General features: G+C 70.2%; 44 protein-coding genes (2 of these 44 only partly in view). 16 read left to right on the top strand and 28 right to left on the bottom strand.

Annotated elements, in window-relative coordinates; translation table 11 throughout:
• On the bottom strand, positions 1–786 hold the start of the coding sequence (locus OX958_RS16160) for a carbamoyltransferase family protein (RefSeq protein WP_270138518.1). The gene continues 849 nt to the left of window position 1, outside the view; 786 of the gene's 1,635 nt are visible here — the first part of the coding sequence; it begins with the start codon at positions 784–786; the stop codon falls past the left edge of the window.
• Between the two features lie 205 nt (positions 787–991).
• Between OX958_RS16160 and OX958_RS16155 the strand changes: the two genes are divergently transcribed.
• From OX958_RS16155 to OX958_RS16145, 3 genes are all read left to right on the top strand, one after another.
• Positions 992–1,801 carry a sigma-70 family RNA polymerase sigma factor gene (locus tag OX958_RS16155; protein WP_270138517.1) on the top strand — a complete coding sequence of 270 codons (810 nt, stop codon included), beginning with the start codon at positions 992–994 and terminating at the stop codon, positions 1,799–1,801.
• An 81-nt stretch (positions 1,802–1,882) separates the two neighbouring features.
• Positions 1,883–2,623: an ANTAR domain-containing protein gene (locus tag OX958_RS16150; RefSeq protein ID WP_270138516.1), complete on the top strand. Its 741-nt coding sequence runs from the start codon at positions 1,883–1,885 to the stop codon at positions 2,621–2,623.
• A gap of 47 nt (positions 2,624–2,670) precedes the next feature.
• Entirely contained in the window at positions 2,671–3,966 is a 1,296-nt protein-coding gene (locus OX958_RS16145; protein WP_270138515.1) for an APC family permease, read from the top strand.
• Positions 3,967–3,994: 28 nt separating this feature from the next.
• Here the strand turns inward: OX958_RS16145 and OX958_RS16140 are convergent, their stop codons facing one another.
• Positions 3,995–4,615 carry a hypothetical protein gene (locus OX958_RS16140; RefSeq protein ID WP_270138514.1) on the bottom strand — a complete coding sequence of 207 codons (621 nt, stop codon included), beginning with the start codon at positions 4,613–4,615 and terminating at the stop codon, positions 3,995–3,997.
• 178 nt (positions 4,616–4,793) lie between these two features.
• On the opposite strand from OX958_RS16140, the gene OX958_RS16135 reads away from it, so the two are divergent.
• On the top strand, positions 4,794–6,347 hold the full coding sequence (locus tag OX958_RS16135; RefSeq protein ID WP_270138513.1) for a phytoene desaturase family protein: 1,554 nt from the start codon (positions 4,794–4,796) through the stop codon (positions 6,345–6,347).
• Here OX958_RS16135 and OX958_RS16130 read toward each other — a convergent pair.
• The gene (locus tag OX958_RS16130) at positions 6,335–7,288 is read right to left on the bottom strand and encodes an SDR family NAD(P)-dependent oxidoreductase (protein WP_270138512.1); all 954 of its coding nucleotides are present in this window, start codon (positions 7,286–7,288) and stop codon (positions 6,335–6,337) included. The genes OX958_RS16135 and OX958_RS16130 overlap by 13 nt on opposite strands.
• Complete coding sequence (locus OX958_RS16125; protein ID WP_270138511.1) at positions 7,285–8,457, bottom strand: alcohol dehydrogenase catalytic domain-containing protein; 1,173 nt, start codon at positions 8,455–8,457, stop codon at positions 7,285–7,287. Before OX958_RS16125 ends, OX958_RS16130 begins: the two co-directional genes overlap by 4 nt.
• Positions 8,458–8,523: 66 nt before the next feature.
• On the opposite strand from OX958_RS16125, the gene OX958_RS16120 reads away from it, so the two are divergent.
• The 3 genes from OX958_RS16120 to OX958_RS16110 all read left to right on the top strand — a co-directional run bounded on the left by OX958_RS16120 (position 8,524) and on the right by OX958_RS16110 (position 9,988).
• Positions 8,524–8,967: an SRPBCC family protein gene (locus OX958_RS16120; protein ID WP_270138510.1), complete on the top strand. Its 444-nt coding sequence runs from the start codon at positions 8,524–8,526 to the stop codon at positions 8,965–8,967.
• A gap of 109 nt (positions 8,968–9,076) precedes the next feature.
• Positions 9,077–9,520 carry an Hsp20/alpha crystallin family protein gene (locus OX958_RS16115; protein ID WP_270138509.1) on the top strand — a complete coding sequence of 148 codons (444 nt, stop codon included), beginning with the start codon at positions 9,077–9,079 and terminating at the stop codon, positions 9,518–9,520.
• A gap of 81 nt (positions 9,521–9,601) precedes the next feature.
• Positions 9,602–9,988 carry a hypothetical protein gene (locus tag OX958_RS16110; protein ID WP_270138508.1) on the top strand — a complete coding sequence of 129 codons (387 nt, stop codon included), beginning with the start codon at positions 9,602–9,604 and terminating at the stop codon, positions 9,986–9,988.
• Between the two features lie 14 nt (positions 9,989–10,002).
• Here the strand turns inward: OX958_RS16110 and OX958_RS16105 are convergent, their stop codons facing one another.
• Genes OX958_RS16105 through OX958_RS16090 form a run of 4 tightly spaced genes read right to left on the bottom strand, consistent with a single transcriptional unit; the run spans position 10,003 to position 12,773 of the window.
• Complete coding sequence (locus OX958_RS16105; RefSeq protein ID WP_270138507.1) at positions 10,003–10,950, bottom strand: YihY/virulence factor BrkB family protein; 948 nt, start codon at positions 10,948–10,950, stop codon at positions 10,003–10,005.
• Complete coding sequence (locus OX958_RS16100) at positions 10,950–11,594, bottom strand: DUF3618 domain-containing protein (protein ID WP_270138506.1); 645 nt, start codon at positions 11,592–11,594, stop codon at positions 10,950–10,952. Before OX958_RS16100 ends, OX958_RS16105 begins: the two co-directional genes overlap by 1 nt.
• Positions 11,570–11,947, bottom strand: coding sequence for a phage holin family protein (locus OX958_RS16095; RefSeq protein WP_270138505.1), 378 nt, complete (start codon positions 11,945–11,947; stop codon positions 11,570–11,572). Before OX958_RS16095 ends, OX958_RS16100 begins: the two co-directional genes overlap by 25 nt.
• Positions 11,948–11,996: 49 nt before the next feature.
• Positions 11,997–12,773, bottom strand: coding sequence for a hypothetical protein (locus tag OX958_RS16090; RefSeq protein ID WP_270138504.1), 777 nt, complete (start codon positions 12,771–12,773; stop codon positions 11,997–11,999).
• Positions 12,774–12,994: 221 nt separating this feature from the next.
• On the opposite strand from OX958_RS16090, the gene OX958_RS16085 reads away from it, so the two are divergent.
• Positions 12,995–13,423, top strand: a complete 429-nt coding sequence (locus OX958_RS16085; protein WP_270138503.1) for a hypothetical protein — start codon at positions 12,995–12,997, stop codon at positions 13,421–13,423.
• Positions 13,424–13,486: 63 nt separating this feature from the next.
• Complete coding sequence (locus OX958_RS16080) at positions 13,487–14,557, top strand: spore photoproduct lyase family protein (RefSeq protein ID WP_270138502.1); 1,071 nt, start codon at positions 13,487–13,489, stop codon at positions 14,555–14,557.
• Between the two features lie 15 nt (positions 14,558–14,572).
• On the opposite strand, the gene OX958_RS16075 is transcribed toward OX958_RS16080, so the two are convergent.
• Together OX958_RS16075 and OX958_RS16070 are read right to left on the bottom strand one after the other, a co-directional pair.
• A complete protein-coding gene (locus OX958_RS16075; protein ID WP_270138501.1) occupies positions 14,573–15,064 on the bottom strand; it encodes a CinA family protein in 492 nt (163 codons plus the stop codon).
• Positions 15,065–15,158: 94 nt separating this feature from the next.
• Positions 15,159–16,046: an SDR family oxidoreductase gene (locus OX958_RS16070; RefSeq protein ID WP_270138500.1), complete on the bottom strand. Its 888-nt coding sequence runs from the start codon at positions 16,044–16,046 to the stop codon at positions 15,159–15,161.
• Between the two features lie 113 nt (positions 16,047–16,159).
• Between OX958_RS16070 and OX958_RS16065 the strand changes: the two genes are divergently transcribed.
• A complete protein-coding gene (locus OX958_RS16065; RefSeq protein WP_270138499.1) occupies positions 16,160–16,642 on the top strand; it encodes an MSMEG_6728 family protein in 483 nt (160 codons plus the stop codon).
• 30 nt (positions 16,643–16,672) lie between these two features.
• On the opposite strand, the gene OX958_RS16060 is transcribed toward OX958_RS16065, so the two are convergent.
• From OX958_RS16060 to OX958_RS16045, 4 genes are all read right to left on the bottom strand, one after another.
• A complete protein-coding gene (locus OX958_RS16060) occupies positions 16,673–17,515 on the bottom strand; it encodes a phytanoyl-CoA dioxygenase family protein (protein ID WP_270138498.1) in 843 nt (280 codons plus the stop codon).
• A gap of 19 nt (positions 17,516–17,534) precedes the next feature.
• On the bottom strand, positions 17,535–17,876 hold the full coding sequence (locus OX958_RS16055) for a DUF3140 domain-containing protein (protein WP_270138497.1): 342 nt from the start codon (positions 17,874–17,876) through the stop codon (positions 17,535–17,537).
• Positions 17,876–18,097: a DUF2945 domain-containing protein gene (locus OX958_RS16050; protein WP_270138496.1), complete on the bottom strand. Its 222-nt coding sequence runs from the start codon at positions 18,095–18,097 to the stop codon at positions 17,876–17,878. Before OX958_RS16050 ends, OX958_RS16055 begins: the two co-directional genes overlap by 1 nt.
• Before the next feature lie 82 nt (positions 18,098–18,179).
• Positions 18,180–18,704, bottom strand: coding sequence for a 2'-5' RNA ligase family protein (locus OX958_RS16045; RefSeq protein WP_270138495.1), 525 nt, complete (start codon positions 18,702–18,704; stop codon positions 18,180–18,182).
• A 110-nt stretch (positions 18,705–18,814) separates the two neighbouring features.
• Between OX958_RS16045 and OX958_RS16040 the strand changes: the two genes are divergently transcribed.
• Positions 18,815–19,414, top strand: coding sequence for a hypothetical protein (locus tag OX958_RS16040; RefSeq protein WP_270138494.1), 600 nt, complete (start codon positions 18,815–18,817; stop codon positions 19,412–19,414).
• Between the two features lie 82 nt (positions 19,415–19,496).
• Here the strand turns inward: OX958_RS16040 and OX958_RS16035 are convergent, their stop codons facing one another.
• Positions 19,497–20,105: a DUF308 domain-containing protein gene (locus OX958_RS16035; RefSeq protein WP_270138493.1), complete on the bottom strand. Its 609-nt coding sequence runs from the start codon at positions 20,103–20,105 to the stop codon at positions 19,497–19,499.
• Between the two features lie 144 nt (positions 20,106–20,249).
• On the opposite strand from OX958_RS16035, the gene OX958_RS16030 reads away from it, so the two are divergent.
• Together OX958_RS16030 and OX958_RS16025 are read left to right on the top strand one after the other, a co-directional pair.
• Positions 20,250–21,434 (top strand): sensor histidine kinase, encoded by a 1,185-nt coding sequence (locus OX958_RS16030; RefSeq protein ID WP_270138492.1) that lies wholly within the window; start codon positions 20,250–20,252, stop codon positions 21,432–21,434.
• A complete protein-coding gene (locus OX958_RS16025; protein ID WP_270138491.1) occupies positions 21,431–22,090 on the top strand; it encodes a response regulator transcription factor in 660 nt (219 codons plus the stop codon). Before OX958_RS16030 ends, OX958_RS16025 begins: the two co-directional genes overlap by 4 nt.
• A 58-nt stretch (positions 22,091–22,148) precedes the next feature.
• On the opposite strand, the gene OX958_RS16020 is transcribed toward OX958_RS16025, so the two are convergent.
• Complete coding sequence (locus tag OX958_RS16020; RefSeq protein ID WP_270138490.1) at positions 22,149–23,669, bottom strand: glycosyltransferase family 39 protein; 1,521 nt, start codon at positions 23,667–23,669, stop codon at positions 22,149–22,151.
• A gap of 182 nt (positions 23,670–23,851) precedes the next feature.
• Here OX958_RS16020 and OX958_RS16015 point away from each other — a divergent pair, with 182 nt between their 5' ends.
• From OX958_RS16015 to OX958_RS16005, 3 genes are read left to right on the top strand one after another with little or no spacing between them, the layout of a single operon-like run.
• Entirely contained in the window at positions 23,852–23,998 is a 147-nt protein-coding gene (locus tag OX958_RS16015; protein WP_270138489.1) for a hypothetical protein, read from the top strand.
• 22 nt (positions 23,999–24,020) lie between these two features.
• Positions 24,021–25,838 (top strand): AfsR/SARP family transcriptional regulator, encoded by a 1,818-nt coding sequence (locus OX958_RS16010; protein WP_270138488.1) that lies wholly within the window; start codon positions 24,021–24,023, stop codon positions 25,836–25,838.
• A gap of 22 nt (positions 25,839–25,860) precedes the next feature.
• Positions 25,861–26,976, top strand: a complete 1,116-nt coding sequence (locus tag OX958_RS16005; protein ID WP_270138487.1) for an amidase — start codon at positions 25,861–25,863, stop codon at positions 26,974–26,976.
• A 45-nt stretch (positions 26,977–27,021) separates the two neighbouring features.
• On the opposite strand, the gene OX958_RS16000 is transcribed toward OX958_RS16005, so the two are convergent.
• The 12 genes from OX958_RS16000 to sbnB all read right to left on the bottom strand — a co-directional run.
• Positions 27,022–27,984 (bottom strand): TauD/TfdA family dioxygenase, encoded by a 963-nt coding sequence (locus OX958_RS16000; protein ID WP_270138486.1) that lies wholly within the window; start codon positions 27,982–27,984, stop codon positions 27,022–27,024.
• A 48-nt stretch (positions 27,985–28,032) separates the two neighbouring features.
• Entirely contained in the window at positions 28,033–37,839 is a 9,807-nt protein-coding gene (locus tag OX958_RS15995) for a non-ribosomal peptide synthetase (protein WP_270138485.1), read from the bottom strand.
• Positions 37,840–37,927: 88 nt separating this feature from the next.
• Positions 37,928–38,128, bottom strand: a complete 201-nt coding sequence (locus OX958_RS15990) for an MbtH family protein (protein WP_270138484.1) — start codon at positions 38,126–38,128, stop codon at positions 37,928–37,930.
• Positions 38,125–38,862 carry a thioesterase II family protein gene (locus OX958_RS15985; RefSeq protein ID WP_270138483.1) on the bottom strand — a complete coding sequence of 246 codons (738 nt, stop codon included), beginning with the start codon at positions 38,860–38,862 and terminating at the stop codon, positions 38,125–38,127. Before OX958_RS15985 ends, OX958_RS15990 begins: the two co-directional genes overlap by 4 nt.
• A 3-nt stretch (positions 38,863–38,865) precedes the next feature.
• Entirely contained in the window at positions 38,866–39,819 is a 954-nt protein-coding gene (locus OX958_RS15980) for a TauD/TfdA family dioxygenase (RefSeq protein WP_270138482.1), read from the bottom strand.
• A gap of 29 nt (positions 39,820–39,848) precedes the next feature.
• Complete coding sequence (locus OX958_RS15975) at positions 39,849–40,790, bottom strand: TauD/TfdA family dioxygenase (protein WP_270138481.1); 942 nt, start codon at positions 40,788–40,790, stop codon at positions 39,849–39,851.
• A 71-nt stretch (positions 40,791–40,861) separates the two neighbouring features.
• Positions 40,862–42,163, bottom strand: coding sequence for an MFS transporter (locus tag OX958_RS15970; protein WP_270138480.1), 1,302 nt, complete (start codon positions 42,161–42,163; stop codon positions 40,862–40,864).
• Entirely contained in the window at positions 42,147–43,079 is a 933-nt protein-coding gene (locus OX958_RS15965) for an ornithine carbamoyltransferase (protein WP_270138479.1), read from the bottom strand. Before OX958_RS15965 ends, OX958_RS15970 begins: the two co-directional genes overlap by 17 nt.
• A 13-nt stretch (positions 43,080–43,092) precedes the next feature.
• On the bottom strand, positions 43,093–52,140 hold the full coding sequence (locus OX958_RS15960) for a non-ribosomal peptide synthetase (protein WP_270138478.1): 9,048 nt from the start codon (positions 52,138–52,140) through the stop codon (positions 43,093–43,095).
• A complete protein-coding gene (locus OX958_RS15955; RefSeq protein ID WP_270138477.1) occupies positions 52,140–57,032 on the bottom strand; it encodes a non-ribosomal peptide synthetase in 4,893 nt (1,630 codons plus the stop codon). The genes OX958_RS15960 and OX958_RS15955 overlap by 1 nt, the downstream gene beginning before the upstream one ends.
• Positions 57,033–57,102: 70 nt before the next feature.
• The gene (locus OX958_RS15950; protein ID WP_270138476.1) at positions 57,103–57,303 is read right to left on the bottom strand and encodes an MbtH family protein; all 201 of its coding nucleotides are present in this window, start codon (positions 57,301–57,303) and stop codon (positions 57,103–57,105) included.
• A gap of 21 nt (positions 57,304–57,324) precedes the next feature.
• Positions 57,325–57,671 carry the end of a 2,3-diaminopropionate biosynthesis protein SbnB gene (gene sbnB / locus OX958_RS15945; protein ID WP_270138475.1) on the bottom strand. The gene runs 640 nt beyond the window's last position, so only the last 347 of its 987 coding nucleotides appear in the window; the start codon falls outside the window, past its right edge; the stop codon is at positions 57,325–57,327.

Raw genomic sequence — 57,671 nt, 5'->3', positions numbered from 1 at the left:
CTCGAGGCGCCGCTGCACACTGCAGGCAAGATCCGCGGCGGCGTCGGAGACCTCCGCCCCACCCGTGAGTTTCGGCGTGTAGGCGGCCCAGTCCACCGGCTCGGTCCGGAAGCCGCCGTCGTCGGTGGTCCGGATCAGCTCGCGGAAGTCCGCCAGATGCCGGGGTTTCCCGTACGACGCGAGCGCCATCACCTTGTACTCGTCGCTCGACCGCAGGAAGCCGAGATGCTCGGTCAGATCCTCGTAGAGCAGGCCGAGCGAGTGCGGCAGGTCCTGAGCCGCCAGCACGGTCAGTTCCGGGCCGTCGTACCGGCCGGCCAGGTGGGAGCCGCGCTCGCCTCGCCCGTCGAGGACCAGACAAGCACTCTGCTCGAACGGCGCCGCCAGTCCCGCCGAGGCCGCGTGAGCCACGTGGTGCGGAACGAATTTCACCTTGTCCGGATCGAGCCCGGGCAGCGCGGCCGCCAGGAAGCGGGGCGCGCGGCGGGCGTAGTCGGCCCGGGTCCGGTCGCCCGGATCGCTCAGACCGAAGCCGGCCAGGTCGACGCACAGGGCGGGGTCGAACGAGTAGCCGACCGCGTCCAGGTCCTCGGGCCGCAGACCGGCCTCGGCCAGACACCACCGGATGGCCTGCTCCGGCAGTTCCCAGGCCGACCACGGCACCGGGCGTTTGCCGTGCTTGCGCCGGCTGAAGCGTTCTTCTTCCGCCGCCGCGACGATCCGGCCGTCGACGACCAGCGCCGCCGACGGATCGTGGAAGATCGCGTTGACACCGAGCACCCGCATGCGTTCGACCTCCTGGTCAGTGGGGAGGCCCGGAAGTACCCCGGCGTTCGGCTCGTACACGTCGAGTAGCGCTGCTTCTTTTTCGGCTACCTGGAGTAGCGCTGCCGGCGGCGATTCGTTTCGGCGGACCGTGGGTACGTGGGGCGAGTCCGGCCCGTGGCCCAACAATCGCCACCCCTGCCGGTCGCGCGGCAAGCAGGTGCTCATGACCACTACTGGTTCCACCTCCCTGCAGGACAAGGAATCCCCGGCCGTCGAGCAGCGGCGGCGTGAACAACAGGCTGCCGAGGTGGAGAGAATTCTCCGCGAGGCGGCCACGGCGACCGGCGATCGCCGGGCCCGGCTGCTGGACCAGGCGATCCTGCTGGACGTGCCGATGGCACGCACCCTCGCCTCGCGGTACTACCGCCGGGGCGTCGACACCGATGATGTGAACCAGGTCGCGTACATGGGGCTGGTCAAGGCCGCCAACGGCTACCGGCCGGGTCCGGAGACGGATTTCCGCTCCTACGCGATCCCGACCATCCGCGGTGAGATCCGCCGCTACTTCCGCGACCGGGCCTGGATGGTGCGGCCACCGCGCCGGATCCAGGAGATCCAGTCCGAGCTCACCGCCGCCGAAGGCGAGCTCGCCTCGACCCTGCACCGCTGGCCGACCGACCACGAACTCGCCGACGCGATCGGCGTACCGGTGGACCATGTCATCGATGCCAAGCGGGCGCAGGGCTGCTTCCGGCCGTCCTCCCTGGACGCTCCCCTGCCGTCCACCCCGACGCTGTCGCTGGCCAGCACCCTCGCCGACGACTGCGACACCTACCAGCTCGTCGACAGCATCGAGGCGCTGCGGCCGGTGGTCGCGGACCTTCCGGACCGCGACCGGCTGATCCTGCACCGGCGCTTCGTGGACCACCGGACCCAGGCCGAGATCGGAGCCGAGATCGGAGTCAGCCAGATGCAGGTCTCGCGGCTGCTGCGCGAGATCATCCTGCTGCTGCGGTCCGCGCTCGTCGCCTAGACGTGGTCGGCCGGTTTGCCTATCGTAGAACCAGGTTGAGTGAGCAGCCTGGAATCCCACCTCGTCCGTGAGGATTGCATTTTGCCGCAGCCCACCACCGACTCCGGCCCGCGGTTCCGCTGGCTGGCCCGGTCCGGCCCGGAGCTCGAGGCCCAGCTGGACTTCGCTCCGCGACTCCTGATCGTCCGGCTGACCGGCCGGCTCACCGGCAGGTCGGGCAAACCGCTGCGCTCGATCCTGTACGACGCCTGGAGCCAGCGACCCGAGCGGGTCGCGATCGACACGACCGCCCTGACCCACTACGACGAGAGCGGGCTGAAGGCGCTGGCCGGAGCCGTCGAGAACGCGGCCGTGGCGGCGGCTCCGCCGGTCGGCATCGTCGGCCTGGGCCCGCGGCACCGCGAGGTCGTCCAACAGCTCTGCGCCGACGGCAAGAGCAGCGTGCGCACCTTCGCCGCGATGGCGGAGGCGGTCGAGGCCCTGCTGGCGGTACCGGGCGCGCCCTTACCGGACAAGGAAATCCTGCTGGCCGAGATCCAGCACCTGCATCGTGCACTGTTGTCCCGCGCGGCGATCGACCAGGCGAAGGGCATCCTGATGGCCGTCTACGGTCTGGAGGCCGAGGCCGCCTTCGCAATGCTGGCCTGGCACTCACGGGAGAGCAGGATCCCGCTGCGTGAACTGGTGACCCGCTTCCTGGCCGCGGTGCGCGACCTGCCGGCCGGCAGCCTGACCGTGGAGTTGGCTGACTCGGTCTTCGCCGACATCACCCACCCGCGCGACGAGTCCGTCCGGAGCCAGGCGCAGGAAGGCAGTTCCTGACGGCGTCCGGCCGAGTTGCACGATTGTCGGACGGGTACCTGGGCGGCATGAGCCTGAAACGCGAGGTCACCACACCACTGCTGTACCTGTTCATCCTCGGCGACATCCTCGGTGCCGGCGTGTACGTGCTGGTCGGCGAGGTCGCCGCGGAGTCGGGTGGCGCGGTGTGGGTGCCGCTCGTGCTGGCCCTGGTCCTCGCGCTGCTGACCGCGACGTCGTACGCCGAACTCGCGACCAAGTACCCGCGCGCCGGCGGTGCCTCGCACTACTCCCACAAGGCGTTCGGCCCGTTCGCGGGGTTCGTGGTGGGGTTCTGCATGCTGGCCGCCGGCATTGTGTCGGTCGGTGCGCTGGCCAGGGCTTTCGGTGGGGAGTACCTGACCGAGTTCGTCGAATTGCCGGCGATCCTCGTCGCGGTCGTCTTCCTCGCGGTGCTGGCGGCGCTGAACGCCTACGGGATCAAGGACTCGCTGCGGGCCAACGTGGTGGCGACCGTGATCGAGGTGTCGGGCCTGCTGCTCATCATCGGCCTCGGCTTCTGGCTGATCGCGCGCGGCGACAGTGATCCCGGCCGGCTGGACCAGCTCGGCCGTCCGGGCAGCGGCGCCCTCGCGGCGACGCTGGGCGGGGCGGTGCTGGCGTACTACTCGTTCGTCGGGTTCGAGACCTCGGTCAACCTGGCGGAGGAGACCAAGAATCCGCGCCGGTCCTATCCGCGAGCTCTGTTCGGTGCTCTCGCGACGGCCGGCGTCGTCTATCTGCTGGTCGGCGTGGTGACCAGCGCGGCCGTCCCCACCGATCAGCTGGCCGAGTCCAGCGGGCCGCTGCTCGAGGTGGTCAGGGCCGCGGGCGGCGTACCCACCTGGGTGTTCAGCGCCATCGCGCTGGTGGCGGTCGCGAACGGCGCACTGCTGACCGGCATCATGTCGTCCCGGCTGGCCTTCGGAATGGCGCGGGACGGTCTGCTGCCCACCGTGCTGGCCAGGCTGCTGCCAGGTCGCGGTACGCCGTGGGTCGCGATCCTGGTGACCTCCGCGCTTTCATTGCTATTGGCAACGACTGGTCAGGTGGCCGAGCTGGCCGCGACCCTGGTGCTGCTGTTGCTGATCGTCTTCACGGCGGTCAACCTGGCCGTGCTGGTGCTCCGGCGGGACTCGGGCGAAGCCGATCACTACAGAGCGCCGACCATCGTGCCGGCGCTGGGAATCGGTTCCTGCCTGCTGCTCTTCACCCAGATCGAGGCAGCCGTGTGGCTGCGGGGCGGGATCATCCTGGCCGTCGGCGCGATCCTCGGCCTCGTCGCGGCCCGCCGGATCCGGCAGCCCGAGCACCAGTCCCAGTGACACAGCTGGACAAGGTCCGGCCGACCCGTCAGGAGTTGCCGTCGTCGGCGTTGGTGCTGAGGAAAGGGCGAGGGTTGCCGCCGGCACTGGCCATGGACGAGGAGAGCCACGCGTTCAGGCCGGCCGGGTCACGGCGTTCCAGTTCGTCGAGGCATCGTTGCCTGGTCATCACGATCCGGAGCCGGGCCGTGCTGTTGACCGTGTTCAGCGCCGTGTAGGTCTCCTGCCACTCGCGGCAGATGTCCGCCGTACTGGCGGTCGGCGAGACCCTGGTGTCGGTGAACTTCGGTTCGGTCGCCGTCCAGCCCAGCCTGCGCCCGCACCACAGTACGACGGCCGGCGACCCCAGACCGAGGAGCAGCGCGATGGAGATGACCCCACCAGCACCGATCAGCAGCCCGAGACCCATCGTCGCCACCAGCGCGGCGCAGCACGCCACCGCGATCAGGGTCAGCCGTCCGGCCGACCTGCGCCGGCCGGGTTCGTCCGTCCGCGACTGCAGCCCGACGATGGTGGCCAGTGAGATCGCCGTACCGACCACCGCCAGCGAGACCAGCGCTCTGCCGGGCAGCAGGAAGACCCCACTGACGATGCCGATCAGCCCGAAGGTGGCGCAGAAACCCCGCCAGACAAGTCGATAGATGGTCACGGCGGCCTCCCTCGGACAGCCGCTGCTGAGTGGTCGAGCGGCGTGCTCCCCCGGTTCCCCGGCGGACCCGCTCCAATCACCCCATCGGCCGGAGCCGAGAACCCGGTTCCCGGGTTCCCCGTTTCGGGCCGGGGTACCGGCCGGTGCGAAAATCACTCCTCGGCTGAAAGCAGATCCCGTGAACGACGCAGTGGTCGTCGGTGCCGGACCCAACGGCCTGGTCGCCGCCAACCTGCTGGCCGACGCCGGGTGGGACGTGGTGCTACTGGAGGCCAACGACGCGATCGGTGGCGCGGTCCGAAGCTCCACCGACGTCGACGCCGCCTTCGTGCACGACACCTTCAGCTCGTTCTATCCTTTGGCCGCCGTATCGCCGACGATCCAGGGCCTGAACCTCCAGGAGCACGGCCTGGAGTGGTCCGACGCGCCGGCCCCGGTCGGCAACCCACTGCGCGGCGGCGGCTGGTCCCTGGTCCATCCCGATGCCGCTGACACCGCAGCCGCGCTGGACGCGCACAGTCCCGGCGACGGTCAGGCCTGGCTGGACCTGTACTCCGACTGGCAACGCGTCGGGCCGGCGATCACCGAGGCCTTGCTCAGCCCGTTCCCCCCGGTCAGGGCCGGCGTCGACCTGCTCCGGCACCTGCTGGGTGCGCGTGGGCTGAAGCGCCTGCAGTTGCTGATCGGGCCGGTCCGGTCGGTCGCCGACCAGCGGTTCTCGGGTGCGGCCGCGAAGATGCTGCTGGTCACCAACTCGCAGCACGCCGACATCGCGCCGACCTCCATCGGGTCGGGACTGATGGGCTGGTTGCTGGTGATGATCGCGCAGCAGCACGGATACCCCGTTCCGCGCGGCGGTGCGGGACGTCTGTCCCAGGCCCTCGCCGACCGTTTCACGGCTCGCGGCGGCACGATCGTCTGCCAGGCGCGGGTCGACGAGATCGTGATCCGCGGCGGCCGGGCCGTCGGCGTACGGACCACGGACGGTACGGAGTACTCCGCTCGGCGAGCCGTCCTGGCCGACGTCTCGGCACCCGCTCTCTACTGCCACCTGATCCCCCGCCAGGATCTTCCCTTCCACGTGCTGCAGCGGTTGCGGTTCTTCAAGTGGGATCCCGCCACCGTCAAGGTCGACTGGGCGCTCAGCACGCCGATCCCCTGGCGAGACTCGCCGGAGCTGGCACCCGGCACGGCACACATCGCGGATTCGGTGGACGACCTCCGGCGCTGGGCCCGCCAACTCGCCGGCGACTGGATCCCGGACCGGCCTTTCCTGCTGATGGGACAGATGACGACGGCGGACGCGACCCGTTCACCGGCCGGCACCGAGTCTGCCTGGGCCTACACCCACGTTCCCCAGCACACCCGCGGCGACGCCGGCGGCCGGCTCTCCGGATCGTGGGACGCCGCTGACGCCGAGACGATGACCGAGCGCATCGAGGCGCGGGTGGAGGAGTACGCCCCGGGTTTCACCGACCGGATCACCGCCCGCAGAATCCTCACGCCGTTCGAGCTCGAACGGCGCAACGCGAACCTGGTCGGCGGCGCCGTCAACGGCGGGACCTCGGGCCTCACCCAGGAGCTGGTACTGCGGCCGATGCCGGGCCTCGGCCGGGCCGAGACCGCGATCAAGTCGCTGTACCTGGCCTCGGCCTCAGCGCATCCGGGCGGCGGAGTACACGGTGCCTGTGGCTCCAACGCAGCTCGCGCCGCGCTCTTTCACGCCCGCTGACGGCGGCGGATCGCCTTCCAGCCGGTCACGGCCACGGCAGTCAGCGCAGTACCGGCGAGCGGGCGCAGCCAGTGCCGGCCCCAGCGCCCGTACTCCGCGTCGCCGGCCGGGCTCGCCGTCATCACGTTGCCGGGATGCGGATCGGTCTGGACGCGGGAGAGTCCGCCGGCCCTCATCAGTGGCGTCACCAGCACGTCGAACACCCCGGGCAGCGCTCGGAAACCGAACAGGGTAAGGCCGTTGGCCACACCGACCGAAGCCGACCGGACCGGCCGATCGGCCAGCCGGACGATCCGCCGGGCCACTCGCTCCGGCGGATCGACGGGCGGCGGCGGACGGCCGACCCAGCCGGCGTAGTTCCCGGCCTGCGAGTAGGCCGGCGTGTTGACCGACCCCGGCCAGACCAGCGCGACCTCGACGCCGGGATCGGCCTTGACCTCGAGCTGCCACGACCGGGTCAGACCGTGCACGGCCCACTTCGTGGTCACATAGGAGCTCAGGTACGGCGTCGCGATCTTGCCCAGCAACGAGCCGACCACGATCAGGGTTCCGCTGTGCCGGCGGCGGAAGATCCGCAGCGCCGAGCGCCCGACGTTCGCCGTACCCTGCACGTTGACAGTGATCACCTGGTCGAAGATCTCGCCCGGAACGTCCTCGAACCGTCCGTAGACCAGAACCGCGGCGGCATGTACCACGACGTCGATCCGGCCGAACCGGTTCTCCGCCGCCGCCATCAGGTCGTCGACCTGCGCGGCGTCCGCCACGTCGGTCGGCACGGCCAGCACCTCACCGCCGTCGGCCGTGCAGAGTCCTTCGGCGACGGCGAGGCTGTCCGGGGAACGGGCGGCGAGAACAAGCTGTGCGCCCTGTTTCGCAAAGGCCCGGGCGGCGGCGAGACCGATCCCGCTCGAGGCCCCGGTGACCACGACAACGCGGGTCACGGGGTCAACAGCACCTTCACGGCCCCGTCCTGCTTCTTCTGGAACATCTCGTAGGCGGCCGGCCCCTCGGACAACGGCATCCGGTGGGTCGCGAACCCGTCGACACCGAGCGGGTCGTCGTCGCCCAGCAGCGGCAGGATGTCGTCCACCCAGCGGCGCACGTTGCCCTGTCCCATCCGCAACTGGATCTGCTTGTCGAACATCGTCAGCAGCGGCAACGGGGACGCGGCCCCGCCGTACACGCCGCTCAGCGAGATCGTGCCGCCCCGGCGGACCAGCTCGATCGCCAGGTAGAACGCGGCCAGCCGGTCGACACCGACGGTCTGCATCATCTTCTCCGCGACGGCGTCCGGCATCAGCCCGACCAGCCGATGGGCGACCTGCGCCTTCGGCGAGCCGTGCGCCTCCATGCCGACGGCGTCGACCACCGAGTCGGGACCACGTCCACCGGTCAGCTGCCGGACCTGCTCGGCCACCTCGTCGGAGTACTCGAGCGTCTCCACCCCGCGGGCCTGGGCGCGAGCGAGACGCTCGGGCACCAGATCGATCCCGAGCACCCGGTAACCACGGTGCAGCCCGATCCTGGCGGCCATGTCCCCGATCGGGCCCAGCCCGATCACCGCGAGCGTTCCGCCCTCGGGCACGGCGGCGTACTCGACCGCCTGCCAGGCGGTCGGCAGCACGTCCGAGAGGAAGACGAAACGATCGTCGGCCGGACCAGCGGGAACCACGATCGGCCCGTACTGCGCCTGCGGCACCCTCAGGTACTCCGCCTGGCCACCCGGCACCTGCCCGTAGAGCCGCGTGTAGCCGAACAGTGCCGCACCCATGCCCTCGTCACGTACCTGAGTGGTCTCGCACTGGGACTGCAGCCCGCGATCGCACATGAAGCATTTCCCGCAGGCGATCCCGAACGGGATCACCACCCGGTCGCCGACCTTCAGGTTCGGCACCTCCGTACCGGTTTCGACCACCACCCCCATCGGCTCGTGACCGAGCACGTCGCCGGGCTCCAGGAACGGTCCCATCACCTCGTACAGGTGCAGGTCGGACCCGCAGATCCCGGTCGAGGTGACCTGGATGATCGCGTCGGTCGGCTGCTCGATCACCGGATCCGGGACCTCGGAGTACTCGATCTTGCGTTTGCCCTGCCAGGTGAGTGCTTTCATGACGTTCCGGTACCCCGGACCCCGCCGACGATGCGGACCGGTTGAGGGCTGGGTACAAACTTGTGCATGAGCGAGAACGAACGCCTGATCCATGCCTCCGTCGAGGACGTCTTCGCCGTACTGACCGACGGCTGGAGCTATGCGTCGTGGGTGGTCGGCGCCTCCCGGATCCGCGACGTGGAGCCCGGCTGGCCGCAGCCCGGGCACAGCATCCACCACTCCGTCGGGGCCTGGCCGTTGCTGATCAACGACGCCACCACGGTCCAGCAGTACGAGCCGCTGCGGCACCTGGAACTGAAGGTGCGCGCCTGGCCGACCGGTGAGGGGATGGTCGAGTTCGTCGCGACGGACCGGGACGGCGAATGCCTGCTGGTGATGCGCGAACGCACTCTCAAGGGACCCGCCGCCCTGATCCCCGAGGCGGTGCTCGACCCCGTCCTGCGAGTGCGGAACGCGGAGACCCTCGAGCGGCTGGCGCTGCTGGCCGAGGGCCGCAGAACCACTGGTTGAGGCCCTCTCCGAAGGCCGGAATCGGGGGCTTGCGGGCACCGTCGCGTCGTGCTATATAAATTCCTGCGTGTTGACGATGAACGACAGTCGACGAGACGGAGGTGGAACGATGTTGATGCGCACAGACCCGTTCCGTGAGCTGGACCGACTGACCCAGCAACTCACCGGCGGAGCTACCCCCGGGACCTGGTCCCGGCCCAATCCGATGCCGATGGACGCCTACCGCAACGGCGACGAGTACGTGGTGGTCCTCGACCTGCCCGGCGTCGCTCCGGAAGCGATCGACCTCGACGTCGAGCGCAACGTGCTGACCATCAAGGCCGAACGCCGGCCGGCGGCGGTCACCGACGGCACCGAGATGCAGGTGGCCGAACGACCGCTCGGCGCGTTCTCCCGGCAACTGTTCCTCGGCGACGCCCTCGACGCCGACCGGATCGAGGCGGCGTACGAGAACGGCGTGCTGACGGTGCGGATCCCCGTCGCCGCCAAGGCGAAACCCCGCAAGATCAGCATCGCCGGTGCCGGTTCGACGGCCCACGAACTCAACGCCTGACCAAGGTCTCCACGCGACGGGTGATCGCTCCGGCCAGGAGCGGTCACCCGTCCTGGGGCGCAAGCGACGGGAGGAACGCCGATGAAGCTGTTGTTCGAACTCCGGCCGGTCGAGCATCTCGACGCCAGTGTCGACTACTACCGCGGGCTGGGTCTGGAGCCGCTGGGCTGGCCCGACGACGAGACCGCCCTGCTCGGCCCACCAGGCGACGGCGCCACCATCGTCCTGGTCCGGGACCCCGCCGAGGCTGCTCTCGGAGCCGGCGGCATCTACTCCGTCGGCGACGTGGACCTGTTCTTCGAGGTCCAGTCCGACCTCGACTGGCTGGTCGCCCCGACCACCACCGCTCTCGGCCGGTACGCCGTCTTCGCGGATCGCACCGGCACCTGCATCCGGATCCTCGACCCGGCTCCGCACCTGGGGACGTCCAGCGGGTACCGGCCGGAGCTGCACGCCCTGGCCGGCTGATCAGTCCGAAATCGTCACTCCGGCACGGAGTCGGCCTTCACGGCGTTCCGTTCGCCGAGCGGCCGCGGCTCACCCTTCGTGGTGTCCTTGGCGGTCTGCTGTTCGGCCTCCGCGTTGATCTCGGCGCCCAGCAGGACGGCGTACGCGGTCAGCCAGAGCCACAGCATCAGGATCACCACGGCCGCGAGGCTGCCGTACGTCTTCGCGTAGTTGCCGAACGTCTCGACATAGATCGAGAACCCGATCGACGCGACCAGCCAGATCACTGTCGCCACCATGGCCCCGGTGGAGACCCAGCGCATCCGCGGCGCGTCCCGATCGGGACCCAGCCGGTACACCACGGCCAGTGCCACTGTGATCAGGAGGATCGCCACCAGCAGGCGCGCGGCCCCCAGCAGAATCCGCAACGGCGTCGGCAGTTCGTCGCCGATCGCAGCGCCGGCCGCGAACACCGCGATCGCCAGCAGTACGAAAACGATCGCTCCCAGCGTCATCCCGAGGGCCAGCAGCTTCCGCCGGACGAAGCCGCGGTTCTCCTCTTCGTCGTAGGCGAGGTCGACCGCCGTCAACAGATAGCCCACGCCACCGGACGCGCTCCACAGCGCGGCCACGACAGCGATGGCGACGCCGATTCCCAGCCCTTGCCGCGGTGCCGACGTCAGGGCGTCGAGTTGCTGAAGCAGCAGCTCGCGCCCTGACGCCGGCATCGCCGCGGTCAGCTCCTCGGCCTGGCTGCGGAGCTTTGCGGGATCCGCGACCAGGCCGAAAGTCAGTACCGCGGCAGCGACGGCAGGAAACACCGAGAGGAACCCGAAGAAGGCGACTCCCGCCGCCAGCAGCGGGACCTGGTCGGACTTGGCCTCGGCCCATGCCCGCCGGGTCACCTGCCACCAGCCTTTGGCCGGAATCTCGGTCGGCTTGCCGGCCTCGGCTCCCGGTACGTCTTGCCGTCGTCTGCTCATCAGCTCGAGGAGCTCGCCTGCCGCACGTTGCCGGCCGAGTCCTTCGCTCCGTCAGCAACCTGCTGAGCCGCCGAACGGCCGTCGTCGGCCACGTCGGTGGCTGCCTGGGTCGCGGATTCCTTCACACTGGCGACGGCCTCCTGGGCCGGCTGCTGCAGGTCGTCCTTGATCTCCTGCGCCAGCTGAGCTGCCTGGTCCTTCACCGGGCCGGCGACCTTGTCCTTGGTCTCCTGCGCCAGTTCACGTTCCTGCGTCGAGGCAGGCAGCGCGGAAGCGATCACCCAGCCCGCCGCGAAGGCGACCAGGCCGGCCGCGAGCGGCGTACCGCGGGTGTGCGAGCGTGCCATCCCCGGCGCCGAGCCGACGGCGTCCGTGACCTTGCTCCCCGCGTCCGTGACCTTGCTGCCGACGTCCTGGACCGACGACGCGGCCGAGCCGGCCGCGTGGCTCATCGATCCACCCATCGAATCCGCCGTCCCCATCACACTCTCCTTCAGCCGGTGAACTCCACCGCGAGCCCGCTCCACCCGCCGGCCGACCACGCGACCGGGGCTGACCTTCTCGGTCAGGGCGTCGACGTCGCGGCCGACCCGGCGCCGGCTCTGCTCGATGTCCCGTTTCAGCTGTTCCGGGTCTTCAGCCATTTCGCGTCCTCCTTGAGTGATTCGACCGTCTGGTCGGGTTTCGGGCTGACCTCCTGCAGTTCCTTGCGCCCGGTCATCGCCAGAACCGCGGCGATGATCGCCCAGAGCACCGTCACGATCAGTGCCGCCCAGACGAGGTCCATCGCCTCGCCCAGCGCCCACATCACCGTGAGGGAAAGGAAAAGGGCGACCATCCAGCCGGCCAGGGCCGCGCCGCCGAGCATGCCCGCGCCCTTGCCGGCCTTCTTCGCCTCTGCCTGAAGCTCGGCCTTGGCCAGTGCCAGTTCCTGCCGGGTGAGGTCGCCGAGATCGCTGGTCAGCTGGGAGACCAGCTCACCCACCGACTCGTCCACCGAGACACGTTGTCTCTCGGTACCTGGTGCTGATCCGTCGAAGGTCATGTCACTGGGCCTGTCCGGGTCCGAACCGAGGCGTCACCGGTGCTCCCGGATCCGGGTCGGGCGCCACCGGGGTGGGCGTCGGCGGCGGCAGGGTCGTGTCACCGACCGGCGGCGCGCTGCTCGGAGCCGGCGGCGGCGTACCGACCGGCGGCACCGACGTCGTGCCCGTCTGCGGCGTGCTCACCGGCGGAGGGACGAGATAGTCGTCCGGCTGGCCGGCCGTGGCGAAGCCGTTCGACGAAGACGAGCCGTCCGTCGTCCGGGAACCGGTTGCTGTTTCCGTCTGCCCTGCTGCCAGGGCGCGCGTCATCCGGCCTGCAACGACACCGGCGGCCGCGGCGACCAGCAGGAACGTGCCGGGCTTGCGCCGCGCGTACCTGCGTACCTCGTCCAGCAGTTCGCCGGGTTCGTGCTTCTGCAGGTAGTCGGCGGCCTGGCTGCTGAAGTCCGCGCCGTGCCGGGCCAGCTGGCTCCCCAGGCCGGACTGCCCGTGCTCTGCCATCCCGCGCAGCTCGTCGCCGACCGCACGAAGGCTCTCGGCCGCGCGGTCCTTCTGCTGGCCGGCCTGGCCGACCAGTTCGTCCCGCGTCTGCCCGGCCAGCCGCCGGGTCTGCTCGCGGGCGTCCGAGGTCACGCCGGACGCCTTCTCCTTCACGGATTCCGCGACCTGACGAGCGGCGTCGGCCGAGGTCTCCTTCAGCTGTCCGGCTTCGTCCCGGGCTGCGCCGGCGACGCCCGTGGTGGGCCGGCCGTCGACGTCAGCTTGGTGGTTCGTCATGCGACAACTCCCTTCAGGAGTGACTGTTGACGTCACGAGGCACCCGCCTTGGGGCGGCGGATCGATGCTTCTCGGCCTCGCGACAAGGACGGGAGCGAAGTGGCACTCTTCCGTACCACCAGTGATTCCGGCCGCCCTGTACCCGCCGTGAAACAAGCAGCGCCGCGGGGTTTTCGCAGTGTTCGGGTGCCCGGCGCATGACCTCGGGGTACCGCGTGCGCATGGACCGAAACGACGAGAAGGCACCCCGGAAGCGGCCCGACGGCGTGACCGACCAGACCGTCCAGGCGGTCGGCCGGTTGACACACGCGATGGAGACCGTCATCCGGGCCCGCGGCTACCTGTACGGCTTCCACGAGCTCACCGGCCGGGCCGACAACGAGCTGGACGAGGTGCTGGAACTGTTCCGCGAGGCGGGTCATCACGAGTTCGCCGAAACCATCGAGAAGGAACTCCTCGGCCGCAACGTGATCGACCGCCGCTGGACCTTCCAGATCGTCGACGACTACGACGCGAACTACTACTCGCTGTTCGAGCGCCTCGAGCGGGAGGCCCGCGACACCTTCACCGGCGGCGAGCACCACCTGCGCGAATCCGAGATGAAGGAAGCCAGGACCACCCCCGGCGAGCCGCGCCACGAACTGTCCTGAGCCCTGGCCGGCGTGATCCGGCCCGGCACCGGAACTGTCGGTGCCTGCTGGCAGGATCGAAGCGTGGAAAGGTCAGGCAGTACCGCGTTGCTCGAGGTGACGCGGATCTACGCAGAACCCGCGGCGATGGCGTCGGATCGGGGCCGGCAGGTGCTGGCCCGGTGGCCCGCGGCCGAGGTGGTCGAAGTGCCGAGCCATTGGCAGATCCCCGAGCTGCACGGCGACGAGACCAACGTGCGGCGGTGGGTGCGGATCAAGCGGGAAGCGCTGGTGCTGGGCGAGAAGAAGTCGCTCGGCGTCCGGCCGAACGGGCGGTCCGCCGACTTCATCGCGCCGTCGTCGGCCAACGGCTGCGCGATGGCCTGCGCGTACTGCTACGTGCCGCGCCGCAAGGGCTACAGCAACCCGATCACGATCTTCACCAACATCGACAAGATCATCGGCACCATCACCCGGCACGCCGGCCGGCAGGGTCCCAAGACCCCCAACCAGTGTGACCCCACCGACTGGGTCTACGACCTCGGTGAGAACAACGACTGCAGCGTGGACGCACTGGTCAGCGACAACGTGGCCGACCTGGTGGCGGCGTTCCGGCAACTGCCGAACGCCAAGGCGTCGTTCGCGACGAAGTACGTGAACCGGGATCTGCTCGAGCTGCGGCCCGAGGGACGCACCCGGGTCCGGTTCTCGCTGATGCCGGCCCGGGCGTCGAAGCTGCTCGACATCCGGACGTCGCCGATCGAGGACCGGCTGGCGGCGCTGAACGACTTCGTCGAGGCCGGCTACGAGGTGCACGTGAACTTCTCCCCCGTGGTCGTGCACGACGGCTGGCTGGCGGACTGGGCCGAGCTGTTCGCCCAGCTCCACCAGGCGACCAGCGCGGCCACCCGGCGCCAGCTCGCCTGCGAAATCATCTTCCTGACCCACAACGAGCCGTTGCACCAGGTCAATCTCGGCTGGCATCCCAAGGCCGAGGAGCTGATCTGGCGGCCCGAACTGCAGGAGCAGAAGAGATCACAGAACGGCGCGACCAACGTGCGCTACCGCTGGCGCGACAAGCAGGGGTACCTCGCGCAGTTTCAGCAACTGCTGCACCATCACCTGCCGTACTGCCAGGTCCGCTACGCCTTCTGAGGTTCGCGGCTCGGGTCACTCGCCCTGTTCGAGCGTCTGGAGCAACAGCTTCAGCGCGGTGATCGTCGCCTGCTCGACCACCTCCGCGGGATCACCGTCGAACCGCTCCTCGATGATGTGGCAGTCGCCGTCGCGGCACGCGGCCAGGAAGGTCGTCCCGGCCGGGTGGCCCTCGTCGGGGCCGGGTCCGCCGACGCCGGTGAGCGCGACAGCGAGGTCGGCGCCGGTCAACCGGCCGACTCCCGCGGCCATCTGAGCCGCGCACCGCGCGGTGACCACCGGTCCGGGATCGACGTCCAGCACCTTGAACTTCACGTGTGCCGCGTAGGCGACCACCCCGCCGACGAACCACGAGCTGGCGTCCGGTGCGGCGCCGAGCCGGCTGGCGACCTGGCCGCTGGTCAGCGACTCGGCCACGGCAACGGTCACCTCCCGGGCCGTCGCCAGCTCCGCGATCCGCTCGGCCAGGCCGGCCGCCTCGTCCGGTGCTTCGTCACGGTCCACCATGCCCGCCATTCTCCTCCTGCCGATCGATGGAACTTGTTTCCAGGCTCGGCCCGGCGTGCTGCCGAGTCAGGGCAACCAGGTCAGGGCAACCAGGTCAGGGCAGCGGGTTGCCGCCCGTGATCCCGATCCGCTCGCCGGTGATGAAGCTGGAGTCGGTCGAGGCCAGGAAGACGTACGCCGCCGCGAGCTCGGCCGGTTGCCCGGCCCGGCCCAGCGGCGTGTCCGAGCCGAACTGTTCCACCTTGTCCTTCGGCATCGTTGCCGGGATCAACGGAGTCCAGATCGGCCCCGGGGCGACCGCGTTCACCCGGATCCCCTTCGGTGCCAGCTCCTGCGCGAGACCCTTGGTGAAGTTGAGGATCGCGGCCTTGGTGGTCGCGTAGTCGAGCAGCTGCGGCGACGGCTGGTAGGCCTGGATCGACGTGGTGTTGACGATCGTCGAGCCCGGCGGCAGATGCGGCACGGCCGCCTTGCACAACCAGAACATCGCGTAGATGTTGGTCTTCATCACCCGGTCGAACTGTTCGGTGGAGATCTCTTCGATCCCGCCCTGCGACATCTGGTACGCCGCGTTGTTGACCAGGATGTCCAGCCCACCCAGCTCCGCGAGCGCCCGGTTGACCAGGTCGGCGCAGTGCTGCTCGTCGCGGATGTCGCCGGGTGCTGGGACCGCCTTGCGGCCGGCCTCCTCGACCAGCCGGCAGGTCTCGCGGGCGTCCTCCTCCTCGGTGGGCAGGTAGCTGATCATCACGTCGGCGCCCTCCCGCGCGAACGCCAGCGCGACCGCCCGCCCGATCCCGGAGTCGCCGCCGGTGATCAGGGCCCGCCGCCCGGTCAGCTTGCCGCTGCCGCGGTAGGTCTGCTCACCGTGATCCGGCTCGAGGCCCATCTCCTCGCTCAGGCCGGGATGTTCGAGCGACTCGCGGCCCTGCCGGTCCGGACCGGGGTACTGGGTGGTGGGATCGATCAGCGTCTCGTTCACGGGTACTCCCAACAATGGTCGTCGGCCTTACCCGGCTGCGGTACCCCGGTCGGCACCGGTCAATCAGGCCGAGATCGCCGGTAGACCAAGCGGTACCGGGGTACCGGAGCGCCATGCAGTCCTTCCTGCCGCATCCCGACTTCGCGACGACCGCCCGGATGCTCGACCAGCGACGGCTCGGCAAGCAACGGGTCGAGACGATCCAGATTTTGCGCGGTCTGACCGTCCCGAACTACGGCTGGCGGCACCACCCGGCGGTGAAGATGTGGGCGGGCTACGAGGAAGCGCTCGTGCGGTACGGGCTGGAGATCTGCACGGCCTGGACCGAGGTGGGACGGTCCGACACATGTGAGCTCACGCTGCTGACCGATCTGAAGGCCGGCTGCGACCTCAGCGGTGTCCGAACTCAGTCGGCACTCGCGGAAGCCGGCGACCTGCCGCCGTGGCTCGGCGACGACGAGTTCCATCGCAGCCACCGCTCAGCCCTGCTCACCAAGGACCCTGAGCACTACGGACGACTGTTCGACGACCCACCCGGCCTTCCCTACGTCTGGCCATCCTCGGACCGGAAGCCGTGCAGCCGGGCCTCCAGCTGACGAGCTTGCTCGTCCGCGAGACCGCGCAGCTCACTCCGCGCCCATCACCAGGCCCTCGATGTCGTGCTTCTGGGTGATCGGGACCAGTTCGTCCACGATCCGGCAGGCGAGATGGCGCCGGACCAGGTCCGGCAGGGAGTCGTGGTAGTCCTGGGTCACCATCGGATCGTGCAGCTCCGCATGTCCCGCTCCGGGCGCGTCCACGCCGAGGACCAGCACCGGACGGGCGATCGGCGAGCCGTGCTCGGTGCCACGGTGGACGGTGAGGGCCGAGCGCGCTGAGATGTCACCCAGTTGCGGATACTTGCGCACCGCTCGCTCGGCGTACCGGGGCCAGCTGTCCCTCGGCGGGAACATCTCGTGGTCCCACTCCCGGCCGTCGTCCCACTGACTCCCTTCGGCGATCTCGAACGGGCCCATGTCCGGGGTGACGTCGACGCCGGTCAGGTTGAAGGCCAGCGAGGTGAGCTGCCGATCGCGGTAGGTCCGCGGCGGTGACGGGAAGTCGCGATGCCACGGCTGGTTGCGCGCGCCCTGGAACGGCACGTCGAAACCGAGCTCGACGATCTGGTACTCCGGGCCGAGCACCGCCTCGCAGATCCCGCTCACCCAGGGGTGCGTGACCAGGTCGGCGAAGCCCCGGACATCCTGCGGATGCAGCTCGACGTACCAGCGCCGCGGTCCGCGTCCGACCGCGCCACCAGGGCGCTGGATGGCCTCCCAGAAGGCGTCCATCAGGTCCTCGCGCACCTGCTCGGCCCACTCGCGGGAGAACGCGCCGCGCAGGGCGGTGATGCCGTCGCGGTGCAGGGCCTCGACCTGGGCCGGCAGGTCGTACGCGCTGCTGTCGAGTTCCTGATCGATCCCACTCATGCGGCCTCCTGTACCCGGGTCACTTCTTGGGGTCGTGGCCCCAGTTCATCAGGGAGTAGCGCCAGTTGGTCTCGGTCACGTCCCCTGACGGGCGTTGCTCGCGGTGGCGGTGGACATAGCCGACCACCTTGCGCATATGAGCGTAGTCGTCGTCGCCCAGGTCGGCCTTCTTGCTGCCCAGCAGTTCGATGATCCGCCGGCCGCTGCGGTGGCCCACCGATTCGGATCCTTCGCCGGACTTCTGGCCGACCGCCTTCGATTCGTCGGTCTCCAGCCACTTCTCCAGCTGCTTCGGCGTCATGTTCACGGCGTCGCGGAATTCCTTGTACGTCGTGTCGTGGTCCTCGCCGGTGCCGCTCATCAGGACTTCTTCGCGGGCCGCAGCGCCGACGGCTTGTGCACCGCCGTACCGCCGGACTTGTCGCTCTTCACCAGGTACTGCGGCTCCTCCGGCGAGGCGTCCACCGTCCTGCCGCCGGCCTCGGTGCGTTCGGTGATCTTGCGCTCGACCTTGCCGTGCGCCGTACCGCCGTGGCTGTCCCACTCCACGACATCGCCCTTGCTGAACTCGTCCTTGCTCATTCCGCGCCCTCCGTGATCGCAGACGGCCACGCCCGCCGCGGGCGCGGTGAGCCCCCGGTTCCCACCGCCAAACGGCCCGCCGCTACTCAGGCCTGGTGAACGGAACGTCCGCCTCCGGCAGCCAGGGACCGCCCAGGTAGCGCCACACCGACCAGCCGGTCGCCAGCACGGTCGGCCAGTACTGCGTCCGGGCCAGCGCGGCGTGCAGCCGCCTGGCCTCGGCCGGGTCGACCTTGTTCTGCACGGTGATGTGCGGCCGCAACCGCTGCCGATCCTGCGGAGTCAACCACTCCGACCAGCGCTCCGCGAGCTGCCGGTGCAGCTCCTGCAGCCTCGCCGACCGAACCTCGATCGCGACCCCGCGGCCGAGCAGCATCGGCCGGGCGACCTCCAGGTCGAAAGGCGGCGGCGCGACCTCCCGCAGGTCGGCCAGCACTGTCCGCACCGACCCGGCGGGCAACTGGTGGAACAAGGTGAGATGGGCGCCGATCCGGTTGAGCCGCGGCGGGAAGTGCCGCCGGCGCAGCTCGTCGAAGATCGCCGTGCTGTGCTCGTCCAGCCGCAACGTGACGATCAGCGGCGCCTCGGCGTACGGCGGGGATTCCACGGTCTGCCCTCCTGCCGACCAGTCTGCTGGCCGGATCGGCCGCGGGCAAAACGGCGCCCGGCGAGACGGCGGTTTTCGTCGATGCCGGTGACCCGGTTAGGGTTTCCAGAGTGTCCACCTTCGATGTCACCGCCCCAGACCACGAACAGCCGGATGTAGCGGAGCGCGCCTGGCGCGATGTTGCCGACGTCGGCGTCGCCGCCGCCCGGATCGAGTGGGCGGGTGCCGCGCGGGAGATGCTGCTGGAGGCGGCTCGCAAGTACCAGGCGGTGGTGCAGCACAAGGACATCGCCGCCGGCGTACAGGAGCTGACCGGTCTGCGCACCAAGCAGCCGACGCGGCAGTGGATCGGCGGCGTGCTCGCCGAGGTGTCCGCGGAGAGCCTGCGTCGCGGTGAGCCGATGTTGTCGTCGCTGTGCGTCAACCCCGACGAGAGCGTCTTCGACGGGTACGCCGCGATCGTCGGCGCCGCCACCGGCACCACTCCCCCGGACCCGGACGTCCACGCCTCGCACGAGCGCCTCGCCGCCTACCGCCACTTCGAGGCGACCGGACTGCCGGCCGGTGGCGGCAGCCCGATGATCCCGCCGAAGCTCGGTGCCGCCCGCGCCCGGGCCCGCAAGGCGGCGATCGCCGAACGCCCGATCAACAAGTGCCCCAAGTGCAACCTGCAGACCCCGTCCAACGGAATCTGCGACACCTGCGACTGACCCACCGCGCGGCCGGCACCCGCCGGCCGCACCAGGCGAGCTGCCGGCCGTGGCAAGTGCCTCCGGCGCGGCGGCTGACAGGTCAGCGCGTCGCGCGGCGGCTTCGAACGGTCAGCGCGATGGCGGCCACGAGGAACCAGAAGGCGCCGAAGGCCGAGTAGCCCGCGAGGCTCGAGAGGCCGCTGGCCGGTGCCGTGGACATCGCCGCGAAGCTCGCGCCGGCCAGCACGGAGAGGCCACCGCTGATGATCATCGGCCACTGGGCGCCGACGCTACGCCGGCGCCGGAGCGCCACCACGAGCTGGATCGCTCCGGACAGCAGCGCCCAGCCGCCGAAGACCAGCAGGGTCTTGCCGACGGTGGAGAAGACCGCGGCGAACATCCCGAGGGTCGCGGCAAGGCCGAGCACGAAATTGACCGTACCGACGCGACCGGCGGCAGCGCCCCCGGCCAGCCTGCGCTCGACCAGCGTGGCGATGGCATCCCAGAGCGGGTAGATCGTGAGCAGCACGGTCGCGATCGCCGTGGGTTCGTCCGCCGCCACCAGCGAGGTGGAGGTGGCGAAGACCAGTGCCACCCAGATCAGCGAGAAGACCGCCCTGATCAGGTAGACGGAGCGAAGCCCGGCCGACGGTACCGAGGACGCGGACGCGGGGGTGGAAGCGGTCGAAGGTGCGGTGGTCTGATTCATCGGATGTCCCTGCGGGCTCGTCGTGGTGTGAGGCGGTTTCCCCTCGGTGACGAGTCTCGGCGCTCCCGGCCAGGGCCATGTACTCCGAACGAAGTACATCGTTCGAAGTACCTGACCGCAACACGCGTCAACGAGAATCAGGGCATGGCCACGGCACTGCACGTAGACGAGGGATCCACGGTTCCGCTGTGGATCCGCCGACCCGACCTGGTCAACCTCACCGCCTACGCAGTCGCCGCACTCGCGTTCACCGGCCAGCTGGTGGCATTGCTCCTCCGCGGATCCGGCTGGCCCACCACACTTTCCGTCCTGCTCGCGGGCGGCGGCGTCGCCCTCTCCTGGTGGCGGCCGTGGACCGGACTGGTGGTGACCAGCGCGACCGCCTTCGCCGTCACGGCGGTGGGACACGATCCCCTGTCGCTGTGGATGATGGCAGTGCTCGTACTGTTCTCGGTCACCTTCCGCGGCAAGCAGCCACTGATCGGTACCGCCGTCGTGGCCGCTTCCTTTCTGGGCGCGTTCATGACGGTAGGAGGGTTTCGCGGCGGGGCGGTGGTGGGAGTCGCCGCGCTCTTCACGGCCATCGCGGGCGGTGCGACCGGCGCCGCGCTGCGGATCTACCGGGAGCACTGGTGGACCCTGGAGGAACGGGCCCGGAGCGCCATCGCCACCCGCGAGAGTGAAGCCACCCGCCGAGTGACCGAGGAACGGCTGCGGATCGCCCGCGACCTGCACGACGTCATGGGCCACCAGGTCGCGATGCTCAGCGTGCACCTCGGGGTGGCGGAGATCGGGCTGCCGGAGGACGCCGAGCCGTCCCGGCAGGCGCTCGTCGCTGCCCGGGCCAACGCCCGCACGGTGGTCGTCGAGACACAACGGATCCTCTCGTTGCTGCGACGTGGCGACGACAGTCCCGACGACGAGGCGCTGCGGCCCGCCCCGGCCCTGAGCGGCCTGGAAACGCTGATCGCCTCGTTCGGCAGCATCGGCCTCGACGTACGGCGGTCGCTGGATCTGCCGGCGGAGCCAGTGGAGTCCAGTGTCGGTGTGACGGTCTACCGCGTCGTCCAGGAAGCGCTGACCAACGCTCACCGGCACGGAGCAGGGACGGCGACCGTGGAGGTTCGCGGGCACGACGGCAGGATCTCCGTCGTCGTGGAGAACCCCAACGCCCGGCCATCGAGCGGATCCGGTTCCGGGAGCCGGCTCGGGCTGGTGGGGATGCGGGAGCGGGTCGAGTCCTCAGGTGGGCACTTGACCGTCGACAACGCCGATGGGCACTTCCGGGTCCGAGCGGACCTCAGTCTGACCGGAGCCGCCGTCCGATGACTCGAGTGCTGATCGTCGACGACCAGGACGACATGAGGGCCGGCATCCGGGCGATGCTGATGCCTGACGCCGGACTGACGGTGGTGGCCGACCTCTCGGACGGACTGCAGGTCGTTCCCTTCCTGCGTGAGCACCCGGTCGACCTGGTCCTGATGGACATCAGGATGCCGGGGATCGACGGCGTTGAGGCGACCCGCCGGATCCGCGCCGAACACCCGGCCGAGCAGGTTCGTGTGATCGTGCTGACCACATTCGACCAGGACGAGATCGTGCTGGCCGCGCTGCGGGCCGGCGCCAACGGCTTCCTGAGCAAGACCGTCAGTCCGGCCGAGCTGGTCGCCGGGATCGCCGAGGTGGTCACCGGCGGTGGGACGCTCTCCGCGGCGGCGACCGCCGCGCTGATCGGTCACATGACCGACCGGCCGCCCCCGGTGGTCGACCGGGAACTGCTCCATCGCTTCCGGGCCCTGACTCCGCGCGAACGGGAGGTCGTCGTCCTCGTCGCCGGTGGACTCGGCAACGACGAGATCGCCACCCGGATGTTCCTCTCCCCGCTGACCGTGAAGACCCACGCGGTCCGGGCGATGACCAAGGTCGGCGCCCGGGATCGCGCGCAGCTCGTCTCGTTCACCTTCCGGGCCGGCCTCTACCCCTGAGGATGCGAGAATCCGTCCGGCGAGACTTAGTTGCCGCAAGCAACCCTGATCGGCCGGTTCACCCGAGGCGGGTCAGCCTGGGCCAGAGGGCCGACCACGGTTGGCGCAGGTGACAGAGCCAGATCGGCTTGCCCTTCTCCCGCGTGGCCGTGGGCGCCGCTACGACCCCTGCCTGACCGAGGGTCCTGCAGGCTTGCTGAGTCCAGTCCGGCACGTCGCCCGGGCCGGTACGCCGATAGCCGTCGACCACGATCGCGATGTCGGCCGAGTCCGGGGGCGGTCCCCAGGTCGCGAAGCCGTTGTGGCCGCTGTAAGCCTGAGGCAGGCCGCGGGACGGGCCGAACCGCTGTAGTGCGGCGGCCTGGCCGTAGCTGGAGGCGTAGACCACCGCGCGCGAGCGTTCGGCCGGGGTGAGTTGTTCCATCGCGTCGGCGACCGAGTCGGCCAGTTCGGGCCAGCCGCTCTGGCTGCGTGCTTGGTCGACAGTCAGCGCGTTGCCGAACGAGATCGCGGTGCGGACCGGCAGCAGGGGCAGGCCGAGCGGTGCTGCCAGCAGCAGCGACAACCCCAGTACGCCGTACAGGGTCAGGGCGCGGGAACGGGAACGCATCCAGTGGTCGACCGCGAGGCCGGCTCCCGCGAAGACCGCCGCATAGGCCCCGGCCAGGTAGGTGGCCTTGCCGCCGGTCAGCATCAGCAGGCCGGCGAAGACGACGAAGGTCACCGTGAAGACGCGGAACTGGCTGCTGCGCCACAGCCAGACCATCCCAGCGACGCACAGCGGCAGCAGAAATGGCCCGACGACGACCTGATACGGCAGCAGACCAAGTGAACCGCCCTGGGCCGCCTGCTCGCGCAGCGCCGAAGCCATGGTGAGCTGCGGCCAGTCATGGTCGGCCTGCCACAGCAGGTACGGCGTCCAGAACGCCAGCGCCACCAGGCCCGCGACCAGGAACCAGCGGCTGAACATGATGCGTCGCGGCCCGACGCAGACCAGAGCCACCAGTACCGCGAACACCCAGAGCGCGAGCGTCATCTTGTTCAGCAGGCCGACGCCGAGGACCGGACCGACGACCAGCCACAGCCGGGTGTCACCGGTACGGATCAGCCGGCACAGCAGCCAGCTCAGCGCGGCGACGAAAGCGAGGTCCGTAGTACTCGTGCCCAGCACATGCCCGGTGATCAGCACCATCGTCGAGCACGAGAACGCCCCCGCCGCGATCAGCTCGGCCCGTCGCGAGCCACCGAGCTCCCGCACCATCAGCGCCACGAACAGCACCGTCAGCACGGTGCAGATCGTGGCCGGGATCCGCACCGCCCAGACTTCGCCCGGCGCCACCGCGTCGCCGAGCCGGGCCAGCAGCGGAGTCAGCGGCGGCTGGTCGGGATAGCCCCAGGCGGGGTGCTGCCCGGAAACCAGGAAGTACATCTCGTCGTGGTAGTAGCCGTACCGATTGCTGAGCAGGGTCAGCACGGCAGCCACCGCACCGAGCAGGAGCAGCAACGGCCGGTTGCGATCGGTCCTGCGCGCGGGCGCGGCCGGTGCGGCCTCTTCCGACGCGGTCACCAGAGAGCTCATGCCCCGACGGTCGCGCATCGCTCTATATGCGCGGCATGAAGACCGCCGGGCGACCGCGTCAGGGTGCTGCCGCTGCAACTTCAGGCCAGGTCGAAATGGTTGGCACGGGGGCGGCGGCAGGAGAAGGTCTTGGTACCGCGGAAACAAAGTACCCAACCAAAAGTTGTCAAGGGGAGAAACTTATGAAGTCTGTCGTCCGTACCGCCGTCGTCGCCGTCGCAGCTCTGCTGACAGTGACCGGTATGACGACCGTCACCTCGCCCGCCGACGATGCAGTGTCCACGGTGATCGTCGAGCTGACCGACGACTGCGTCGTCTGCTGGGACTGAGCGGCATGACGGAGATCCGGCCATGATCAGGTTCCAGTTGCTCGGCCCGATCGAGGTGACCCGCAACGGTCAGCGGCTCGCCCTCGGCGGGTCCAAGATCCAGACCGTGCTGGCGACGCTGCTGCTGTCGCGGAACCGGGTCGTGTCGGACTCGACCGTCTCGGAGATGCTCTGGCGGGGAGAGCTGCCGAGCACCTCCAACGCGCAGATCCAGACCTACGTCTCGCGGCTGCGCAGCCAGCTCGGCCCACAGGTCGAGCTGGTCCGCCAGCGCGGCGGCTACCTGCTGCGGGCGCCGGAGGCGTGGGTGGACCTGGACGAGTTCCAGGCCCACTCCGCCACCGGGCACGCGGCGCTCGAAGCCGACCGGTACGCCGACGCGGTGACCTCGCTGCGGGCCGCGCAGGCCCTGTGGCGTGGCCACGCGCTGGTCGGCGCGACGGAGTACCTGACCGAGGTGGAGCAGCCGCGCCTGGAAGAGGCGCGGCTGGCCGCGGGTGAGGCACTGATGACCGCAGAACTTGCCTGCGGCAACCATTATCGGGTGGTGTCGGAGCTGACCGCGATGGTCAGCCGGCACCCCCTGCGGGAGAACGTGCGCGGGCTCTCGATGCTCGCGTTGTACCGCTGCGGCCGGCAGGCCGAAGCGCTGGCGACGTACGACGCCTGCCGCCGGCACCTGGCCGAGGAACTGGGCATCGATCCACGCGACGAGCTCAAGGCCCTGCGTCAGGCGATCCTGGAGCAGGACCCGGCGCTGACGGCACCTGAACCGGTCGAGGTGACCAGCCGTCCGTCCGGCGAGCCGCCGGCGCAGCTGCCGTCCGCGCCGTCCGACTTCACCGGCCGGGCCAAGGAGGTGCCACAGCTCGACGCCGTACTGCGTCCCGGCGGCGCCACGACGGCCGTGGTCGGGTTGGCCGGGACCGGCAAGACCGCACTGGCGTTGCAGATCGCTCATGCGGTCCGTGACAAGTTCCCGGACGGTCAGCTGTATCTCGACCTCGCCGGAAGCACCGCCGATCCGGTGCTCCCGGCAACGGCCTTCGCGACGCTCCTGCGTTCACTCGGGGTCCCCGAAGGCGAGCTGCCGACCGACTTGGCCGGGCGGGGCCGGTTGTTCCGTCAGCTCGCGGCGGAGCGCCGCCTGCTGATCGTCCTGGACGACGTGGCGGACGAGTCCCAGGTTCGTCCGCTGCTGCCCGGTGGTCGCAGGACCAGTGTCCTGATGACGTCGCGGCGCCGGCTGGCCGCGTTGGAGGGAACCACCCGGACCGTACTGCGAGGCTTCACCGCGACCGAGGCGGAGTCGTTGCTGCTGGCACTTTCCGGCCGGGCCGACCCGGTCGCGACCAGGAAGTTGCTCGCCGCAACGGGACGGCTGCCGCTGGCCGTCCGGGTGCTCGGTGCCCGGCTCGCCGCCAACCCCGACCTCACCGTCCCGCAGGTCGCCGCCCGGCTCTCCGACGAGCCCTTCGGTCAACTGCGGCTCGGCGATCTCGATGTCGGCGCCCGGATCGAGACGAGCTACGCCCAGCTCTCGCCGGTACGCCGCCGCGCGCTGCGGCTGCTGTCGCTCGGGCTGACCGGCACCTTCTCGATCTGGCAGGCCGCCGTACTGCTCAACGACTCGCTGGTGACCGCGCACGAACTGCTCAACGAACTGGCGGACCAGCATCTCGCCGAGGTGACCGGTGACCGGCTCGACCTGTACTCGATCCACCCGCTGGTGCGGGCCTATGCCCGGGACCGCGCTTTCGCCGAGGACGCGCCGCACGAGCGGAGCGCGGCGCTGGAGCGGATCCATCAGGGTTCCCGGCTCTGGAGCCCCGCCGCCTGACGACCGACCGAACGGACCCTTCATGACCAGCTGGCTGCACCGCTTCAGCACGCCCACTTCCCCCGGGAATCCGGCCGGACCGCGAGTGGCGGTGAAGGACGCGATCGACGTCGCCGGTGTTCCCACCACTGCCGGCTGTCCCGCGGTCGGTGACCATGCCGAACCCGCGGCCACCGACGCGCCGGTGGTCGCGCGGGTCCGGGCGGGTGGCGGCACGATCGTCGGCAAGACCAACCTGACCGAGCTCTGCCGGCCACCGGACGGCGTGAATCCCTGGACCGGTACGGCGCGCAACCCACTGGATCGCAAGCTGGTCCCCGGTGGGTCGTCCAGCGGTTCGGGTGTCGTGGTGGCGGCAGGTGAAGCCGACCTGGCGATCGCCACCGACACAGGTGGATCGAGCCGGATTCCGGCCGCCTGCTGTGGTGTCGCCGGCCTCAAGACGACGGCCGGCCGGCTCCCGCTCGACGGAGTCTTCCCGTATGCGCCGTCGCTCGACGTGGTCGGTGTGCTCGCCCGCGAAGTGGAAGGGCTGACCCAGGCGATGGGCATGCTCGAGCCGGGCTTCGTCGCGACGCCGTACGAGGGACGCATCGGCCGGTTGAGGCTGCCGGAGATCACGACCGATCCGGTGGTCGACCAAGCAGTGGACGACGCGCTCGCCAGGTCCGGGTACGAGGTGGTCGACGTGCCGCTCACCGGCTGGCTGCGAGCCGGGGTGGCCGCCGGGCTGGTCATCACCGCCGAAGGGCACGCCGCGCACCGCCACTTGCTGGACGGCGGCCGGATGAGTGACCGGGTCCGCGAGTGGATCGAGCGGGGCAAGTACCTCGACGATGAACTCATCGCCGACTCCCGTCAACTGGGCCGGGAGTTTCGCGCGCTGCTCGACACCAAGCTGGCGAAGTACGGGATGCTTGCTCTGCCAACGCTGGTGTCGCTGCCACCTCGACTCGGTGAGGAGAGCCGGTTCGAGTTCCCGGCCCTTACCGCGCCGCTCAACCTGACCGGCCACCCTGCAGTCGCGGTACCGGTGCCGTTGGCCTCTTCGCCGGTTCCTGCCTCCGTGCAGCTGATCGGTCCGCACAACGCCGAGGGCCGGCTGCTTTCGGCGGCTTCGGCGCTTCCGGGCTTGTAGGACACGGGCGGCCTCGCTGCTACGAGGCCGCCCGTGCCGGCTGGGTTACCGCACCAGTACGTGCGCGTCCTGGGGACGGAGGTCCCGGGAGGCACGCAGGTCGCGGAGTGAGAAGGTGCGCTGCAGCCACCGGTCCAGCCCGTCGTACCGCGGGGTGAAGCTGGTCCGGCCGTGCACGGCGACCCGGTTGTCCACGATTGCCAGGTCGCCCGGCTCCAGGTAGACCGTGGCAGCTGTTGCCGCCAGCACCGTCTGCAGTTCGAGCATCGCCGCTTCCGCCTCCGCGCCCAGTGGTTTGGTGGCAGCGAAGTCGACCAGCAGGTCCGGGTCGTCGGGAGCACCGGTGAGGATGCCGTGCGGTTTGGTCAAGTCTCCGCCTTCACCGAACGACGGCGGCGGCGCGGTGATGTAGTCCGGGCGGAACAACGCCTCCACGCACTCCTTGCTGAGCTTGCTCAACGCAGTACGGATGCAGGCGACCCGCAGGCCGGCCACCTTCTCGTGGTCGGCGCGCAGACAGAGCAGCAAGACGTAGTCGGGCCTGTGCGGATGGAAGGCGTTCTCGTTGTGGAACGACAGCAGTACCGAGCCCTCATTGCCCTGGAACCGCTCACTTCCCGGCACCGGTACGACGTCGTGCACCAGCGCGCCCGACTTCTCGGCCAGGTAGGCCGCCGGGTCGCCGAGCCCGCTCGCCACCAGGGTCAGCAGCGCGGCAGGCACTGTCCCTTCCTTCTGTACCGATCCGCTGACCGCCGGGGTGTCCGGCACCGCCCGCTCGTCCACGGGCAGACCGCGGACGAGCAGCGCGCCGGTCTCGCCGGAGAAGCGGCGGAACCGGGCCAGCGTCTTGCGCAGGGAGGCCGGCAGGTCGTGGTACCCGGCGGCAGCGGCCTCCACCCAGGACAGGGAGTTGACCCAGCCGTCGCCGGCCGAGACGACACCCCGGGCGACCAGTTCGGCCAGCTCGCGTTCGTCAGGGGCCAGCTCGAGCGTCATTGAGTTCATCTTCGTGCTCCTTCGGATGTCAGCTGTTCTGCAGCTGGTGCGTTCGAGTCAGTCGGCGTAGCCGCCGAAGTCGAGCAGCAGACGGTCCTGCTCGGCCTGGCTGAGTTGGCCCAGGACGGCGACGGCGGCGTCCAAGTCGGTGGTCAGCTGGTCCAGCAGCTCGACGTACCGGCGCAGGTGCTCCTCGGTCTCGGAGCGGCCGAAGGCGTCCGGCCGGGTGTCGAGGTTGAGCTGGATCCGCTCCGGGCCCGGGAAGACGCTGAGCCGTAGAGCGAAGTGGGTGTCGTCGCGGGCGTCGATGTGGACCAGCCGGACGCCGTTCACCGACAGGTTCAGCAGGCCCGCGTCGAGCGGGTAGTTGAAGATCGAGATGGTGCTGTCGTAGAGCGGGCCGATCCCCTGCCCGGCCTGGATCTCACTGGCACCCAGCTGGTGGTGCTCCGACAGCGCGGACATTTCCTCCTGGATCCGGCCCAGCAGTTCGGCGACGGTGTCCCCGGCCGCGGGACGGACCCGGATCGGGATCGTGTTCACGAACAGCCCGACCATCGTCTCCACCCCGCCGACCTCGGGCGGCCGGCCGGACACGGTCGTTCCGAAGACCACGTCCTGCTTGCCGGTCAGCCTGGCCAGGAAGAGTCCCCACGCCGTCTGCAGCACTGTTCCGACAGTCACCCCGGTACGCCGGGCCAACGCCGCGAGGGCCTCCCCCAGCTCGGGGGTCAGCAGTTCGATCACCCGCTCGGGCGGCACCGCGTTCCCGTCGGTCACCTCCGGCGCGACCAGGGTCGGCTCGGTCAGCCCCGCCAGTGCGTTCTTCCAGGCCAGGCGATCGGCCTCCAGTTCGTACCGGTCGAGCCACTCGAGGTAGGACGTGTACGGCGCCACGGCAGGCAGCTCGGAGCCGCCGTACGCGGCGAACAGTTCACTGAGCAGCACCGGGACGGACCAGCCGTCCAGCACCAGGTGGTGGTTCGTCACCACCAGCCGGTGGAGTCCGGGTCCGAGCTTGATCACGGTGAACCGGACCAGTGGCGGCCGGGCCGGATCGAACTTCGCCAGCTGCTCGTTCTCCAGCAGGCGCAGCAGTTCCGCCTCCTGGGTCAGCGCGTCCAGCGAGCTCAGGTCGACCTCCGTCCAGGGCATCTCCAGCCGCTCGTGCACCACCTGGTACGGCGTACCGGACGAGTCGTGCACGAAGCCGGCACGAAGCGTCGAGTGCCGGACCAGCAGGTTGTCCGCGGCCCGGTGCAGGGCCGGTACGTCGAGCGGTCCTTCGAGGTCCAGCCAGATCCGCCCGGTGTAGAGGTCGATGCCTTCCTCCGCCAGCAGCGCGTAGTACAGGAAGCTGTCCTGCAGCGTCGTGACGGGAAGGATGTCCGCCAAGTCCGGGTACGCCGCCTCCAGTTGCTCGATCGCCGGCTGCTCGATCCGCGCGAGCGGGAAGTCGGACGGTGTGCGTCCGGACACCTCACTGCGCACCAAAGCGTCGAGCGCTTCCCACCACAGCTCCCCGAGCTGACGGACGTCGTCGGCCGTCAGGACACCCGGCGCATAGAGCCACTCGGCGTGCAAGGTGGGCCCGTCCGGGCCGTCGAGCACCATCGCGTTCAGCTCGACCGGATGCCCCAGCGGCATCCGCGGATCGGCGCCGGGGACCAGGTCGGTCCGCAGCAGCGACCAGTCGCCCCCGGCGGAGCCACCCGCGATCCGGCCGAGATAGTTCAGCTGGAGCTGCGCCCGGCCGGCGGCCGGCGTCCGGACCTGCTCCTTGACGGCCTTCAGGGTCGCACCAGGATCGTTGCCCGTAGCACCCAACCGGACCGGTCGCACCTCGGTGAACCAGCCGACGGTCCGCGACACGTCCACGTCCGGTACGACGTCGCGCCCGTGTCCTTCGAGGTCGACCAGCACGGAGTCGTTGCCCCGCCACTGCTTCACCGCGAGGGCAAGCCCGGCCAGCAGGACGTCGTCGATCCCTCCGTGCACGGCCTGACCGACTCGGGACAGCAGCGGTGCGGTCGTCGCGGCAGGAAGGACCAGCGAGATCCGCTCGGCGGAACCGGCCGTGTCGATCTCCGGATCCAGCGGGCGACTTCCCAGCAGCGGCTCGTCGAGCACCTCTTCGCTCCCGCTCGCCGCCGTCGCTGGCACCTGCGCGCTCCAGCCGGCGAACGACGTACCGACCGGGTCGAGCTGTCGTCCCTGCCAAGCCGCCAGCAGATCGGGCAGCAGAATCCGCCACGACACTCCATCGACGGCCAAGTGGTGGATCATCAGCAGCAGCTGTCCGGAAACCGACGGCCCGGCGTCGAACCAGACGGCCTGCAGCATGACTCCGTCGTACGGCGCGAGTCGCGTGCGGGCCGCTTCAGCCTCCGCGACCTGCCTGGCCTCGATCGCCTCGGCGTCCAGGGAACTGAGGTCGACGCGCGTCACCCACGAGGAGATGTCTGTCCCCGAGGGGCGCTGCTCCACCGTCCACGGTTGGCCCCGGCGTACCTGGAAGCGCAGCGCGTCGTGATGATCCACGACCTTCTGCAGGGTCGAGGTCAGCCGCTCGAGCCCGAGTGTCGCGGGCACCTGCAGCAGAACGGATTGATGGAATCCCGGCCAGACGTCACCGGCCGCTGCGAGCGCCTGCTGCAGCGGGGTGAGGACCACCGGCCCTTCGACCGGCGCCACGGCGACGGGCTGCGACTCGTCCAGCTTGCAGACCTCCGCGAGCCGGGCCACGGTCTGGTGCCGGAACACATCGCGTGGGGTGAAGACCAGCCCCGCCTTGCGAGCGCGGCTGACCAGCTGGATCGACATGATGCTGTCGCCGCCCAGATCGAAGAACCCGTCGTCGGGTCCTACCTGGGTCACGCCGAGGACCTCGGCGAACAGCTCCGCGAGTGCTTGAGCGGTCGAGCCGCTGACCGGCGCGGCAGCCACCGGCGCCGCGACCGGCGCCGGCAGCGCTGCCCGGTCCAGCTTGCCGTTGGGCGTCAAAGGCAACGAGTCCAGCCGGACGATCGCGCTCGGCACCATGAACTCGGGCAACGCCTCTGCCAGCGACGACCGCAGATCCTCGTCGCCGCTCGACACCACGTAGCCGACCAGACGCTGGTCGCGGACTACCACCACCGCGTGCCGGACCGACGGGTGCGCCGACAGCGCGGCCTGAATCTCGCCGAGCTCGACGCGAGCGCCGTTCAGCTTCACCTGGTCATCGACCCGGCCGAGGATCTCCAGCCTGCCATCGGCCGTCCATCGCACCTGATCACCGGTGCGGTACAGCCGGCCCTCACCGAACGGGTTCGGCACGAACCGGGAGGCGGTCAGCGACGGACGCCGCAGGTAGCCGCGCGCGACCCCGGCGCCACCGATGAACAGTTCCCCGCGCGACCCGACCGGTACGACCTCGAAGTTCTCGTCCAGGACGTACAGCGTGACGTTGTCGTGCAGCCCCACCTGGCCGTCCACCGCGGCGATCGGAATCCGGTGCAGCCCGGCCACCGAGGTCACCCGGTAGGCGGTCGAGTCGATCGCGGTCTCGGTCGGTCCGTACTGGTTGTAGAACTCCACCCACGGCAGCCGGTCGAGCACCTGCTGCGCCAGCGCGACAGGCAGCTCCTCGCCACCGGACAGCAGAACTCGCAACGACCGGCACTCCTCCAGCCCGCCGTCGGCGAGCATCACCGCCAGCATCGACGGCACGAAGTACACGTGGGTGATCTCCTGCTGCTGGATCGTCTCGCGCAGGTACTGCGTGTCCAGGTGGCCGCCGGGTCGCGCCAGCACCAGCCGGGCGCCCTCACTCAGCGGGCCGAAGATCTCGCCCACCGACACGTCGAAGCCGGTCGGGATCTTCACCAGCACGGAGTCGTCCCGGGTGTACCGCAGGTACGCCCGTTGCGTCCACAGGAACCGGTTGACGGCACCCCGATGGGTGGCCAGGACGCCCTTCGGCTGCCCGGTCGAGCCGGAGGTGTAGATCAGGTAGGCGACGTCGTCGGGCCCGGTCAGCGGCTCCAGTTCGTCGTCGGAACGCTGCCGCCACTCGGCGGAGTCGACCAGCACGACACCGGCGTCGGACTTGGGCAGCGCGGCGACGAGGTCACTTCGGCTGATCACCAGCGCGGCGTCGGCGTCCTCGACCAGGTACGCGAGCCGGGCCGGCGGGTAGTCCGGGTCCAGTGGCAGGTAGACACCTCCCGCCTTCAGTACCGCGAGGGCTGCGATCACGAGGGAGGACGAGCGGTCGAGATGGACGCCGACCACCGAGTCCGGGCCGACACCCAGCCCCCGCAGATGCCAGGCCAGCCGGTTCGCGGCGGAGTTCAGTTCGGCGTACGTGAGGGTCTCGCCGTGGTCGAAGACGGCGACCGACGAAGGCGTCCGGGCGACCTGCTGCTCGACCAGACCGTGGATGGTGATCCAGTCCAGCTCGCGGGCGGTCTCGTTGCGCTCGGCAACCAGCAGCGCGCGCTCGGCGTCGTCGACGATGTCCAGCGAGCCGATCCGCCTGGCTGGTTCCGCCGCGACCTGGGCCAGCACCCGGCAGTACCGCTGCACCAGTCGTTCGGCGGTGCTGTGGTCGAACAGGTCAAGTGCGTACTCCAGGTGGCCGGACAGTTCGTCACCGTCGCGCAGTGAGAGCTGTAGATCGAACTGCGCGATGCCCGAGTCCACCGGTGCCTGCGTCACGGTCAGCCCCGGCAGCTCGACGGCCGCGGGCGGCCCGCTCTGGAACGGCATCATGACCTGGAACAGCGGGTGCCGCGCCGACGAGCGAACCGGGTTGACCAGCTCGACCAGCCGGTCGAACGGCAGATCCTGGTGCGCGTACGCCGACAGGTCCGTCTCCCGCACCCGGGCCAGCAGCTCCTCGAAGGTGGGATCGCCCGACGTGTCGGTCCGCAGGACGAGCGGGTTGACGAACATGCCGACCAGCTCGTCCAGAGCCTCGTCGGTCCGCCCGGCGTTCGGCGTACCGATGGGGATGTCGGTGCCCGCGCCCAGCCGGGTGAGCAGGGCTGCGAAGGCGGCCTGCAGCAGCATGAACAGACTGACCTGGTTCTCCTGGGCCACGCTCGTCAGCGCACTGTGCAGGTCGGACGGCACGGCCACCGGTACGACGTCGCCCCGGTTGCCCGCCACGGCCGGCCGCGGCCGATCCGTGGGCAACTCCAGCTGGTCGGGCAGACCGGCCAACTGCTGAGTCCAGTACTCGACCTGTCGCCGAGCGCGGCTGTCCGGGTCGCTCTCGTCCCCCAGGAGATCCCGCTGCCACTGGGCGTAGTCGGCGTACTGGACAGGCAGCGGAGTCCACTCCGGAGGAGCACCCGCTGCTCGGGCGGCGTAGGCAGTGGCGACATCCCGAGCCATCGGTGTCGTGGACCAGCCGTCACAGGCGATGTGGTGCACGGTCACCAGCAACACGTGGTTGTCCTCGGCAACTTCGAAGAGGACGGTCCGCAGCGGCGGCTCGACACTCAAGTCGAACTCGTACGCCGCTCCCCGCACCAGTTGGGCGTCAAGGTCGCCGTCGGCCGGCACCACGTCGAGTGCCACCGAGGGCGGCAGCACCACTTGGTGCGGAGTTCCGTCCTCGTCGGCGAAGACCGTGCGCAGCGTCTCGTGCCGCTCGACCACATCGGTGAGGGCGACCCGCAGTGCCTCGACGTCGAGCTCGCCTGCCAGGGTCACGGCGAACGCGTTGTTGTAGGTCGCCGACGGCCCCTCGAAGCGGTTCATGAACCACAGCCGCCGCTGGGCGAAGGACAACGGCACCCTTTCGGTCCGCTCGTACGGCGTCAGCGCCGGGCGCTCGGGCTCCGACCCGGTCAGCTGCGCGGACAGGCCGGCCACCGTCGGGTGCTCGAACACGGCACGGACCCCGAGGTCGGCACCCAGTGCGGCCCGGATCCGGCTGGTCAGCCGGGTCGCGGTCAGCGAGTTGCCGCCGAGCGCGAAGAAGCTGTCGTCGATGCCGACCCGGTCGAGGTCCAGCAGTTCGGCGTACAGGCCGCAGAGGATCTCCTGCTCCGGCGTGCGGGGTCCGCGCGAGGTGACCAGCGCACCGAAGTCCGGCTCCGGCAGCGCCTTGCGGTCCAGCTTGCCGTTCGGAGTCACCGGTAGGTCATCGAGCTGCATCACCAGGCTCGGCACCATGTACTCCGGCAGCCGGGCCGCGACCGCGGTCCGGACCTCGGCGCCGTCCAGCTCGATGCCGTCAGCAACGACATAGGCAACGATCCGCTGGTCGCCGCCCGAGCTTCGGTGCACCACCGCCGCGGCCTGGCCGATCCCTGGCCGGCGGAGCAGGGCCGCCTCGATCTCGCCGAGCTCGATCCGGAAGCCGCGGATCTTCACCTGGTCGTCGGTGCGGCCGAGGTACTCCAGCACGCCGTCCGCGTTCCAGCGGACCACGTCGCCGGTGCGGTACATCCGGCTGCCGGGCGCGCCGTACGGGTTCGCCACGAAACGCTCGGCGGTCAGGTCCGGGCGGTTCAGGTAGCCGCGGGCCAGCTGCACGCCGGCCAGATAGAGCTCTCCCGCGAACTCCGGCGGGACCGGCGCAAGGTTGTCGTCCAGCACGTAAACCTGGGTGTTCCAGACCGGACGGCCGATCGGGACCGAGCCGGCCGGGGTCTCCTCCCCTGGCCGCAACCGGTACTCGACACTGCCGACGGTCGCCTCGGTGGGGCCGTACTCGTTCACCACGGTCACGTCCGGGTGCGCTGCACGCCAGGCGGTGAGGGCACCACCGGTCAGGTTCTCGCCACCGACCAGCAACTCACCGGCGCCGAACCGGTCGCCGGGCCACTCCTCCAGCATCGGCAGATGCGTCGGGGTCGCCTTCAGGAACGTGACCGCGTCCGAATCGGCGTCCACCGCGCCCACCTGTACGCAACCACCACTCACCAAGGCACCGAACATCGTGGTGACCGTCAGGTCGAAGGTCACCGGCGAGTGCAGCAGCGTCTGCCCGCTGAGGCCCGGATAGGCCTGGCCGACCCAGCGCAGGTACTGGCCGAGAGCACGATGCTCGACCACAACACCCTTCGGCCGGCCGGTGGAGCCGGACGTGTAGAGCAAGTACGCCGGGCTGCCGGCCGCCACCGCCACCTCGGGCTTGAGCCCGGTGACCGGTAGGTCCTGCAACAGCTTCAGCGTCTCGGCCGAATCCAGCAGGATCGTCGTTCCCTCGAAGCCGGCCGGCGTGGAACCCGCCGCGACCAGTACTGCGGGTCGCGCGTCTTCCAGGACCTGTCGGGTCCGCTCGACCGGGTGGTCCAGACCCAACGGCAGGTACGCGGCCCCCGACTTGACCACTGCAAGCAACGCGATCAGCAACTCCGCGGAGCTCGGCAGCGCGACAGCGACGTACTGCTCGGGTCCGGCGCCGTGCGCCAGTAGCAATCGGGCGAGGCGGTTCGTCTCGGCGTCCAGCTCGGCGTAGGTCAACCGGCGCTCACCGTCGAGGACCGCCAGGGCATCCGGCATCCGCGCGACCTGCTCGGCGAACATCTGCGGCAGGGTGCTGGCCGTCTGACTCGCGTGCTGCCAGTAGGAGACGTCGATGGAGGCTTCGGTCGGCCCGTACAGGTTGTGCAGCGGTACGTCGGGCAGCCGGTGCCTGAACTCCTCGGCCAGCTCGGTCGGCAGCGTCTCGCCGGAACAGAACACCCGGCGCAGACCGGTGCAGTCACCGGCAGCGGGCTCGGCCAGGAACCCGGCCAGCATCGACGGCACGAAGTGCACCGTCGTGACACCTTCGTCCTGGATCAGCCGCGCCAGGTACGCCGGATCGCGGTGCCCGTCCGGCTTCGCGATCACCAGGCCGGCCCCGACCTGGAGTCCCCAGAAGAACTCCCAGACCGACACGTCGAAGCTCATCGGTGTCTTCTGCAGCAGCCGGTCGCTCGGGTCGAGCCGGTACTCCGACTGCATCCACAGCAGCCGGTTGACCACTCCGGCGTGCGGGACGAGCACGCCCTTCGGCCGCCCGGTCGAGCCGGAGGTGTACATCAGGTAGGCCGGGTGCTCGGGCGTCAGGACCGCGGTCCGCTCGGCGTCGGTCGGATCGGTGTCCGGTTGCGCCCGGACCAGTTCGTCCAGCTCGTCGCCGGTCAGCAGGACCCGGACACCTTCGGGTGCCACGCCGCGGTCGGTGATCAGCAGCGCGGGAGCCGCGTCGTCGAGGATGAAGGCGATCCGCTCGCCGGGATAGCCCAGATCGATCGGCAGGTACGCCGCGCCCGTCTTGACGACGGCGTACATCGCGACCAGCAGTTCGATCGATCGCGGCAGCGCCAGGCCGACCACCTGCTCGGGTCCGACCCCCTCGGCGATCAGGTGGTGCGCGAACTGGTTGGCCCGCCGGTTCAGCTCGGCGTAGGTCAGCTCGGTCTCTTCGTACCGCAGCGCCACCGCCTGCGGGGTCCGCCGTACCTGAGCCTCGAAGAGGTCCGCCAGGGAGCGGGTGTCGATCGGCGTCGAGGTCTGGTTCCAGTCGACCAGCACCTTGCGGCGCTCCTCCGCCGAGATCAGCTCCACATCGCCGACAGCGCGGTCCGGCGAAGCGACGACCTGCTCGAGGAACCGCAGGAACCGCGTGCGGTGGTTGTCGAGTTCGTCTGCGGTGTAGCGGTCCGTGCTGCCGTCGAGATCGACCCGCAGCCCGTCGCCGCCGTCGTACACGGCGATGGCGAGGTCGTCGACCGCGCCGTGCGACAGGTTGTGCAGGGTGGTGCCGTGGCCGCCGAACCGGAGGTCCTGGTTGAAGGCCATCACGTTGAGCATCGGGCCCTGCAGACCAGTGCCGTCCGCGGGGATTCCCAGGTCCTGCCGGATGTCTTCCAGGCGGTACCGCTGGTGCTTGAGCGCACCGCGCAGCGCCTCGGTGACCACCGGGACCAGCTCGGCCAGACTCTGCCGCGGCCGCACGGTGACCCGCAGCGGGACATGGTTCGACAACATGCCGGGGGTGGCGAGTGCCAGCCGGGTGGTTCGCGCCGTCACCGGGAGGGTCAGGATCAGGTCGGTCTGGCCGGTCACGCGGTGCAGATAGGCGGCGGTGACCGCGATGGACCACACCGACCAGTGCGTACCGGCCGACCTGGCCGCCTTGCGCAGCGCGTCGGTGCCCGCGGCATCCAGTCGGCCGGAGCTGCGGTGCGGTACGTCGTTCGAGCGGTCCGGTCCCGCCGGACGGCGGCTGAGCCGGATCGGGTCGGGCAGGCCGTCCAGCTGCCCGAGCCAGTAGTTGCGATCGGCAACGAATGCCTCGGAGTCGCGGTACTCACGCTCTTCCGCGATCAGCTCGGCCAGCGTTCCGAACGGGGAGTCGCCGAACGGGCGGCCGTGCAGCAGGTCGGCGTACAGGTCGGCGAGGCGCTTGGCCATCAGTCCGCCCGAGTAGCCGTCGAAGGCGACGTGGTGGCCGCGCTGGTACCAGATCGACAGTTCGCCGGAGACCGTGAACAGCACGGTTCCGGTGAGTCCGCCGGCGGTCAGGTCCACCGGACGGGCCAGGTCGGTCCGCATCCAGGCGAAGGCGGCGGCCCGCGGGTCGGCCTCCGTGCTGACGTCGACGTGCCGGACCACCGGCTCGGCCGGCTCGGCGCGCAGGTCCTGCCACAGGCCACCGGCCGAATCGTTGCTGACAGCATCGATCCGGCCGGCCTCGGCCTCGGTGGCGAGCCGGCGCCAGGCCTGCTCGAAGAGCCCGGGGTCGACGGGCCCGTCGATCTCCACGCACTCGCCGATGGTGTAGCGGTGCCCGGACTGGTCGAGCTGGTGGGCGTACCAGACGCTGGTCTGGGCGACCGACAGCGGCAGACGGACGATCGAATTCTCAGCCATGGTCCTCATCGCACGATCGGGTGTCGCACCTTCGGCGGAAGGGCGGGAGACGGATGGGCTACTGCGGGAGTGCGAGGCGCGGCGGAGGTCAGCCGCGGACGCTCGCCGGCCGCAGGTCGGTCCAGGTGCGGTTGATGTACTCCAGGCACTCGGCGCGGCCGCTCCGCTCGAGTGCGACCTGCCAGCCGGCCGGTACCGCGGCGAACTCGGGCCACAGCGAGTACTGGTCCTCTTCGTTGCGCAGGACCAGGTAGCCGGCGGTGTCGTCCTCGAACGGGTTGGTGCTCACGGGTGTACTCCCTCGGAGATGACGGTTCGGGTGATCAGCTCGGTGACCTGTCCGGGCACCTGCTCGGTGTAGAAGTGGCCGCCGGGCAGTTCCTCGACCGTGAGGCCGGCGGTGGTGTGCCGGCCCCACTCGGCCGCGTCGCCGACACCGAAGGTGTGGTCCTCCGACCCGGCCAGCACGGTGATCGGGCAGTCCAGCCGGACGCCCGGGTGGTACACGTAGGACTCCATCAGCTGGAAGTCCGCGCGCAGCATCGGCAGCGCCAGCTGGCGCAGCTCGGGGATCTCCAGCAGCTGACCACCGGCTCCGCCGAGGTCGCGGATGTAGGTCATCACCTCGTCCTCGTCGTCGAAGCTCAGCCCGGTCCTGGTGGCCACGGCCGGCGCGATCCGGGCGGAGGCGAACAACCGCTCCGGGCCACGGCCGACGACGGAGAGCCGGCGCGCGGCCTCGAACGCGACCGTCGCGCCCATGCTGTGGCCGAAGTACGCGGTCGGGCCCTCGAGTTGCGGCAGCTCCGCCGCGACGCCCTCGACCAGGTCGGCGAAGTCCGTCAGCGGCTCCTCGTGGTACCGGTCCTGGCGGCCGGGGTACTGCACCGCGACCAGTTCGATCTGTTCGGGCAGTAGCGCGGCCCACTCGCGGTACGCGCTGGCGGCTCCGCCGGCATGCGGGAAACACACCAGCCGGAGTTCCGCGGCGGGGCGGGAAAGGTAGGTACGGAACCAGCTCACCGGTCAGACTCCGGCGGGGACCGGGCGGTAGGCCTCGGCCATCGCGACGGCGATCTTGCGGGCGCCGGTGAACGGCTCCCGGGCGTGCGCGGCCAGCATGTTGTCCACCAGCAGCAGGTCGTCCTGCTGCCAGTCGAACCGGGTCCACTCCTTGCGGTACACCGACCGCAGGTGGTCCATCACGTCGTCGGGGATCCGGCCGCCGTCGCCGTAGTAGGTGTTGGTCGGCAGTTCGTCCTCACCGAGGAAGGCCAGCAGGCCTTCGCGGATCGAGGCCGGCAGGGTGGTGTGGTGGAAGAAGGTGATGTGGTTGAACCAGACCGTCTCGCCGGTGCCGGGGTGGACGTGGATCGGCTCCCGGACCGCCCTGGTGCGCAGCCCGCCGTCGCCGATCCACTCGAACTCGAGGTCGTTCTGCGCGCAGTACGCCTCGACCTCGGCCCGGTTCTCGGTGCTGAAGACGTGCTGCCAGGCGACCCCGAAGTCCTCGTGGAAGTTCCGCTCCACCATCCACTTGCGCTGGGCGAACTCCTCCCGGACGCCCCTGTCGATCGCGTCGTACACCCGCCGGATGTCGGCCAGCGGCGTCGCGCCCTGGGTCTCCGGTGCCTGGTCGCAGTAGAAGAAGAGCAACTGCGGCCAGGCGGCCTGGTAGGAGTTCTCGTTGTGCAGGAAGATCTCCTCGGTCTGCGGGTAGTCGGTCGAGGTGTAGACGTTGCCCTTGATCGAGCGGCGCGGCGACGAGCGCTCGGCGTACTTCAGCGGCTCGCCGGACAGGGCCCGGACGGCGGCCTCCATCCCCTCGACGCCGCCGACGCGGCAGTTGCGCAGCAGTACCGCGCCGTGCTGGGCCAGCAGGGTGCGGACCTGGGGCCCGTCGGCGGTCAGCCGCTCGACGATGTCCGGTCCCGCGGAGCCGCCGTCGATCACGAACGGCAGGGTGCGATCAGTGCTCATGGGTTGTGTCTCCTCGTCGTGGTTCGGGATCAGGCGGACATCGCGACCAGGACGCGCCGCTGCCCCGTGAACGGCCGGCGGCCGTGGCCGACCAGCAGGTTGTCGATCAGCAGCACGTCACCGGTGACCCAGTCGACGTCGACCGCGGACGCCAGCCCGCGGTCGCGGATCTGGACGGCCCACTCGTCCGGGATCGGCGTACCGTCGGCCAGGGTGACCGCCTGCGGCAGTTCCTCGGCCGGCATGATCTGGGCCAGCGCCTGGGCGGTCTCGTCGCCGAGGCCGGCCGGGTGCCACTGATCGGCCTGGTTGAACCAGACCTCGGTGTTGGTGCGCGGATGCTTGATGGTTGCCGGACGCAACTGAACGATCCGCAGCCCACCGTCCTTGCGCCACTCCACGCTCGCCTCGGAGGCGGCCAGGAACCGCTCCACCTCGGCGCGGTCGGAGGTCTCGAAGGTGTCCTGCCAGCTCTTGCCCAGGCCCATCCCGCCGTGCAGGTTCTGCAGGTAGCGGACGCCACCGGAGAAGGCGGCGGTCAGGTCGTCGTCGAGCGCCTCCAGCCAGCGGGTGCCGTCCACCAGTGGCGTCGCGCCACCGGTCTCGGCGGCCAGCTGGCAGGAGAACATCAGTCGCGACGGGTAGGCGTGCGCGTAGGACAGCTCGTTGTGCATCGAGATGGTGTACTCGGGCGGGTACTCGGTCGAGGTGTAGAGGTTGTCGCCGACCTTGGTCCGCGGCGAGTTGCCGTGCAGGTAGGCCAGCCGCCCGGGCAGCAGCAGGTCCATCACCGGCTCGAGGTGTGCCTCGTCGACGCCGAAGCCGCGGAACACCAGCGCCTTCTCGTCGACCAGCAGCTGGTCCAGATCGGCTCCGTCCCGCAGGTAGCGGATCAGGCCGGCGGCGGTGGCTTCGGCCCCCGCTTCGGTGGGCGTGACCACCCGCGGCCGCCACTCCTGTACTGCGTTCATCGCCGTTCCTCCCTGGCTCAGCTGCTTCGTCACCTGCCGACCACTCTCACGGCCCCGCCCATACTTTTTCCTTACTCCGCCTGCCACTCCCGCCCCTGCGCCGGTACGCCGAACCGGCGCGCGGCGACGGCGGCCAGCACCGCCAGGGCCGCCATCGTCACGGCCGCGCCGAGCACGGTCACGCTGGTCCCCCAGGCGCCCAGCAACAGGCCTCCGGTCAGCGGGCCGAGCGAGTTCGCGCCCGACGTGATCAGCGAACCGACACTGGCCGCCCGCCCCTGCATCTCCTCGGGCGTGATCCGGACCTGGTAGACGCCGCCGACCACGTTCATCAGCCCGCCGGCCCAGCTCATCGCGGCGAACACCGCCGCCAGCACCCACGGCTCGGAGAAGAACGCGATCGAGGGGATCAGCAGCATCCGCAGGACGAGGGTGCCGACGAACAGCGTGCTCAGCCCGAACCGAGCCATGAACCAGGATCCGCACAGCGCGCCGAGCAGCCCGCCGACGCCGGTGGCGACGCCGATCAGGCCGATCGTGGTGACCGCTCCCCCGCTCTCCTTGATGATCAGGATCATCGCGAGCGCCAGCACCTGGCTGATGATGTTCGTGCAGGAGATCAGCACCAGCGCGCTGCGGAGCAGTTTCTGGTCGCGCATCCAGCGCAGTCCCGCGGCCAGTTCGCTGCCGAGGCTCGCGCGCCGGCGGCGGCGCACCTGCTGGAAGGGGGTCCGGATCGCCAGCAGGGTGGCGATCGAGAGGGCGTGGCCGATCACGGTGACGCCGAACGGCATCCAGGACGCGAACGACAGCAGCACGGTCGAGATCGGCTGGCCCAGCAGTCCGGCGCCCTTGCTGCGGGCTTCGTTCTGCGACAGCGCGGCGGACAGATGCGACGGGTCGACGACGGCACGGACCGCGGCCCGCTCGCTGAGCTGGTAGCAGACCGATGCGCTGCCGGCGAGGAACGCGGCGATCAGGAGGTGCGGCAGGGTCAGCTGCCAGATCAGCAACGCGGCCAGGACGCTGGCGATCGCGGTCAGGCCGGTCAGGTCCGAGCAGATCATCACCTTCTTGCGGTCCCAGCGGTCGACCAGGACGCCGGCCGGCAGCTGGACCAGCAGTTGGGGCAGGAGCGCGGCGAAGCCGACCAGTCCGGCCCGCTCCGCCGAGCCGCCGTCGAAGATCACCAGCAGCGGCCAGGCGATCGAGGTGACCCGCATCCCGAGGATCGAGAACGCCGCACCGGACCAGAGCAGCGCGAAGTCGCGGTTCCGCCACAGCGGCCGCGGCGCGGTGGCGGAGGCGGAGTCGGGCGTGGCGGTCACGGCGGGGCGGCCGGTCCGGTCGGGATCGTCAACTCGTGATCCCACGACGGCACCAGTCCAGTACGGCCATCGCGCCGTGCAGTTTGTTCTCCGCCTGGTCGAAGGCGATGCTGGCCGGGCCGTCCAGTACCTCGCCGGTGACCTCTTCGCCGCGGTGCGCCGGCAGGTCGTGCAGGAAGACGGCCCGCGGGTGGTCCTGCCACAACGCCGCCGTCACCTGGAACGGCGCGAAGACGTCGCGCCAGTTCGGGTCCGGCTTGGCGGTTCCGGTGGTCTGCCAGCGGGTGGTGTAGATCGCGTCGAGGTTCGGCGGCAGGTCGGCCATGTCGTGCCGCTCGACCAGCGTCGAACCGCAGCGTTCCGCATGCGCCGCCGCCCGCGCGGCAACGTCGGGGTCGAGCCCGTACCCGGCCGGGGTGCGCAGCTCCAGGTGCACCCCCGGGTAGCGGGTGATGGCCAGTGCGATCGACGCGGCCGAGTTGTTGCCCTCCCCGACGTACAGCACCCGGAGTTGTTCGATCTTGCCGAACCGGCGTTGCAGCGTGACCAGGTCGGTGACCGCCTGGGTCGGATGCTCCAGCGCGCTCATCGCGTTGACCACCGACATCCGGTCCTGCGCGGCCCAGCCGCGCAGCTCGGCCGGGTCGCCGGAGGTCCGGGCGACCAGGACGTCGAGCATCCGGGAGAACACCCGGCCGGTGTCCTCGGTGGTCTCGCCGGTGTTCAGCTGCAGGTCGTCGGGCCCGTAGGCGATGATCTGGGCGCCGAGCTTCAGCGCGCCCGCCGAGAACGCGGTCCGGGTCCGGGTCGAGGTCTTGCGGAAGTAGATGCCGGCGAGCTGGCCGGCCAGCGGCCGGTCGAGCACCGCCCGGCCGGACGAGAACTCGTCGCCGCGGTCGACGACGTAGCGCAGTTCCTCGTCGGTCAGGTCGTCGGTCGAGATCAGGTGTCGAGCGGTCATCGGGGTCTCCTACCTAAGCGGAAGCCAGGCGGCCGGCCAGCCCCTGGGCGAGGTTCTTGCCTGCGGTGGCGTTCGCCAGCAGGACGAAGCCGTGGCCGGAGGTGACCCGGCAGATGGTTCCGGCGTAGTACCCGCGGGGTTCGCCCCCATGGCCGAACTGGACGTCGTCGCCGTTCTGTTCGGCGGTCGCGCCGAGACCGAACGAGCCGTCGCCGGAGGGCGTCAGCATCTGCCGCGCGACCGGCTGGGACAGCAGCGCCCGCGGCCGGCCCAGGTACGAGCGGCGGATCTCGAGAGTGAGCGTGGCGAGATCTCCTGCCGTGGTCCACAGCCCGCCCGACGCCGCGTCGGCCCGGATCCGCCAGCCTCCTTCGAGCGGCCCGTCGGCGAGGTGGCCGAGGGCAACGGGTTTGCCCGCGGTGATCGGGAAGGCGGGGTCGTAGCTGGAGGCGGTCATGCCCAGCGGGTCGAGCACCAGCCGCCGGGCAGCGGTGGCGAACGGCCTGCCGGTGACGTCCTCGATCAGCTGCTGCAGGACGACGAAGTTCGCTCCGGCCTTCACGAACGCCTCACCCGGTGGGCGATCGCAACGGATCGGTTCGTTCGTGGCGGCTCCCCGCCCGTGCAGCAGATCGAGGAGCGTGGGCACCTGCTGTCCAGGCGCGACACCGCCGCCGGGTGAGACCGTGAAGCCGGATCGATGGCCCAGCAGTTGCCGCAGCGTGACCCGCGGCCGGCCGGGAACCTCCCAGCTGGTCAGGTACCGGTGGATGTCCTCGTCCAGATCGAGCTGTCCGTCGTCGACCAGCTTCAGCGCGCCGACCGCGGTGACCAGCTTGCTCACCGAGGCAACCGTGAAGAGCGTGTCGGCCGTCACCGGCTCGGCGGTGTCCGCGGAAACCCTGCCGAGGGCCCGGATCTCGGTCAGCTCGCCGTGCTCCAGCAGTGCCACGACGGCTCCTGGCACTGCCAGCTCATCCATTGCCTCTGGCAACAGATCGGCGCCTGGACCGTACCAGGCGGCCGGTCCGTCGCCACGCTCGGCGGCGAGGGCGGCGTCCACCGCAAGGGCGAGGTGGTCGAGGCGGTCGCTGTCGTAGTACATGAACAGCGACAGCGGCAGGCCCTTCGCCTTCGCCTTCGAGACCGTCTTCACCAGCAGCATGGAGTAGCCGCCGAGCTCGAAGAACCGGTCGTGGCGGCCGACCCGCGGCAGGTCGAGCAGCTTCGCCCAGATCTTGGCCAGGATCCGCTCGGTCTCGGTCCGCGGCGGTTCGAACGTGCGCTCGGCCGGCTCGGCCGGTGCCTGGCTCAGGCCGGGGCGTTCGTCGGCAGGCAGCAGTTCGCAGGTGTCCCACCGGGACTCCGGGTTTGCCACGATCGCCTCGAGCGCCGTGCGGTACATCGACGCCAGCCGGTCGGCCGCCGTCCGGTCGAGTGCCCGGGTGTTGGAGCGCACGACCAGGTAGCCAGGGCCGGTCGCCACCGACAGCGGGAACTCCGTGGTTCCGCTGGCGACACTGTCGTCCAGGCCTTCGACTCCGAACCCGTCGCCGCGGGCAGTCAGTGAGCTGTAGTCCTGGAAGCTGAAGAAGACGTCGAGCAGACGCCGTTCCTGACTCAGCTCCCGCTGGATCACCGGCATCGGGAAGAACCGGTGCGGCCAGAGGTCTCCCTCGGCGGCGAAGGTTTGCGTGACCAGTTCACGCCAGCTGCCCGGCGTACGCCGCATCGGCACCGGCAGCATGTTCAGGTGCATGCCGTAGACGCGCTCCGCGCCCTCGACGGCCGGGCGGATGTGACTGGTCAGCCCGCTGTGGAATTCTTGATGGTCGGTCAGCGAACTGAGGACCGCCAGATGCGCGGCGAAGAGGACGCTCTTCAGCGAGGCCTGCGACTCCGTGGCAACTACCCGCAGCCTCGGCTCCAGGTCGGCGTACGGCACCTCCACCCGGTACGCCGTCCGCTCGCCCGCGGCGTCACCATTCCAGCCGGCCGGGATGGTGAACTTCGGCAGAGCGGCGACCTCCGCCCAGTACGCGCGGTCCTCCGCGGACTGCAGCGCCGCCAGTTCACCGGCGATGGCGTCGGCGAAGCGGACCGGCGGCTGCTCCCACGGCTCTTGTGGCAAGCCGTCACGGAACCGGCCGTAGTAGTCGAGCAGTTCCATCACCAGGGCGTGGTGGCTCCAGCCTTCCAGGATCACGTGGTTCTGGGTCACCGTGGCCTGCCAGCTGTGCTCGTCGAGCTGGTGTACGGCGAAGCGCAGCAGCGGCGGCGTACGGTGATCGAAGTGGGTCGCCTGCTCCTCGGTCTGGAAGCCGGCCAGCGCCTGCCGCTGGATCGCCGGCGGCAGCCCGGTCAGGTCGACCACCGTCAGCGGCACCTCCGCGGCGGCGTGCACCAGCTGCATCGGGACCGAGTAGGTTTCCAGGTCGACCCCGGTCCGCAGTACTTCGTGACGCTCGATCAGCAGCGCGAGCGCCTGCCGCAGAGCCTCGACGGACAAGGGCTTCTCGTCGGTCAGGCGGGTCGAGACGACGTTGTGGTAACTCCGCGGGACCTCCGTCGAGAGCAACTCGACCATCATCCCGGTCTGTGCCTCGGACAGCGGGTACGCGTCGGCTACGCCGGCCGGCAGCAACGCCCGGTCCCCGGAGCTGATCAGGGCGAACGGCTGCACCGAGGTCTCCGCAGCGGCGACCGGACGGCCGGTCAGCCGCTCCGCCAGCGCGGCCACCGTGCGCAGTTCGAAGACGTCCTTCACGCCCGCGTCGAGACCGGCCCGGCGCAGTCCACCGACCACGGAGACGGCGCTGATCGAGTCACCACCGAGGTCGAAGAAGCTGTCGAAGGCACCGACCCGGTCGACCGCCAGCGCCTTGCGCCAGACCGCGGCGATCTGCTGCTCCACAGCGGTCCGCGGTACGACGTACTCGGTTTCGACGGCTGTGTAGTCCGGGGCCGGCAGTGCCGCGCGATCGAGCTTGCCACTGGCTGTCAACGGCAGGGCAGTCAGCTCGACGAAGGCCGAGGGAACCATGTACTCCGGCAGCCATCCGGCCACCGCGTCGCGGAGCTCGTCCAGGTCGAGCGGGGCGGAGGGGACGACGTACGCGACCAGTTTGCGGTCGCCGGGGCGGTCCTCCCTGGCGATCACGGTCGCGTGCCCGACGGCGTGGTACCGCAGGATGGTGGTCTCCACCTCGCCGAGCTCGATCCGGTAGCCGTGGATCTTGACCTGGTCGTCGGCCCGGCCGGGGCAGGTGAGGGTGCCGTCCGGGTTCCACGCGGCCAGATCTCCGGTGCGGTACATCCGCTCGCCGGGCGGCCCCCACGGGCAGGCGACGAAGGACGACGCCGACAGGTCCGGCCGGCTGTGGTAGCCGCGGGCAACCTGTGGTCCGGCGACGTACAGCTCACCGACGACGCCGATCGGCGCCGGCTGCAGGTTGCCGTCCAGCACGTAGATCCGCAGGTTCGTCATCGGCCGGCCGATCGTGACCGGTCCGTCCGGCAACGGGTCGCCGGGCCGGTAGGTGAGCGCGGTGACCGCGACGGTGGTCTCGGTCGGGCCGTACTCGTTGATGAGGGCAACCTCAGGGTGGGCGGACCGCCAAGCCTGAGCGACCTCGCCCAGCAGGGGCTCTCCCCCGGTCATCAGCTGCAGTGACGGCGACCAGTCCGGTGACAGTTCGGTCAGCATCGTGAGGTGGCTCGGCGTGACCTTGACGAAGCCGGGCTTGGTCAACGGCTGCTCCTCGGTCCCGTCCAGCGCGCCCAGGATCACCGTGCCACCCAGCGTCAGCGGGCCCCAGAGAGCGTTCACGGTCAGGTCGAAGGACGCCGACGAGTGCAGCAACGAGGACGTCGCCAGCCCCTCACAGTGGTCGGCGCACCAGGCCAGATAGTTGGCCACCTGACGGTGCTCCAGTACCGCGCCCTTCGGCCGGCCGGTCGAGCCCGAGGTGTAGATGGTGTAGATCGCGTTCTCCCGGCGCAGCGGCGCCGAGCGGTCCGCGTCGGTCACCGGCTCGCCCGCCTGATCGGCCGCCGTCTCGGCGTTCAGGACCAGCAGGGGCACCTCCCCCACCGGCAACCGGTCCAGCAGGTCGGCGGTGGTCAGCAACAGCACCGGATCCGAGTCGGTGAGCACGAAGCCGACGCGATCGACCGGGTTCTCGGGGTCGATCGGTACGTACGCACCGCCCGCCTTCACCACCGCGAGCAGCGCGACGATCAGCTCGACCGAGCGTGGCAGCGCGACGGCGACCCGCGACTCGGGGCCGACCCCCTTGGCGATCAGCAGCCTGGCCAGGCGGTTCGCCCGCTGGTCCAGTCCGGCGTACGTCAGCTCGATGCCTTCGGCAAGTACTGCGGTCCTGTCCGGCGCCCTGACCACCGACTCGGCGATCAGGTCCGGCAGCAGCGCCGGCGATCCGGCCCGTACCGGTCCCTCGGCGAACTGCCGCAGCACCAGGTCCAGCTCGCCGGCCGGCAGGTGCGACAGCTGGGCATCGCCGTCGGGGTCGGCCGCCATCGCCTCCAGCACCGAACGGTAGATTCCGGCCAGCCGCTCGGCGTTGTCCTTGCTGATCACCCGGGAGTCGGCCGTCAGGATCACGTAGCCACCGCGGGACGACACCGTCAGCGGTACTTCGGTGATGCTCTCGTTCTGCAGGCTGGTACGCCGGGACGCCACCACCGGCAGGTCGTCGAGCGACTCGTAGGTCTCCCCGGCGTACGGGTCGATCAGGTCGTCGTCGAGCTGCCGGAAGTCCTGGTAGTTGAAGAAGATGTTGATCAGCCGGCGGCCCGCGTCCCGCTGGATCTGCGGCATCGGGTAGCGCCGGTGCGGCCACAGCTCCAGCTCGCGGGCGAAGGTCTGCTCGACCAGTTCGCGCCAGGTTCGCGCGCCCCGCTCGACCGCGAACGGCAGCGTGTTGAGGTACATGCCGTGCACCTTGTCGGCGCCGGCCGCCTCCGGCCGGGCGTCGCAGACCAGGCCGGTGGTGAAGGCCGTCTCCGCGCTCAGCAGGCTCATCACCTTGACGTGGGCCGCCAGCATCACGGACTTGAGCGAGGCGTCGGCCGCGGCAGCGAGGGCCCGCAGCCCGTCCTCGAGGTCGATCGCCCGCGCACCGGCGTACAGCGCGTGGGGTTCGCCGTCCTCGCCCCAGCCGGCCGGCAGTTCACCGGCGGGATACCCGGTGGCGATGTCCAGCCAGTAGGCCTTGTCCTCAGCCGAGGCCAGCGATTCGAGCTCGCCGGCGATGAAGTCGGCGTACCGGACCTTCGGAGCCTCGTGGCCCGCCGGCCGCTGACCGGCCCGGATCGCGCGGTAGGTGGTCACCAGTTCCATCAGCAACGAGTGATAGCTCCAGCCCTCCGACACGGCATGGCATTCGGTGCTGGTGAGCCACCAGGAGTCGGTCTGATTCGTCGTGTGCACGTGGAAACGCAGCAGCGCGGGTGACGACAGGTCGAACGGCCGCGACCGCTCGGCCGCGCGGTAGGCGCGCAGTGCCTGGTCGAGATCGGCGTCACCGAGCGCGGTGACGCCGACCGGCAGCACGGCGGACGAGTGCACCAGTTGGAGCGGGCGTGAGTAGGTGCCCAGGTCGATCGAGGTGCGCAGGTTCTGGTGCCGTTCGACCAGTAGCGCGGCGGCGGCCTGCATGGCTGTCAGGTCGAACGGCTGATCGTCGAGGATCCGGTGCGAGGTCGTGTTGTGGTAGTGCGCCTCGTCCGCGCCGGCCAGCATCTCTGCCACCATGCCGGTCTGCGCCTGCGACAACGGATAGGCGTCGGTGACACCGGCCGGCAGTGCGTCGCGGTCGTCGGCGGAGATCAGCCCGAAAGGCGCGACGAACGTCTCTTCCCGCACCTCGCGGCCGGTCAGCTTCTCCGCCAGCGCGGCCACCGTGCGGTACTCGAAGACGTCCCACACCGCCACGTCCACGCCGGTTTCGCGCAGCGCGCCGACCACGGCCACCGCGCTCAGCGAGTCGCCGCCGAGCTCGAAGAAGCTTGTGTGGACGTCGATCTCGGTCCGCCCGAGCACCTTCGCCCAGACCTCGGCCAGCTGCTCCTCGGTGGTGGTGCGTGCCGTCACGGTGTGGTCGGCGTCCACCGGCGCGATCCCTGGTTCGGGCAGTGCCCGCAGGTCGGTCTTGCCGTTGTCGGTCAGCGGAATCGCGTCCAGGCCGACGATCGCCGACGGCACCATGTACTCCGGCAGCCACTCCTGCAGCTGGGCGCGCAGTGCGGCCTGGTCGAGTTCGCCGGCCGTGACGACGTACGCGACCAGCCGCTTGTCGCCGTGGGCGGTGTCGCGCGCGACGACGATCGCCTGACCGACCGCGGGGTGGCGCAGCAGCGTGCTCTCGATCTCGCCGAGCTCGATCCGGTACCCGTGGATCTTCACCTGGTTGTCTACCCGGCTCGGGCAGGTCAGCGTGCCGTCCACGTCCCAGGCGGCGAGGTCGCCGGTCCGGTACATCCGCTCCCCCGGCAGCCACGGACAGGCGACGTACTTCGCCGCGGTCAGGTCCGGCCGGTTCAGGTAACCCCGGGTGACGCAGTCGCCGGCGACGTAGAGCTCGCCGACCACACCGACGGGCGTGGGACGCAGGAACGCGTCCAGTACGAAGATGCTGGAGTTCGGCATCGGCTTGCCGATCGGCAGACCGCCCGAAGGCAGCGCGTCGTCCGGCTCGATCCGCAGCGCCGTACAGCCGACCGTGGTCTCCGTCGGGCCGTACTCGTTGATCACCGTGACGCCCGGGTGCTTGGCCCGCCACGCATCGACCGAGTCACCGGTCAGTGCCTCGCCACCGGTCATCAGTACGCCGGTCGGCGAGAACTCGTCCGGCAGCTCGACCAGGAAGGGCAGATGGCTCGGGGTCACCTTGACGAACGTCGGCGCCACCTCCGGCGCTGGCTGGCTGCCGTCGAGCGCGCCGATCACCACGTGACCGCCGAGGACCAGTGGACCCCACAGCGCGTTGACCGTCAGGTCGAACGACACGGAGGAGTGCAGCAGCGACGAGCCGGCCAGTCCGTCGTACTCAGCGGCGCACCAGGCCAGGTATCCGGACAGCTGCCGGTGCTCGACCACGACGCCCTTCGGCCGGCCCGTCGACCCCGAGGTGTAGATCAGGTACGCCGGATTGCCGGGTTCGGCCGTGATCCCCGGTTCGGTGTCCGGGTAGCTCGCGAACCTGGCCGGGTAGTCGACCGCCACGGCCGGCGCACTCGTTGCCGGCAGCCCCTGGGTCGCCGAACCGGAGACCAGGATCAGCTCCGGGTCGGAGTCCTCGAGAATGTAGGCGTTCCGCTCCGCCGGGTACTCCGGATCGACCGGCACGTACGCCGCACCGGCCTTCAGCACCGCCAGCACGGCGACCACCAGGTCGGCCGAACGGGGAATCGCGACGGCCACCCGCGACTCCGGCCCGACACCCTCGTCCACGAGGAACCTGGCCAGCCGGTTGGCCCGCGCGTTCAGCTCGCCGTAGGTCAGCCGGTTCGCACCGTCCACGATCGCGAGCGCGTTCGGGGTCCGGCGAGCGACCTGCTCGTGCACCGGCGCGGTGACCTCCAGTTCCTCACCGGTGGCGAAGACGTCGGTGAGTTCGGCCAGCTCGGCCGGGCCGAACATCTCCAGGGCCGACTGTGGCCGATCGGGCTCGGCGACGCCTTCGGCCAGCAGCCGGACGAAGTGCGCCGACAGCCGGCGCGCGGTGGACTCGTCGAAGAGCGCCGTCGCGTAGGTCAGGACGCCGTCCAGAGCACCGTCCGGCGTCTCGGTCAGCTTCAGGTTCAGGTCGAACTTGGCCACGGTGAAGCCGGTCGGTACCGGCTCGGCGACCAGCTCGCCCAACGCGAACGCGTCCGGCTGGGCCTGCCGCACGACGAAGGCCACCTGGAACAGCGGCGAGCGCGACATGTCCCGCTCCGGCTGCAGTTCGTCGACCAGCTTGGCGAACGGCACCGTCTGGTGGTCGTGCGCGTCCAGTACCCGGGCATGGGTCTGCCGCACGAGGTCGGCGAAAGTGGGGTCACCGGTCCAGCGGGTCCGGATCACCAGGCTGTTGATGCCGTAGCCGATCAACCGCTGCAGCTCCGGCCGGGTCCGGCCGGACACAACGGTGCCGACGGCAACGTCCTGCTCACCCGTGTACCTCGTCAGCATCAGCTGGTACGCCGTCAGCATCACCACGAACGGCGTCGTACCGAACTTGCCGGCCAGGATGCGGACCTGGTCGGCGAGACCGTCCGGCAGGACGAAGGGCAGATCCGCGCCGGCGTTGCTCCGGACGGCGGACCGGGGCCGATCGGCCGGCAGTTCGACCGGACGGATTCCGGCCAGCTGCTCGCGCCACCACTCCAGCTCCGCCGCCAGGTCCTGATCGCGCTGCCAGGCGGCGAAGTCGGCGTACTGCAGGGGGAGCTCTTCCAGCGACGGGGTGACCCCGGCCGAGTGCGCGCCGTACAGCTCACTCAGCTCGGCGGACAGCAACTCGGTCGACCACGCGTCACCGGCGATGTGATGCAGTACGACGATCAGCAGGTGATCGTCGGCCGCCACGCGCACCAGCGTCGCCCGGGCAGGCCACTGCGTCTCCAGGTCGAAGCCGGTGCTGGTCTGCTCCCGCAGTACCTCGCCGAGCGCCGCCTCGCGTGACGGTCCGTCGCCGAGCTCGACCACCCGCAGTTCGTTGCCCCGGCCCTGATCGCTCGCGGAGTCGACCAGCTGGACCGGCTCACCGGCACGGAGTTCGTACCGGGTGCGGAGGATCTCGTGCCGGGCCAGCAGTTCACCCCACGACCGGCGGAGCGCGTCGAGATCGAGCGGACCGCGCATCCGCAGCGCGGCAGGCAGCAGGTACTCCGGGCTGCCGGTGTCCAGCCGGTTCAGGAACCACATCTGTTGCTGGCCGAACGACAGCGGCAGCGGCTTGCTCCGGTCCGCCGGGGCGATCGTCGATCGGCGGCCTCCCAGTGCCCCCGCCAGCCGGCGGCGCAGCAGTTCTTCCCGGGCGTCAGTGGTGGACACTAGTTCTCCTCAGCGGTGGCGGCGAGGATCTCGCCGTCGGACAGCGCGTCGATCTCCGCGCGGATGTGCGCCTCGACGGCGGCCGCCAGCCCGGCGACCGTCGGGGCCTCGAAGACGGCCCGGACCGGCAGGTCGATCTCGAAGGCGTTTTGCAGCTTGGCGATCAGCCGGATCGCGAGGATCGAGTTGCCCCCGCTGCGGAAGAAGTTCGCCTCGGTGCCGACGTCATGGCCCAGCAGTTCGGTCCAGATCCCGGCGATCCGCTCCTCGACCACGGTGGCCGGCGCGACCGGCGCCGCCGTACCGGAGCCTTCCGGTGCCGGCAGCGCGGCCCGGTCGAGCTTGCCGTTGGAGTTCAGCGGAAGCCGATCCAGCGGGACGAAGGCTGAGGGCACCAGGTAGCCAGGAAGCTGACGCGTCGCGTGCCCGGTGAGGTCGGACTCGGTCGCCGTGCCCACGTAGTACGCCACCAGCCGCAGGTCACCCGGCCGGTCCTCGCGAGCGATCACCACGACGTCGGTGACACCTGAGTGACCGGCCAGCACAAGCTGGATCTCCTCCGGTTCGATCCGGTAGCCGTGGATCTTCACCTGGTGGTCGATCCGGCCGACGAACTCCACGACCCCGTCGGCACGGCGCCGGACGAGGTCACCGGTCCGGTACAGCCGACCGGTGCCGAAGGGGTTCGGGACGAACCGCTCGGCGGTCAGCTCCGGCTGGTTGACGTAGCCGCGAGCCACACCGGTGCCGCCGACGTACAGCTCGCCGACGACGCCGACCGGGACCAGCTCACGCTGGGGATCGAGCACATACATGGTCAGGTTCGGCAATGGCAGACCGATCGGCAGCACGTCGGACCGCTCGTCGGCGGGCACCGGGTAGATCGACGTACCGACGGAGGCCTCGGTCGGCCCGTACTCGTTGATGATCCGGCTGTCCGGCGCGAGCGCACGCCAGGCTTCCAGAACCCGGCGGGTGAACGGCTCACCCGCGACGACGAGCACGGCGGCCAGCCCGCGCGCCTGGTCGGCGGTCAGCTGGGTGGTGAGGATCTCCAGGTGCGAGGGCGTCAGCTTCACGAAGCTGTACGGCGCCCGGGCCGCCAGCGCCTTGCCCAGGTCGGCAAGGTCCAGGTCGGCGGGCATCAGGTGCACGGTCTGGCCGGTCAGCAGCGGCGCCCACAAGTTCGGCACGCCGAGGTCGAACGCGACCGAGGAGAACACGGGCGCTCCCCCGGTCCCTGCTCCGGCCAGCTCGCGGGCCGCCCAGTCCAGGTGGTTCACCAGACCGCGGTGCGGCACGGCGACTCCCTTCGGCTGTCCCGTGCTGCCCGAGGTGTAGATGACGTAGGCGAGCTCGTCGAGGTCGGCCACCAGCTCGGGCGATTCGGCCGGCTGCGCTGCGATCAGTTCGGCGTGGTCATCGACCAGTACCGCGTTCGGAACCGAGGTCAGGTCCGACCGGCTGACGACCGCCTTCGCGCTCGAGTCCTTGTGCAGCAGGGCGATCCGCTCGGCCGGCGTGTCCGGATCGACCGGCAGATAGGCGGCGCCGGCCTTCCACGCCGCCAGCATCGCCGCCGGCAGCCACGGACCCCGATCGAGCAGGACGACGACCACATCGCCCTTCACCACGTCGTTGGCGCGCAGGTGGTTGGCCAGCCTGTTCGCGTTGGTGTCCAGCTCGCGGTAGGTCAGCGTCCCGCCCGCGGAGCTGACCGCGACGGCGTCCGGGGTCAGCTTCACCTGCTCCTCGAACCGCTCGAGAACTGTCTTGGCGGGTACTTCGGCCGCTGTCCGGTTCCAGCCTTCGATCAGCTGCTGCCGGTCCTCCGCGCCGAGCAGTTCGGCGGCGCCGAGTGTCGTCGCCGGCTCCGTCGCCAGCGTGCCGAGCAGCCGGACGAACGCGCCGGTGAGACGTTCGGCGGTGGCCGGCTCGAACAGCGTGGTCGCGTATTCCATTGCCCCCAGCAACGAACCGTCGGCCAGCCGGCGCAGGTTGAGGGTCAGGTCGGTCTTGGCGACCTGGAGCGCGGCCTGGACGGCCGCCAGGTCCTGCTGGGTGCCTTCCGACCCGGAGAAACCCTCGCCGTGGAAGTCGAAGGCCGCCTGGTAGAGCGGGGTGCGGGACAGGTCGCGGTCCGGCGCCAGCTCGTCGACCAGCCGGTCGAACGGCAGCCCGGCGTGCGCGAACGCGTCCTCGCAGACCGACCGGGTCAGCTTGAGCGCGTCGTCGAAGGTCAGGTCCTGGTCCAGCCGGCAGCGCAGGACGACGGTGTTGAGGAAGAAGCCGACCAGGTTCTCCAGCTGGCCGAGGTCGCGGCCGGCCACCGGGGCGCCGATCGCGACGTCCCAGGTGCCGGTGAACCGGGCAAGCACGGTGGCATACGCGGCCAGCAACGTGCTGAACGGAGTACAGCCGTGACGGCGGCCAAGCTGGTCCAGCTTGGCCGTCAGGTCGGCGGGCACGGTGAAGGTCACCATCGCGCCGTGCGGGTCGCGGATCGGCGGCCGCGGCTTGTCCGTCGGCAGTTCGAGCGGCACGATCCCGTCCAGCGTGGCGCGCCAGTGATCGAGCTCCTGACGGACGACCTCTTCGGTCAGGGTCCGCTGCTGCCAGCCGGCGTAGTCGGCGTACTGGATGTCCAGTGGTGCCAACGTTTCACCGGCCAGCAGTTGCGCGAAGTCCTTGGCGATCACAGCGGCGGACCAGCCGTCGGTGGCGATGTGGTGGATGGCCAGCGTCAGCACCTGTTCGGTGCTGGTCCGGGTCAGCAGTGCCCGGAGTACCGGGCCGTGCTGCAGGTCGAAGCCGTCCCCGAGGTGCTCGGTCAGGACTGCAGCCAGCTGGTCGTCCTCGATGTCCGCCACCTGGATCTTGACCGCCGCCGGCGGGTCGATCAGCTGGACCGGCTCGCCGTCGATGACCTGGTACCGCGTCCGGAGCGTCTCGTGCCGGGTTACCAGTGCGTCGAGCGCGCCTTGGATCGCACTCAACTCAGTTGCCAAGGGCAACCGCAGGAAGGTCGGCGCGACCCACTCGCTGCTGTTCTTGTCGAGCTGCTCCATCACCCAGAGCCGTCGTTGCCCGGCCGACAGCGGCAGCTTTCCACCTCGGTCGACCGGCTTCAGCTCGGTGCCCTCGTCGAGGACGCCGGCGATCAGTTCGGCCTGCGCCTCGACCGTCGTGGCCCGGAGCAAGCCGCGCAGCTGGATCTCCTTGCCCGCGGTGGCCCGGAGCTGGTTCGCCAGCCGGGTCAGGGTCAGTGAGGTTCCGCCGAGCTCGAAGAAGCTGTCGTGGACGCCGACCTGCTCGACTCCGAGCAACTGCCGCCAGATGTCGGCGACCAACTGCTCCGTGGTGCTGCGTGGTGCGACATACTCCTTGCCGATCAGGCTGGAGGGGTCGGGCAGTGCCTGCCGGTCCACCTTGCCGTGCGAGGTGAGCGGGAACTCGTCGACCGTGACGAAGACCGTGGGGACATGGGTTTCCGGCAGGCGGTCGAGGAGGTGATCGCGCAGTCCGTCGGTGGCAGTCGCCTGGACGTAGCCGACCAACTGCGTCGTACCGTCCGGGCGGGTCCTGGCCGCGACGACGGCCGCGCGGACGTCGGGATGCGAGATCAGGGCTGCCTCGATCTCCCCGGGCTCCAGCCGTACGCCGTTCACCTTCAGCTGGTCGTCGGCGCGGCCGACGTACTCGAGGTTGCCGTCCTCGCGCCAGCGCACCAGGTCACCCGTGCGGTAGAGCCGCCAGCCGTCCTTGCCGAACGGGTCCGGCACGAACCGCTCGGCGGTCAGGCCGGGGCGGTTCAGATAGCCGCGGGCCACCCCGACGCCGCCGGCGTACAGCTCGCCCGTCGCGCCGATCGGCGCCGGGGAGCCGGTGTTCGGATCGAGGACCAGCACCCGCATGCCCTTGATCGGGCGGCCGATCGGTACCGGGCCGGTCAGCTGCTCGGGGTCGAAGCGGAATGCGGTGACGTCGATCGAGCATTCGGTCGGTCCGTAGGTGTTCCACAGCTCGACATCGGTGCACTTGAGCAGTCGCTGTGCCAGCTCGGCGCGCAGCGGCTCACCGGCGCAGGACACCAGCCGGAGGGAGCCGTTGGCGTCCCAGCCGGGCTCGTCGACCAGCAGGCGCAGTACGGATGGCACCACCTGCAGGACTGTGATGCCGTGCTCGGTGACCGCTGCCAGCAGCGCCTTCGCGTCGCTCTCGCAGTCCTTGGGGGCCAACACCACCGTGCCGCCACTGACCAGCGGGCCGAAGAACTCCCAGACCACGGCGTCGAAGGTGATCCGCGTCTTCTGCAGCACTCGGTCCTGCTCGGTCAGGCGTTGCGCATCCACCGCCCAGCGGACGCGGTTGGTGATTCCCGCATGCGTGACGGCGACGCCCTTCGGCGTACCGGTGCTGCCGGAGGTGTACATCACGTAGGCGAGGGACTCGGGCTGCGGCTCGGTCACCGGCGCGATCGGACGGTCCGCGAGCTCTCCCCGCAACTGCGCCGGTACGACGGCCTTGGCTCCCGCCGACTCGACCAGTTCCGTCAGAGACTGCTCGGCGATCACCACACGTGCACCGGTGTCAGCGATCAGCCACTGGAACCTGGCCGCGGGGTAGGCCGGGTCGAGAGTGACGAAGGCGGCACCGGCTCGCCAGATGGCGAGCAGACTGACCACCAGGTCGACACCGCGGTCCAGGGCGACGCCGATCACCGTCTCCGGCCCCGCGCCTTCCTCCAGCAGCAGGTGGGCCAGGCGGCCGGCGGCGGCGTCCAGTTCGGCGTACGTGAACCGGCGGCCGCCGTCGACGACGGCCAGCGCGTCCGGTGACGTCGCGGCCCGCTCGGCCACGAGGGCAGGGATCAGGGAGTGCTCGGCAGTCATGGCAGTGGTCTCCTGGCGGTTCCGGTTCGTACGGGCGGAGTGGTGGAGCGGAGCGGGTCGGGCTTCGGAACTAGGCGAGGGACCGGCGCAGGCTCAGCGGGCGCAGGTCCGTCCAGACGGCGTCGATGTGCTCCAGGCAGGCCGTCTTGCTGCCCTCGAACCCGGCGGGCTGCCAGCCCTTCGGCAGTGGCTTGCCGACCGCGAGGATCGAGTGCTGTTCTTCGCTGTTGCGGACCACCAGGTAGGCCGGTCCATCGGTTGCTTCAGGCATCTTCTGCTCCAGTTGTCACGGTCAGGACGGCACGAAGCCGTCGAAGGTGGCGCCGAGACCGCGCTGCTCCGCGACGACCCGGACGTGGTCGGCCAGCGCCATGTCCAGCACGCCGAGACCGAACGGCGAGTAGACGACGAGCTCGTCCGGCCGCCGCTGCAGCTTCGCGGTGCCCCGCAGCAGCGCGCCGATCGGCGCGTCGATGAACTCGCGGCCGCCGGTCTGCTGCTCGGCCAGGAACAGCGAGGTGCCTTCCCGGCAGACATGGTCGGCGTCGTCCACGATGTTGCGGGCGGCAACGATCGCTTCCGGGTGGAGGTCTCGTAGCGAGATGTGCAGCACCACGGTGCCCGGCCGGCAGGCCGACA

Source organism: Kribbella sp. CA-293567 (assembly GCF_027627575.1).
In the GTDB taxonomy this organism is placed as follows: Bacteria; Actinomycetota; Actinomycetes; order Propionibacteriales; family Kribbellaceae; genus Kribbella.
The sequence above is the reverse complement of the archived record's forward strand: the minus strand, read 5'-3'. Positions and strand labels throughout refer to the sequence as shown.

Coding starts and splice junctions, on each gene's coding strand:
- OX958_RS16100 (WP_270138506.1), bottom strand. CDS start 11,594: ATGGCTGAAGACCCGGAACAGCTGAAACGGGACATCGAGCAGAGCCGG.
- OX958_RS16125 (WP_270138511.1), bottom strand. CDS start 8,457: ATGAAAGCACTCACCTGGCAGGGCAAACGCAAGATCGAGTACTCCGAG.
- OX958_RS15980 (WP_270138482.1), bottom strand. CDS start 39,819: ATGAGCACTGATCGCACCCTGCCGTTCGTGATCGACGGCGGCTCCGCG.
- OX958_RS16075 (WP_270138501.1), bottom strand. CDS start 15,064: ATGGTGGACCGTGACGAAGCACCGGACGAGGCGGCCGGCCTGGCCGAG.
- OX958_RS16050 (WP_270138496.1), bottom strand. CDS start 18,097: ATGAGCAAGGACGAGTTCAGCAAGGGCGATGTCGTGGAGTGGGACAGC.
- OX958_RS16065 (WP_270138499.1), top strand. CDS start 16,160: ATGCAGTCCTTCCTGCCGCATCCCGACTTCGCGACGACCGCCCGGATG.
- OX958_RS16005 (WP_270138487.1), top strand. CDS start 25,861: ATGACCAGCTGGCTGCACCGCTTCAGCACGCCCACTTCCCCCGGGAAT.
- OX958_RS16085 (WP_270138503.1), top strand. CDS start 12,995: ATGGACCGAAACGACGAGAAGGCACCCCGGAAGCGGCCCGACGGCGTG.
- OX958_RS15955 (WP_270138477.1), bottom strand. CDS start 57,032: ATGACTGCCGAGCACTCCCTGATCCCTGCCCTCGTGGCCGAGCGGGCC.
- OX958_RS16055 (WP_270138497.1), bottom strand. CDS start 17,876: ATGAGCGGCACCGGCGAGGACCACGACACGACGTACAAGGAATTCCGC.
- OX958_RS16105 (WP_270138507.1), bottom strand. CDS start 10,950: ATGAGCAGACGACGGCAAGACGTACCGGGAGCCGAGGCCGGCAAGCCG.
- OX958_RS15975 (WP_270138481.1), bottom strand. CDS start 40,790: ATGAACGCAGTACAGGAGTGGCGGCCGCGGGTGGTCACGCCCACCGAA.
- OX958_RS15950 (WP_270138476.1), bottom strand. CDS start 57,303: ATGCCTGAAGCAACCGATGGACCGGCCTACCTGGTGGTCCGCAACAGC.
- OX958_RS16010 (WP_270138488.1), top strand. CDS start 24,021: ATGATCAGGTTCCAGTTGCTCGGCCCGATCGAGGTGACCCGCAACGGT.
- OX958_RS16030 (WP_270138492.1), top strand. CDS start 20,250: ATGGCCACGGCACTGCACGTAGACGAGGGATCCACGGTTCCGCTGTGG.
- OX958_RS16020 (WP_270138490.1), bottom strand. CDS start 23,669: ATGAGCTCTCTGGTGACCGCGTCGGAAGAGGCCGCACCGGCCGCGCCC.
- OX958_RS16110 (WP_270138508.1), top strand. CDS start 9,602: ATGAAGCTGTTGTTCGAACTCCGGCCGGTCGAGCATCTCGACGCCAGT.
- OX958_RS16060 (WP_270138498.1), bottom strand. CDS start 17,515: ATGAGTGGGATCGATCAGGAACTCGACAGCAGCGCGTACGACCTGCCG.
- OX958_RS16115 (WP_270138509.1), top strand. CDS start 9,077: ATGTTGATGCGCACAGACCCGTTCCGTGAGCTGGACCGACTGACCCAG.
- OX958_RS16155 (WP_270138517.1), top strand. CDS start 992: ATGACCACTACTGGTTCCACCTCCCTGCAGGACAAGGAATCCCCGGCC.
- OX958_RS16025 (WP_270138491.1), top strand. CDS start 21,431: ATGACTCGAGTGCTGATCGTCGACGACCAGGACGACATGAGGGCCGGC.
- OX958_RS16035 (WP_270138493.1), bottom strand. CDS start 20,105: ATGAATCAGACCACCGCACCTTCGACCGCTTCCACCCCCGCGTCCGCG.
- OX958_RS15995 (WP_270138485.1), bottom strand. CDS start 37,839: ATGGCTGAGAATTCGATCGTCCGTCTGCCGCTGTCGGTCGCCCAGACC.
- OX958_RS16090 (WP_270138504.1), bottom strand. CDS start 12,773: ATGACGAACCACCAAGCTGACGTCGACGGCCGGCCCACCACGGGCGTC.
- OX958_RS16120 (WP_270138510.1), top strand. CDS start 8,524: ATGAGCGAGAACGAACGCCTGATCCATGCCTCCGTCGAGGACGTCTTC.
- OX958_RS16015 (WP_270138489.1), top strand. CDS start 23,852: ATGAAGTCTGTCGTCCGTACCGCCGTCGTCGCCGTCGCAGCTCTGCTG.
- OX958_RS16145 (WP_270138515.1), top strand. CDS start 2,671: ATGAGCCTGAAACGCGAGGTCACCACACCACTGCTGTACCTGTTCATC.
- OX958_RS16000 (WP_270138486.1), bottom strand. CDS start 27,984: ATGAACTCAATGACGCTCGAGCTGGCCCCTGACGAACGCGAGCTGGCC.
- OX958_RS15965 (WP_270138479.1), bottom strand. CDS start 43,079: ATGACCGCTCGACACCTGATCTCGACCGACGACCTGACCGACGAGGAA.